We start from the raw sequence: 55,126 nt of genomic DNA, 5'->3' as shown, positions 1-55,126 counted from the left end.
TGATTTTACGCGGAAGTCTTGCCCCCACGAACACCCACGAAACGGTTGTTCTCTCACTCGTAATGAGAAGGTCGTCAGTTCGATTCTGACAGGCGGCTCCACTAAAACTTCTGGTCAGAGCTTGTTTCCTAAACCGCCTTAACGGTATGTTTCTCCGAATTTGCCCCCATTTGTTTTAAGTACACGGTTATTGAGGGCGCCTGCAACTGATCCGTGCCGGTTTTCATGCCGCCATTCTGTGGGCGGCTTCGATATTTATCGGGCCGTTCGTTTCAGCGTAGTAGTTGCTTTCATATTCCTCGGGCGGCATGTTCCCGAGGGGGCTGTGGAGGCGCCGGTTGTTGTACCAATCGATCCAGTCGAAGGTGAGTTCTTCGACGTCGGCGGGGGTCTTCAGCGGGCCAGTGTGGAAGGGGGAGTTCTTCGCGACGGCCTCGTTCTTGTAGAGCCCCATGACGGTCTCTGCGGCCGCGTTATCGTACGCGTCTCTGACTGTCCCGATCGAGGCCACGAGTCCCTCAAGAACGACGGTTTCTGTGAATTTTATGGACGTATGCTGTGATCTCGCATCGGAGTTAAGCCGAATTCGGCTTAACTCCGACCGTGGCACGCAATATACGTCGAGCCTGTTCCAAAAGTGGTGCGCCGCGAACCAGGTCACGCAGTCGATGGGAGCCGTCGGTCTGTTTTGGGACCACACGGTGGCGGAGAGTTTCTTCCCGCAGATGAAGACCGAGATGTATTACCAGCACGAGTTCGAGAACCACCTCACCGCGAGGACCGCCGTGATGGAATATATCGAATCTTGGTACAACCGGCGGCGCCCTCATTCACGCAACGGAGGGCTCCAACCCGCGGTCGCGTTGGCCGCTCACCGCGACGCCCGCCAAACGGCTGCAGCGCAGAAGAAAAATCAATCAGATTGTCTCAATAACTTGACGGGCGCATCCCCTTACGGACGTCTCGTGCTCGGTGAATCCCGTGGCCGGAGACTTGGGCGGCGGAGTCGGCTCTGGAACGTCCAGTGACTCCAGTGATTGCCTGACGAGTCCGCCACTCTTCCTAACGAGATGCATTGGGCTGCGGCCCAGCACCGACACGGGCGGTAAATTCGGACACTGGCTGATATCAGCGTGCCGTCGTACACTGGCCAGATGACACCGAAGCTTTCGGCTTACATCGCGGCGGGTAAGGCCCTCGATGCTGACGAGCGCGAGATTGCCGCGCTCGCTCTTCAGCAGGTCGATGAGGCAGACCAGGCTGCGATTGACGACGCTTGGGGCGAGGTGATCGACCGCCGACTTGACGAACTCATCAGCGGCAAGGTCGAGTCGGTCAGCGGCCGGGAGACCATCGCCATCGCGCGGGCACGATCGGCCCCACGGCGCCGGTGACTCTCGATTGGCGCGAGCATCCGGACGCTCGTGACGAGTTTCTGGATGCGCACGAACGCTACTCGGCCATCGATCACGGCAAACTCGGCGACGAGTTCGCAGATGCAGCAGAGGCCGCTGCTGAATTGATCCTTCAATGGCCGGATGCGGCGTCGCCATTCCGGGGTCGGCAGCGCGAGCCCATTGTGCGCTCATGGCATCTCGGCAAGTTTCCGTACAACCTGGTCTACGTCGTCCGAGGGGATGGGATATTCGTGCTTGCCTATGCTCATGAGTCTCGTCGTCCCGGTTACTGGACGCAGCGACTCGCCGAATGACCGGGCGAGGGTTGGCCGAAGAACCCAAGGCAGTCTCCTGTCCTGTCGTGTCGTGTCGTGTCGTGTCGTGTCGTGTCGAGGCGGGTGCCCACAATGGCAATCGCCATCCAGACCCTGAGGTCATGGAGCTACGACCGGTGGTTCTCAGTCCTCTGACGCCAACGGGTTAGGCGCCATCCAACTTGAGAAATGCACTACGGCCTGTCATCGACGGGCCGTAGTGCATGTTCCATGCCTCTCTAGTAGCTGATAGGCGTCGTTTAGAACGGCTACGGCGTGGAATCGACGATGGTGGTCGTGACCGAGGTCCAGCCGATGACGGTGTTCGCCGGCACGTTGGCGTCGGCTGTGACCTGCACTTGGCGTTCGCCAATCAATAGTCCGGTGGCGGGGTTGATGATAAGGTCCTGTCTGAAGTCACGCGTCGGGTCCTGCCGGCCGATGGCTACGCCAACCTGTCCGTTGAGCGTGGCGGAGCGTTCGACGATTGTGACGTCGGGAATCATTGCGATGGCCCGGTAGAGCGCTGCGCGCAATTCGGCCGGTGTCAGCCCGGATCGAAGGACATCGGAGATTCGGGACAGTGCGTCTTCCTCGGGTGAGTTCGATCCGCCTGCGGAGGTCTGATAAAAGTAGGACAGCAAAGCGGCGGGGTCGCTGGGCATAGCTGCAAGGTCCTCAGCGGTCCAGGGTGATCCATCGAAATTGCCGCCCGCGGCTCGGGCGATCTCTGTGCGCTCGGCGGGGCTGAGCTGCGCCCAGCTGTTGAGGGCGTACTCCCTGGCCTTCTCGCTGAAGAAGGTGTCGGGCTTGAGGGCGGTGCGCTCCCAGACCCACTGGCCGGATCTATCCGCCGGTATGTACAGAGTGCTCGCGGAGGGGCTCAAGAAGACTGATCGGCTGGCCAGATTCTTGGGATCATCGTAGGGCCCGACGGCGTAGGTAACGAAGACCGCCTGAGTGCTGATCTGGAGGAACTGCCCGGGCGCGACCACCGGGTCCGACGTCTGAATCGTTGCGACGGCCGTTTGCTCAAGCAAGTTGGAGGCTTCGGCGGATGCACCCCCGTTTGGTCCCCATCCGAAGGCATTTCCCAGAATGGCTATGGCGACCAGGGCTGCCGCGGCGAGCGATAGTGCGGAGACGCGACGCGTTCGGGCGGATCGTTTAGGCAGCTGCCGCACGTTGTGCGGAAGTTCTCGAGGTGCACGGACGAGTTGCTCAGGTGCTGGTGCCCCGAGGAATTGGCGCGGGGCGGGGGCGTGTTCGAGGGTCGGCACCGATTTACCAAGTCTGCTGACGATGTCGTCCCGCATCCGTTTGATTTGAGTTTCCGATGGACCGATTGTCGTGTTCATGAGAGCGCTTCTTTCTGTGCGGAGAGTTTGCCTCGGAGAGTGATGCGGACTCGAGCGAGCCTGTTTCGAACGGCGCCATGGGACGTCCCCAGCGCGCGTGCCGCCTGCTCATAGCTCAGGCCTTCGTCAATGCAGAGGTAGTAGAGGGTTTGGTCCGTCTCGGAGAGTTGGCCGACGGCGTGGTCGATCGCGTCCAACAACATCCGGCTCTGCACTTCGTCGTGGACCGAACGATGCTGGGGGTCGGGAAAATTCGAGAGATCACTGTCTGCGCGGTGATGGTCGTCGCGAGCGCGGCTGCGGATGCGATTGTTTCCGAGGTAGCGGGCGGTCAAGAGAAGCCACGGCAAAACGGACTGGTCCACGGGCCTGATCGCGTGCCGTTTACTCCAGGCGATGACAAACGTGTCCTGGGTGATGTCTTCCGCGTCCGCGATAGACCGAACCATTTTGAGCGCGAACCAATACACCGCCCGGACGTGGCAGTTGTACAGCACGACAAAGGCCTCGCGATCACCGCCCTGAGCCTGGGCGAGATGCGCCAGATCAGAAACGGCGCAGCTACTGACATCGGCTGGGGACGGCATCGAAATGAGCAGGTCCGCTGGTTCAGATTTCGAGGTCATATTGAGGAGTGTCCTGAGCGGTGAAATCGTCTCGTCCGCGCTCTGGGTGGCGAGCTGCCGACACCTGCGGCATGGGGATCGTTGTCGACAACGACAACGCCCCCATTGTCGCGGATTCTGCCAGCGTATGGTCGCAAGGGAATCTGTCAGGACATCACTGACCCGTATGACTCAACAGCTCTCTGACCCTTATGTGGTGTTGGGTCCTGATAAGTGAACTCTCAGAGGCGTCCTGATACGTCACAATTTTTCGAATGAATGGATAATTTTCTTGCCCACAATTTGCCCACATTTGAACTGAAATGATGCCGATTTTGGTGATCACGTCGAGCCCAAAAAGCCCGTAAAATCAACGATTTTGACACCGTGAGGCGTGTTTCCGGGCACCCATCGGTCACTCGTAATGAAAAGGTCGTCAGTTCGATTCTGACAGGCGGCTCCACTAAAAATGCTCGTCCCTGTCGATTCTTCGACCGATCTCGGCGAAACGTCTCACCAAACTTGACGATTTTGCCCACACTCCTGTTTTTCTGGATTCGGCGTGGCGTCGAACTGGTGGGGCGCAACGGCCGGCCGATTTATTGACTGAAATATCCGCCTGGTTGGTGGGTGGACATCACATCAACCAGAACTCTCGCGGCGCTATCCAGACTCCTCGAAAGCGATCTCACTGAACTGGGCGGTATTCGGGGCATTGCCGTTGTCTACGTCACCAGTCGGCGGCTTGGCGCACGTGCGACGCAGTGCGTTCGTAGCCAAGAACCGCCGTCATTTGGAGCGCGGTGCGTCCTTCCCCGACACGATGCTGCGAATGACGGCGATCGGCAGTTTGGGCTTCCTGTTCGCGTCGGTCAGCCCGTTAGTTTCCTGCATTGTGTCCGTCAGCTGGGTGTAGCAGAAGCCGGATAGTAATGGGTTGTCCCGAAGGCTGCCCACGAGACCTGACACTCGACTTTCGAAGTCCTCATGGCTCGTTGCTGTCGTGTAGCCCCAGGAGTCATCGGCCGCGTCGGGCGCGAAGCTGACGCCGCCGAATTCGGTGACCATAATCGACTGACCCTCGACTTGGCGGGGAATGAGCTGCAGGCGACGACCTGCTGGACCCATGCCCGCAACGAGGGCGCGGATGGCCTCGATGTTTTTGTAGTTGGCGTCGAGTTGTTCGGCCGTGCCGGCATAATCGTGGATCGTGAGAATGTCAGAAATGGCGTGTTCCCAGCCGTCATTGGAGATGACGGGGCGGCTCGTATCGAGCGCGCGAGTCAGAAAGTAAAGCGACTGGGCGAAGCTCAACTGGGCCTCGTCGTGGGAAATCTGTTGAACACCCCAGCTTTCGTTGAGGGGCACCCAGGTGACGATTGACGGATGCGATCGGTCGCGGCGCACCACATCCGTCCATTCGCGGGTGACTCGCGACACTGCCGCTGATGAGAACTCATAGGTGCTCCCCATTTCGCCCCAAATGAGAAGTCCGAGCCGATCCGCCCAATAAAGAAAGCGGGGGTCCTCGACCTTTTCGTGAATTCTTGCTGCATTGAATCCGAGGGCCTTGATGAGCTCCACCTCGTCACGCAGCGCCTCGGCGGACGGGGCAGCGAGGTGCGACTGTGGCCAGTACCCCTGTTCGAGCACCGATCGCACGAAATAGGGTCGGTCGTTGAGCAGGAACCTACCGCCGTCAATGCTGACGCTGCGTAGCCCAAAATACGAGTATGAATCGTCGAGGATTCTCCCGTCGTCAGCAATGATTGACACATGCGCGTCAATCAGCCGCGGGTTTTCCGGCGACCACAACAGAGCTTCGAAGGCCTGACCGTTTGCCTGTCGCGCAATCTGAATGGTTGCTAGAGATCGCGGCTCCAGGGTCAGGAAAGACTGCCTGGCGAGGATTTCGCCCGCGATGGAAAGTTCCACCTGCACGGTTAAGCCGGTCGCCGGTCGCCGGGCCAAGCCCACCTCGATCTCAACGTTCCCAGCCTGCGCATTCGGGGTCCAATTCAGCGACTCGATGCGCTGGTCCGGTACGGACTCAAGCCAGACCGGTTGCCAAATGCCCGTCGTACGGTGGTACCAAATCACGTGCGGCTCTTCGAGCCAATCCTGTTTGCCGCGTGGCTGGGCGACGTCGTGAGGGTCATCCTCGGCCCGCACCACTAGCACGCAGTCCTTTTGGAGCGTCAGCGCTTCGGTGACGTCAAAGGAGAAGGGCGTCTGGCCGCCCTCGTGTGACCCGATGAACTGACCATCGATCCATACCGATGCGCGGTAGTCGACCGCTCCAAAGTGCAATACCACCCGGTCGCGTTCTGGCGACAGACCACTAGCGGCCACGTCTTCCGGGCTAATGACGCGTGAATACCAGACGACAGGGTGGAAGCCAGGATCGCTGATGCCGGACATCTCCGACTCCGGTGGGAACGGAACTTTGATGACCCGGCCAAGGTGCGAAGCATTGGCGAACCAACGCTCTTTCCCGCCAATGTCTTGGTCGTCGTGTTCGAATGCCCACTCGCCGGCGAGGTCGTGCCAGTTAGGGCGGACAAGTTGAGGGCGGGGGTACACGCCACCCTGGGCACTGGCAGAAATCGGGAGAGAACGCGACATACCGCAATCATGCCGATAAATTACAGCGCTGTAAAGTTTTGCGAGATTGGAAACGCTAAAAAGCGTGCGGAGCACTCTCGCGCACCTCGAGCGAATGCCCCACGATCACGTGTCGGCCGACGCCCCGGTATCCACCAATGCGTTCTTCGAGAAGATCGAAGGCAGCCGCGACCAGTGCGGTCTTTTTCGGCGCCACCGAGGTGAGTGTCGGGGACGTGTAGGCAGCCAGGAAGGTGTTGTCCCAGCCGACCACGGCCACATCTTCGGGTACCGATCGCCCAGAATCGTGGAGGGCCTTCAGCGCGCCGATCGCGAATCGGTCGTCGCGGCAGACCACGCCGTCGAAACGCACCCCGCGCTCGATGGCATCAGTGACTGAGCGAAGGCCGGCTTCCGCAGTGAATTCCAGCGCGGTGAAGACCAGCTCAGGATCCAATCGAATCCCTGCCTCAAGCAGGCCCTGCTGGTAGCCAAGAAGACGCTGACTTGTCGAACCAGTGATGTCCGCCGCGATGACGCCGAGAAAAGCGATGCGTCGGCATCCGCTTGCCAGGAGATGCCGCGTGGCATCGAGAGCAGCCGAGACGTTGTCGATCATCACGTGGTCGGTCATAACTGGCATAGCGGCCTCGCCGAGCAAAACCAGTGGAGTGCCGGCATCGAGCTTGGCAATGTCAAGCGTCCCCATGCGGACAGGATGAAAGATCACGCCGTCGACCAGCCCGGCTTCGCGATCGCTGAGTACCGCGCGCTCCAAATCAGGATCGCTCAAAGTCTGCTCGATGATCACGCGGTATCCCCGCCGAGTGGCTTCTTCGGCCATTTGACGTGAAAGCTCTGAAAAGTACGGGTGGTCGATTTCCGGGATGGCCAGGGCAATCATTCCGGTTTTCCCGGTAGCCAGACGCCGTGCCGTCAGGTTAGGGCGATACCCGAGCTGGTCGATTGCTGCTTGCACCTTCTCGCGAAGGGCAGGGGCCACGTGGGGATAGCTGTGGACGACGTTCGAGACGGTCTTCATGGACACGCCCGCAAGTTCTGCAACGTCAATTAGTCGAACCCTTGCCATGTTTGTCCCGTCCAGTCCGGTCCGGTCCATCCTAGGGGGGACTGCGGTTGGCGCTGGAAACGCCCTAGGAGTTGAATTCAACTGGTGTAGACAAATATCTTTCTAGCGCTGTACATTATCGGGAGGCACTCGTTTGCTGCACCGTTGCGTGCGGGGAGTGTGTGACCGGCTTTGCGCATGGGTCGCGGAGCGATGTTTTCGATGAGGAGGACGAACGATCATGAAGCAGAAAGACTTCTTGGGGCGGCGAGCTATTGCAGTCACCGCTCTCGGCGCCGCACTCACGCTGGTACTTGTCGGGTGTTTTGTGGGTGAAAGCGGACAGCCGGCGAGTGAGCCCTTCACCGGTGAATACACCGGACCTGAAGTCGAGCTGTCCTATTGGAACGGATTCACCGGTGGTGATGGCCCGTTTATGGAAACGATGGTCGCCGAGTTCAACGCGGAGCACGACAACATCAAGGTTGTCTCAAACACGATGCAATGGGCTGACTTCTACCAGCGCCTTCCCGCAGCAGTCACCGCTGGCGAGGGCCCGGACGTCGGCGTGATGCACCTGGACCAGCTCGCGTCGAATGCCGCGCGAAACGTCATAGTGCCGATCGACGATCTCGCCGAGGAGTTGGGTCTGACGTCGGCTGACTTCACCGAGGAAGTCTGGGATGCCGGCGTCTATAAGGACGCCCGTTACGGCATTCCCCTCGACGTGCACTCCCTAGGCATGTACTACAACACCGAACATTTCGCCGCGGCGGGGATCACGGAAGCCCCGACCGACGCTGCTTCCTTCCAAGATGCGCTCGACAAGCTTCAGGCAGCTGGCTATGAAACTCCCTTCTGGATGCCGACGCGGTGGCCAAGCCACCTCATGAATCTCTCCGTGCTCTGGCAGAACGGCGGTGAACCGTATGGCGACGACGGAGCAACGTTCGATTCAGCGGCCGGGATAGATGCACTTGAGTGGCAGCGCTCCATCGTGGACGACGGATATAGCCCGAGTGACGTTGCCATCGACTCCCAGTACGTCGCTTTCAAGAACGGTGAGACCTCCATCACCTGGGACGGCATCTGGCAGATCAACGATCTCGCCGAGTCAGGACTTCCGTACGCGGTTGCCCCGATTCCCACAATCGGCGAAACAGACGCCGTTTGGGCCAACTCCCATAACTTCTTCCTCCCACGCCAGAGCAGCGCTGACCAGAACAAGGTCAACGCGTCGAAGGTGTTTATCGCCTGGATAAGCGAGCAATCGGCCGAGTGGGCAGGCTCGGGCATGATCCCCGCTCGTCAGTCAGTGCGCGATGCGGGCGCCCTTGAGGGACTCCCGCAGGAATCAATCGCCGAGACGATCGATTCGATGCGTTTCCTGCCGCCCATTCCCGGGATCGGCCAGGTGCAGACTGAGACACTCGAAATCGCCGTCGCCGACGGGGTTCAGGGAACAACAACGCCGAGTGAGTCGCTCAAAAAAGCCGCCGCCACGGCGACGCAACTCATGGACGACAACAAAGCCTCGTTCGGGGGCTGACCAATGTCGACGAAGGTTGGTGAGCGCGCTCTTCCTACGGGGAGGGCGCGCCGCCCCTCGACTTCCGAACCGGAGTCGCAGAAGAAACGTGGAGTACGAGCGGGCACTCGGCAACAGGGGATAGCAACGCCCTGGCTTTTTCTCGCCCCCTACCTGCTGCTGTTTGGCAGCTTCGTCATCCTCCCGGCAGTTCTCGGGGTGTGGATCAGTCTTCATTCCTGGGACTACACGCTGCCAAACAAACCCTTCGTCGGCCTCGGCAACTACGTCGCCTTGTTCTCCCCTGGATCGACGATTTCTGGCCCGTTCTGGGGATCCATGCGGGCCACCGGAATCTTCACCGTACTCAGCGTGCCGCTGCTCCTGGTTGTCCCGCTCGCTGTCGCCCTACTCATGAGCAAGAAGTTTCCCGGACGGGACTTTCTCCGAGCCATCTACTTCGCCCCCTACGTGCTCGGCGTCGCTGTCATTTCGGTACTTTGGCGGTACCTGCTCGACAACAACATTGGCCTCGTGAACCACTATCTGGGACTCCTCGGACTCCCGGACGACACCGCGTGGACGACAACGACGCCCGCGGCGTGGGTCGCGCTCGTGGGAGTGACTGTCTGGTGGACGCTTGGATTCAATGCCGTTATCTATCTCGCTGGCCTTCAGGACATCCCTATTGAGCTCTACGAAGCCGCCCGTGTTGATGGTGCCGGGCCGTGGATGCAGTTTCTGCACGTGACGATTCCGGGGCTCAAGCCCATCCTGTCGTTCATCACGATCATCACCCTCCTTGCCTCCGCCAACATGTTTGGCCAGTCCTATCTCATGACCCAGGGCGGCCCCGGACGCGAGACGCGCACAGCCATTTATCAGATCGCTGACACGGGATTGCGAAACTTTCAGATGGGCAGCGCCGCAGCGATGAGCTACGTACTGACCATCTTCCTCATGGCGATCAGCGCCTTTGTCTTTTATATCTTTCGCGAGAAAAAGCCCAAGAAGCAAGAGAAAGAGGTTCTCTCGTGAGCAATGTCACGAGCACGATCAGTGCGGGATCCCGCGCACGCCGTGCACGCCGGCGGAGCGGCGGTATTGCTCGCGTCGCCGTTCTCGGCGCGATCGCAATCGCGTTCATTAGCCCGATTATCTTCATGATCGTGACCAGCGTCAAAACCCGGGCCGACGCGACTGCTATTCCACCGTCGTGGATTCCGAATCCGATTTCTCTGCAGGCTTTCGCGTCTATCCTCGCTCCCGGGACCGCGACGCCGGTGCTGCAATGGTTCGCAAACAGCATGGTTGCAGCAGCGCTCAATGCCGCGCTGGTCGTCATCACGGCGTCCCTCGCGGCGTATCCGCTCGCACGGATGCAGTTTCGCGGCAAGAATTTCGTCTTTGTCATCATCGTCGCGACCCTGCTGGTGCCGCCGGTTATTCTGGTGATTCCCAATTACCTCATCGTGAGTGAACTGGGGTGGCTCAACTCGCTCGTCGCGATCATCATTCCAACGGCGGCATCCGCTTTTGGAGTGTTTTTCATGCGACAGTTCTTCGTGGGGCTGCCCGTGGAGTTGGAGGAGGCCGCCCGGCTCGATGGGGCGAACCGATTCGTGATCTTTACGCAGGTTGTTCTGCCGCTCGCCAAACCCGCTCTGGCGACACTCGCACTGCTCGCCTTCCTCGCCAACTGGAATGACTTCCTCTGGCCCGTCTACGTCTTGTTCAGCCCAGAGGTGCAAACGCTGCCCGCAGGCCTGTCCACGCTTCAATCCGCAAATGCGGTCCGCTATGACCTGCTGATGGCCGGCGCGGTCGTCGCGAGCGTGCCAGTGCTGGCGCTGTTCATCTTTCTCCAGCGCTTCATCATCGAGGGCGTTTCGCGCTCTGGCGTGAAGGGATAGCACCTGATGAACTCGGCTCGCCGTGCATTTTTGGCGTGCGTGTCCGCCGCCATCATGACGGCCCTCGCGGTGAGTGGCTGCACGGCGGCGGTGGAGCATTCGGTATCCCCAGCGGACGCCATACCAGGAGCCCCGGTACTCAACGTGAATTTCGCTGATCCCGACGTGGTGCAGGTCGACGGCACGTACTTCGCGTATGCCACCAACGACAACAACCGCAACGTGCAGGCCGCCTCCTCCGCCAATCTTCTCGATTGGGAGGTGCTGCCCGACGCGTTGCCGAAGCTTCCGAGCTGGATCATTCCGGGAAAGACCTGGGCACCTGAGGTAACGAGACTCTCCGATGATTCCTTCGTCATGTACTTCACGGCGACGAATTTTGCGCCAACGCTGCAGTGCATCGGTGTTGCCACCGCCAGCGACCCAGCCGGACCGTTCACCGTTCAGGGCGACGCCATGATCATCTGTCCAGAAGACGAAGGCGGCGCGATCGATGCGAGCACCGTGGTCATCGACGACGTCTTGTATCTCGTCTGGAAAAATGACGGGAACTGTTGTGAACTCGATACCTGGATTCAGGCTGCCACGCTCTCTCCCGATGGGCTCAGCGTCACGGGCGATCCCATCATGCTCCTAATGCAAACCGAAGATTGGGAGGGTGGCCTTATCGAGGCGCCGACCATCATAACTCGCGGTTCAGGACTTGTGATGCTCTACTCCGCGAACTCCTACGGAGACGCCCGATACGCGGTCGGTGCTGCATCGGCTGCCTCAATCGACGGCCCATGGACGAAGGAAATTGGTCCGATCCTATCGACGGAAAGCTCCGGGGGTCTATATCGTGGCCCCGGTGGCCAAGACCTGGTCATGGATGTGGATGGTCAGGACTACCTCGTTTTCCACGCGTGGGACAAGGATTACACGTACCGCGCCCTGCACGTTGCCGAGGTCGATTGGGGCGCCGACATTCCTCGAATCGTGATTCCCAACGAAGCAATCCAACGTTAACTGAATGGTGCCCCATGGGAAACTCCATATCGCTCAGGCCGCTGTCGGGAACACAATTCGTTCTTGAGGCTCACGGCTACACCGCCTCGATCGCCAGCATCGGCGCGAGCCTTCGATCGCTCCGACACCACGGGCGCAACCTCATCGTGCCTTTCGACGCCAATCAAGTGCGTCCATTCTTTCGCGGCGCCATCCTGGCACCGTGGCCGAACCGAGTCGTGGATGGAAGGTACACATTCGATGGCATCGAGCAACAGCTCAGCATCACCGAGCCGTCGAGGGGACACGCGCTCCATGGACTCGCGTCCTGGCTGGACTTTGCTGCGGTCAGGCAGACGTCCAATCGGCTCGTTCTAGAGGCAACCGTCGAGGCGCAACCTGGGTATCCTCACCGGGTGACGCTAGAGGTAGATTTTTCGCTCGACGGCGAGGGCCTTCGAACGAAAGTGACGGCAGTGAATTCCGGTCCAAAAGCTGCCCCTTTTGGGGTCGCTCCGCACCCCTACCTTGTTGCCGGGGCTGGCCGCGTCAACGACTGGACGCTCGAACTCCCCGCCAGGAAAATACTGACTGTGACTCCTGACCGTCTCATTCCCCTTCGCCTTCGTGACGTCGATGATAGTGATCTTGCCGCCTTTGATTTTCGTACGCCACGGACTATCGATAACACTTTCATCGATCACGCCTTCACCGGCCTCGACCGGGATTATGAAGGCACCGCGACAGTTCGCGTGACGACGAACGGCGGCAGTGGAGTGGCCCTGAGCTGGGATAGCGAATGCCCGTGGGTTCAGGTGCATACTGCTGATCAAACCGCACCCTCGACTGACAGGATTGGACTAGCCGTCGAACCAATGACCTGTCCTCCGGATGCTTTCAACTCTGGAATAGACCTGAGCGTCCTTGAGCCAGCAGATCCCGCACGCGCCTCCTGGACGATTCGAGCAATCGACTAGCCAAGCGTCGCCGCTCCGGAATAAAGCGACAGGCGTCGTTCACGGCTGCCGGAAGCGCACCGGAGACCTTACGGCGTGGAAAATTGTAGCGGCCGTCAGAGTGGTGGGGCGGACGGTGGAAGGTGGATTCGTACCACCGCCGGCCCCCATTATCGGGACTTTTTCAATCGATGCTCTTGCCAATGAGCGCTACAAGAGTCAGGTCCGGTTTTTCCGGCTTCGGCCCAATGAAGGCCGAGAGCCCCTTTGTTAGTGGCCGCCGCCGAGGTTCCCGGCCAGGCGGCTGTGCAGCTCGTGGCTGGCCTCGTTGAGGCCCTCAATCACGACGTACTTGTCCTGCCGCCCATACTTGTAGGAGATGGCGTCGAGGGTGGCGACGGTGGAGGCGTCCCAGATGTGTGAGGCCGACAGGTCGATGACGATGCGGTCGGGGTCGTCGGTGTACTCGAACTGGGTCATCAGGTCGTTGCTCGAGGCGAAGAACAGCGCCCCGGTCACCGTGTAGTAGGCGGTCGGCACGGGCTGGTCGAGCTCGACGGTGCGCTCCACCCTGGCGAGGTGGGCGACGCGACGCGCGAACGCGACCATTGCGACGATGACACCGACGACGACGCCGATCGCGAGGTTGTGGGTGAGAACGATAACGACGACCGTGGCGACCATGACGGTGGTCTCGCTCTTCGGCATCCGCTTAAGAGTAGACAAGCGGATGCTGTGCCAGTCGAAGGTGAGATAGGACACGATGATCATCACCGCGACCAGGGCAGCCATGGGCACGACGGCGAGCACGTCGCCGAGGCCGAGCACGAGAACGAGCAGGAAGACGCCGGCGAGGAAGGTGGAGATGCGGGTGCGAGCGCCGGAGGCCTTCACATTGATCATGGTCTGGCCAATCATGGCGCAGCCGCCCATGCCGCCGAACAGGCCGCTCATGACGTTGGCGACGCCCTGGCCCCAGGTCTCGCGGGTTTTGTTGGAGTGGGTGTCGGTGATCTCGTCGACGAACTTCGCGGTCATGAGCGACTCGAGAATTCCGACCAGGGCCATGCCGAGGGCGTAGGGGGCGATGATCGTGAACGTGTCCCAGTTGAGCGGAATGTTGGGAATGAACAGCTCGGGCAGGCTCTTGGGCAGTTCGCCCTGATCGCCGATGGTGGGGACCGCGATGGCGGTCACCACGGTCGCGACGGTGAGTACGACGATGGCCACGAGCGGTGCCGGAATCACCTTGGTGATGCGCGGCATGACGATCATGATGATCAGGCCGGCGGCGACGAGCGGGTAGACCATGAAAGGCACGCCAAGAAGCTGGGGGAGCTGGGCGCTGAAGATGAGAATGGCGAGGGCGTTGACGAAACCGACCATGACGCTTCGCGGGATGAACCGCATGAGTTTGGCGACGCCGATCAGACTCAGCACGATTTGGAAGATCCCGGCAAGGATAACCGTGGCGATGAAATACTCCATGCCATAGTCGCGGGCGACCGGGGCGATGACGAGGGCGACGGCGCCGGTCGCTGCGGTGATCATGGCCGGGCGCCCACCGACGAAGGAGATGGTCACAGCCATGACGAAGGAGGAGAACAGGCCGACGCGCGGGTCGACGCCGGCGATGATCGAGAAGGCGATCGCCTCAGGGATGAGGGCCATGGCCACGACCAGGCCGGCGAGTACCTCGCGGGTGAGCAGGCGGGGCGTGCGGAGCGCGGTGAGTACCGAGGGCTCAGCTTGGTATCGATTGGCTGAAGCGGATTTTTGAACAATGGCCATGAGGCCTCCAGAAGCTGGGCCGGGGTGCGGCCGAAGTGGATGCAGAAGAGTTGGGTGGGCGCCGCGGTGCGCACCTCCACCGGTCATCGAGGACAAGACCATCGACGACAATGGTGGGAGAGTGGGCTCACAGATGAATGTCAGCCGACTTCTGCAACACTACCTTAACGTAAGGGTTGATTGTAAACTTCAGGGAAAGAAGGCACCGGTGACGTCAGGCGCGATTGGATCCGCGGTCACGATGCACATCGGCGAACTCGCCGAGAAGACCGGGCTGTCGCTGCGCACGATCCGCCACTACGACGAGGTCGGCCTGCTGAAGGCATCCGCTCGCACCGATGGTGGTTTTCGGCTCTACTCGCCCGATGACTTCACCCGGCTGATGCTCATTCGCCGCATGAAACCGCTCGGCTTCACGCTCGACGAGATGATGGCCCTGCTGAAGGTCATCGACACGCTGCAGGGTGGGCTGACCGGATCTGACGATCCGGAGGTGCGCGCCGAGCTGGAGACCTTCATCGCCCAGGCGGTCGAGCGTCGGCAAAAACTGCAGGATCAGCTGGGAATGGCCGACGAGTTTCTGGAGCTGCTGCGGGCCCAGTAGCGGCTACCGGGCGGGTTTGACCGCCTTCACGATGGCCCCGTGCATTTCGGGGGCGACCTCGTGGGTGTAAAGAACGCTCGGGTCGGCGAACCCGGCCTGGTGCAGGGCGTCGAGGTACTCCTGATGCGACAGAGCTCCGGCAATGCAGCCGGTGTAGCTGCCTCGGCGGATGCGGTCCTCTGTGCTCAGCTGGTTTTCGGCGACGACGTCGGAGATTCCGAGGCGCCCGCCGGGCTTGAGCACTCGGAACATCTCGGCGATGACCGCGTTCTTGTCGGCCGAGAGATTGATGACGCAGTTGGAGATGATGACGTCGATGGTGTCATCGGCCAGGGGGATGGCCTCGATCTGGCCCTTGATGAACTCCACATTGGTGGCCTCGGCTTTGGCAGCGTTGGCGCGGGCGAGTGCGAGCATTTCATCGGTCATGTCGAGTCCGTAGGCGAACCCGGTCGGCCCGACGCGGCGCGCGGAGAGCAGCACGTCGATGCCGCCACCGGAGCCGAGGTCGAGCACGATTTCTCCCGGGCGGAGGTCGGCGACCGCGGTTGGATTGCCGCAGCCGAGACTGGCCAGAAAGGCTTCCTCGGGAATCTCCGAACCTTCTTCGGCGGTATACAGGGTGGATCCGAACACGTCGCCGTTAGTCAGATCGGTGGGGGCGCAGCACGACGTGCTCGAGACGTCGGTCAGTTGGAGGGCGGCGGCGGCGTAGCGCTCGCGCACGCGCTCCGTGATCTCAGATGTCTTGTCCATAAGTTGATCCTTTCCTGTAGGTCGCGGCACCAGCCTACTGCTACATTGATACTTATCGATATAGCTGCAGACGTTACTAGGGAGATCGACATGACTGCCATCCGAATCTACGAACCGGCCTTGTGCTGCGACACCGGAGTCTGTGGTGTCGACGTCGATCAGTCCCTGGTCGAGGTGACCGCCACCGTGCGCAGCCTGCAGGAACTTGGCGCCGACATTCAGCGCCATAACCTGGCCACCGATCCCCTCGCCTTCACCACGGATGAGACCGTGCGCGCCTTCATGCACGTCGTCGGCTCTACCGGCCTGCCGCTCACCGTCGTCGACGGCGTCACCGTGGCGACCGGCGCCTACCCATCGAAATCCCAGCTACTCGCCTTCGCCGGCCTCGCTGCCGTAGCGCCGACCGACCGGCCCCAGCTCGGCCTGACCGAGAAATCGGCAAGCGGATGCTGCGGCGGCGCCACCGGCTGCTGCTAACAGATGAAGTTCCTGGCAGACCCGCCTCGGTTTCTTTTTTTCACCGGTAAGGGCGGCGTGGGGAAGACATCCGTTGCCTGCGCTTCGGCCATCGAACTGGCCGAACGGGGTCGCCGGGTGCTGCTGGTGAGCACCGATCCGGCCTCCAATATCGGGCAGGTGTTCGGGCTCACGATCGGTAATACGGTCACTCCGATTGGCGCCATTGCCGGCCTGAGCGCACTCGAAATCGACCCGGAGCAGGCAGCGGATGCCTATCGCGAACGCATTATCGCCCCGGTTCGGGGGCTTCTGCCGGAGCGCGAGCTCGCGAGCATCGCCGAGGGCCTGTCCGGATCGTGCACGACCGAGGTCGCCTCGTTCGACGAGTTCACGAACCTGCTCACCGATGACGGTCTGCTCACGATGTACGACCACATCGTGTTCGATACCGCGCCGACCGGGCACACCATTAGGCTTCTGCAGCTTCCCGGTTCCTGGACCGAGTTTCTCGACGCCGGCAAGGGCGATCCGTCCTGTCTCGGACCGCTGTCCGGGCTCGACAAGCACAAAGCGGTGTACGCAGCGGCCGTCGCCGCGCTGGCCGACCCCGAGCGAACGCGGCTGGTGCTCGTGGCGCGAGCGCAGGCATCCGCTTTGACGGAGATCGAGCGCACGCACGGTGAGTTGGCGCAGATCGGAATTCGCGGCGGCTACGTTGTCATTAATGGAGTGCTGCCAGCGAGCGCGGGAACCGAGCCGATCGCCGTAGCGGTGCGCAATCGCGAATCGGCGGCGCTGACGGGTATTCCGGCGGCCATCGCTGCACTGCCGCGGGACATTCTGGAGCTCAAGGCCGGCAACATGATGGGCATCGACGCGCTGCGCACCTTGTTTAGCACCGACCGCGACGGCCCCGGGCAATCGCACTCTGTGGTCGACGTTCCGGACGCCCCACTCGGCCAGTTCGTCGACGAGCTGGAGCAGACCGGGCATGGCTTGATTCTCTGCATGGGCAAGGGCGGCGTGGGCAAGACCACGATCGCTGCGGCTCTGGCCGTGGCTCTGGCCGAGCGCGGTCACGCCGTTCACCTGACCACGACCGACCCGGCAGCTCATCTGGTCGAGACCCTGCACGGGAGCCTGCCGGGGCTGCGCGTCTCCCGCATCGACCCCGACGAGGCGATTCGCGAGTATCGCGAGCACGTGATGGCGACCAAGGGTAAAAATCTCGACGCCGATGGCCGGGCAGCCCTGGCCGAGGACCTGCTCTCCCCGTGCACTGACGAGGTCGCGGTGTTTCGGCAGTTCTCCCAGGCCGTGCACGAATCACGGCACGAATTCGTCGTCGTCGACACCGCGCCGACCGGCCACACCCTGTTGCTGCTGGATGCCACCGGGTCGTACCATCGCGAAATCGCGCGCCAGATGGGGGACGGAATGGCGTTCGTGACGCCATTGATGCGGCTGCAGGATCCGGCCCTGACCAAGGTGTTGCTGGTGACGCTCGCCGAGACCACGCCGGTGCTCGAAGCGGAGGGACTGCAGCAGGATCTGCAGCGCGCCGGAATTCAGCCCTGGGGCTGGGTGGTCAACAATTCCATCGCGGCAGCGCACCCCGAGACGCCCTTTTTACAGGCGCGCGCCGCCAGCGAGGCCACTCAGATCGATATCGTGGTCGCCCGCGCCGACCGGGTCGCGATCGTGCCGCTGCTGGCCGACGAACCGATCGGGGTCGATCGGCTTGCGGCGCTCGCCGCGTTGGCGACCGTCTCTTAGCTGGCCATTCCGGGGTGCACCTTCACGAAGGTGATGTTCTTGGTCGGATGCACGGTTTTCGCGGGCGCGCGTGAGAAGCCCTTCGCCCCCTCGAGACGGTTCTGCCCGCGAAACTCGGCCAGGGCATCGTCGAAGATGGCGTTGAGCTGTGCGCCGGTGAATTCCTCCGCAGCCCCCTCGGTAAAGCTGATGCTGATGAGCGAGTTGTCGGGAAAGTGCCGGTTCATGCGGATGAAACCATCGGCATCCTGCTGCAGGGTGATCATTGGTCTAGTTTGACCTATATGTTGCCGTGTCGGCGCGTGTCGGTGGCCCTGGATAAACTGCAGGCATGACGGAATCGATTCGCTGGGGAATCCTGGCCACCGGTGGCATCGCCCACGCGTTCACGAGCGACCTGGTGCAGAACGGCCACAAGGTGCAGGCCGTCGGGTCGCGCAGTCAGGCCTCGGCAGATGCGTTTGCTGTCGAATTCGGCATCCCTACCGCGCATGCCAGCTATGCCGAACTCGTCAATGACCCCGAAGTCGACGTCATCTACGTGTCGACGCCGCATCCGTTTCACGCCGAGCACGCAGCCCTCGCGTTGAACGCCGGCAAGCACGTGTTGATCGAGAAGCCGATCGCGCTCAACGCCGGCGAGGCCCGGCAGATCGTTAACCTCGCCGCGAGCAAGAATCTGCTCGTGATGGAGGCCCTGTGGACGCGATTCCTGCCGCACCTGGTGCGCATCCGCGAGATCCTCGCCGCCGGCACGCTCGGCGAGGTGCGCAGCCTGATCGCCGACCATACCCAGGACCTGCCCGACGACCCGGCGCACCGCCTGAACTCGCTCGAGCTCGGCGGTGGCGCGCTGCTCGACCTCGGGGTGTATCCGGTGAACTTCGCGCACGCCGTATTCGGGTCGCCCGACACGATTTTGGCGAGCGCCTCATTCAAGGCCACCGGAGCGGATGCTCAGGTCGCGACGATTTTTCGCTACCCCGGTGGCCAAATTGCCACGACATTTTCGTCCAGCGACACCCTCGGCCCGACCGCGGCGTCGATCATCGGCACGCACGGGCGCATCGACATCGACGGCGTTTGGTACGCGCCGACCAGTTTTCGAGTGCTCGACAACGGGGGCACCGTGCTCGAGGCCTTCGCCCCGGCCGAGTTCACCGGTCGCGGTATGCAGTTCGAAGCGGTCGAGGTTGAGGAGCTGATTCGGGCCGGCAAAATCTCGAGCGACATCATGCCGGCCGAAGAATCGGTCGCCGTGATGACGACCCTTGACGCGGTTCGGGCCCAGATCGGGCTGCGCTACCCGGGCGAATAGCTGGCCTGGAGGCGGGTCGGTTACCATACGGAGGTGGAAGAACCAGTGCAGACACCCGCGTCCCCCGCGGTTGACGCCCCGCGTGGCAGGATCGCTGCTGTCAGCGCCGATCACCGCCGCGCCTGGCTGATCGCCGCCGGCACCCTCGTCTTCGTGCTGCTCGGCAGTGGCGCCGTGTTCGCGGGAACGCAGACCGGCGCGAATGAGCCGGTGGTGGCATCCGTTGTAGGAACACCCACGGCGACGCCGAGTCCCACGCCGACCGTCGACCCGGCGCGGCCGGTGCCCGCCGAGGCGACTGCGGCCAGCCGACTGCGCACCTGCTCGGTTGCCGGGCTCGCCGCCGACACGAGACTCGCCGATTTTCAGGCGCAGGTGGTCAACGCCAACACCGGCGAGGTGCTGTTCGATCGGGGCGGCACGACCTCCTCGCGCACGGCGAGCGTCATGAAGGTGCTCACCTCGGCCGCGGCCCTCAACGTTCTCGGCAGCGACTACCGGGCCACGACCCGCGTCGTGAAGGGCGCCGAACCCGGCCAGGTCGTGCTCGTTGGCGGGGGAGACCTCACCCTGTCGCGGCTGCCGACCGGCCAGGAACCGTTCTACACCGGCGCCGCGCACCTCGATGACCTTGCCACCCAGACCATGGTTTCCTGGGCTGCCGACCCGGCCAACCCGCCGATCACTTCACTCGTGCTCGATTCCTCCTATTTCTCCGGCCCGGACTGGGACGAAGGCTGGGCCCGAACCGAACTCGGCCTTGGCTACATGCCCGAAATTACGGCGCTGATGGTCGACGGCGACCGGAACGAACCCACTCGCAGCACGTCCGCCCGCAGCGAAGACCCGATCGCTCGCGCCGGCCAGGCCTTCGCTGACGCTCTCGGCGGTGGCCTCGAAATCAGCCAGGCCACCGCCCCGGCCGGTGCAGCCCAACTGGGCGCCGTGCAGTCCGCGCCGGTGTCGACCCTGATTCAGCAGTCCCTGATCGTGAGCGACAACACCCTGGCCGAGATGCTCGCCCGCCTCGTGGCGATCGAAAACGGTGCCGGCAACTCCTTTTCAGCCCTGCAGCAGGGCATCGTCGGCGGACTCGCCGCCTACGGCATCGACACCACCGGCATGATCATCAAGGACGGCTCGGGCCTCAGCCCACACAACGCCGTGTCGCCGGCCTACCTGACCGCCCTGTTCGTCAAGGTCAACGCCCGCGAGGGCAACCTCGGCGTGCTGTTCGATGGCCTGCCGATCGCCGGTGGGCCGCGCGGATCGCTCTCCTACCCTGACCGTTTCGCCGGTGCGAATTCCGCCGCCGACGGCGCCATCTTTGCCAAAACCGGCTGGATCGATACCGGCTACACGCTCTCCGGCATCATCCACGCCGCCGACGGTACCCCGCTCACCTTCGCCATCTACGCGATCGGCAACGTCAGTTCGAACGCGAAAATCGCCATCGACACGCTGACCACCGGTTTCTTCCACTGTGGCGATAATCTGTCGAACAACTGACCATGTAACAACTGACTGTCCAAAAGGAGCCACCGTGACCCGCGCCCTGTTCATTATCGACGTTCAGAATGATTTCACCGAGGGCGGTGCCCTGGGCGTTGACGGCGGGTCGGCCGTCGCGGCGGGCGTGAGCGCGCTGCTCGCGCAGCATCCGCTCGCCTATAAATACGTCTTCGCGTCGCGCGACTGGCACGATATCGGCAATGACAACGGCGGTCATTTCGCCCGCGACACGGCACCCGACTACGTCACGACCTGGCCGGTGCACTGCGTGGCCGGCACCGCGGGCGCCGAATATCACCAGGCTCTCACAACGGATGCCGTGACCTTTCACATTCGTAAGGGCCAGGGCAAGCCCGCGTACTCCATCTTCGAGGGCACCACCGAGGCCGGACAGACCGTGGGGCCGCTGCTGACCGAGCACGGGGTGACCGAGATCGACGTGGTCGGTCTCGCCACCGATTACTGCGTGCGCGCTTCCACCCTCGACGCGCTCGAGCACGGCCAGCACGTGCGGGTACTGACCGATCTGGTCGCCGGAGTCGCCGCGCAATCGACCGAGACCGCCCTCGCCGAGATGGCGCACGCCGGCGCGGTGTTCTCCGCGAGCGACGCCGTCGAATGACCCGGTTCGCTCGGCGTCTCGACGGGATACGCATCGCCTTCGAGGCCACGCCGGGGGAGCGACCGGTGCTGTTCGTGCACGGTTTCGCGTCGACCGCCGCGGTGACCTGGGCCGGATCCGGCTGGGTGCGGGCATTCGCCGAGGTTGGGCGCGGCGCGATCACGCCCGACCTGCGTGGCCACGGCCAGAGTGACAAGCCGCATCGGGCGGCCGACTACGCCCCGCGCCAGCTGGCCGCCGACCTCGTTGCCGTGCTGGACACCCTCGAACTGGAACGGGTCGACGTGATCGGCTACTCCATGGGGTCGCGGGTCGTTGCAGCCCTGGCTCGACTGGCGCCCGAACGGGTACGGCGGCTCGTGCTCGGCGGGGCCGGTCCGGTCGAGCTGTTCGAGACCTGGGACCGGGGCGAGGTTCAGCGGTTCGTGGTGTCCGGTGATCTGCCCTCCGACCCCACAATTGCCGCTGTGCTCGGCCCCTCCATCGCCGCCGGTGCCGACCGCCAGGCGCTGTTGGCGTGCGTGCAGGGGGTCGCGGGCTGCACGCTCGACGTGCCCGCGGGCATCCCGCAGCTGTTTGTGGCCGGCGGTGCCGACTCGATTCCGACCGGGGTGGCAGCTCTCGCTGCCGAACGCGGCGCGGAGTACCTCGAGCTGCCCGGTCGCACCCACCTGAACGCGCTGAGTGCGCGTGCGTTCAAGCAGGCCGCGCTGGATTTTCTGGCCTGAGCCGCGACCTGCGTAGACCGTTGCCGACGAGGCCAATGCCCCGTTCGGCGGTGTGGGGTCTTCGGGCACGGGTTCTCGTTTCGGCGGTGCTCAGGCCAACATCGAAGCGTTCACCGAGACTCAGTGGCTCACGGTGCGCGCTGAGATTGCACCGTATCCGTTCTAGAGCACCAGTCAGACTGGGCCCTCGTTGTCGGCGGGGACCCATTCCGGTGTCGGTTTCCTCACCGGTCGGTGGCGAATTCAGGTAACGAGAACGGATGCATGCGCCCACCCCGTGAAAACACGCGGCGGTGTCGTCCCGGCCTCGACCTCCATCCTGAATCCGCCACCGTGCGGGCCCGGGCCATCTGGGCGGCCCGGGCCCACCTTAAGGAAGCGGGCCCATGATCAATCATGGGCCCGCTTTCCGGGCCCGGGCCCGGTCGGAATCAGAGGGTCGTGCCGAGCTTGAAGCCAGCCAGGGCGTCGTCCTTGCGGGTGTAGGAGAATCCGTCGGCGCCGACGGTCACGGCCATTTCTCGAGGCTCGGTGCGCTCGATCACCGGCTGCGGGTTGCCGTCGAGGTCGAGCACGAGTGAGGCGTCGGTGTACCAGCTGGGTACGACGGGGTTGCCCCACCAGTCGCGGCGCTGGTTGTCGTGCACGTCCCAGGTGACGACGGGGTTGTCGGGGTCGCCGGTGTAATAGTCCTGTGTGTAGATCTCGACGCGGTGCCCGTCGGGGTCGCGCAGGTAGAGGTAGAACGCGTTCGAGACGCCGTGGCGGCCAGGTCCCCGCTCGATCAGGTCGCTCTTGCGTAGCGCGCCGAGCTTGTCGCAGATGTAGATGATGTTGTGCTTCTCGTGGGTCGAGAAGGCGATGTGGTGCATGCGCGGGCCATTGCCGCCGGTGAGGGCGGTGTCGTGCACGGTGTCTTTGCGCCGCATCCAGGCCGCGTAGGTGACGCCGTCGGAGTCCTGAATATCCTCGGTAACGCGAAAGCCCAGGTCCTCGAGGTATTTGCGACCACGGCCGACATCGGGGGTGACCTGGTTGAAGTGGTCGAGCCGCACGAGCGCGCCCGGGCCCTGCAGGTCGTAGCGCCAGGCGAGGCGTTCAACGTGGGTGGTGGCGTAGAAGAATTCGTACGGGAAGCCCAGCGGATCTTCGACGCGCACGCTGTCGCCGATGCCCTTCACGAAGCCCTCGGTGCGCCGTTCGGTGCGGCAGCCGAGCTCCTGATACCAGGCCTCGGCGAGGTCGACGTCTTCGGGGCTGCGCACCCGAAAAGCCATCGCGGCGACGGCAGCGATCGGCCCCTGACGCAGCACGAGGTTGTGGTGAATGAATTCCTCGAAGCTGCGCAGGTAGATCTCGGTGTCGCTCTCCTCGGTGACGACGAGGCCGAGAATGTCGACGTAGAACTCGCGCGACTTCGCCAGGTCGGTCACGACGATGTCCATGTAGGCGCAGCGCAGGATGTCGGGCGGGGTGGCGGTGGGGATGGTCATGGGGTTCTCCTCATTGAGTCAAGCGGATGCGTACGGCTGGTTCTCGAGGCCGCAAGAGTCGGTGGGCGGTGCGGCTGGGCCCACCTTATGAACCTGGGCCCAGTTTCTAAACGGGGCCCGGGGACGGGGCCCAGGCCCCGTCCCCGAAGGGGCGCGCTAGTGGGCTCCGAAGCGGGGGGTGTGCACGGGGGCGAGGGTGATGTGCACGGCCTGGGAGTCGGTGTAGAAGTCGATCGACCGGTAGCCGCCCTCGTGGCCGAGGCCGGACGCTTTGACGCCACCGAACGGGGTGCGCAGGTCTCGCACGTTGTGCGAGTTCAGCCAGACCATGCCGGCATCGACGGACTGGGCGAAGTTGTGGGCGCGGGTCAGGTCGGTGGTCCAGATGTAGGCGGCAAGCCCGTACTTGACCCCGTTGGCCAACGCGAGCGCTTCGGCATCCGTTTCGAAGGGGGTGATGGCCACGACCGGGCCGAAGATCTCCTCCTGAAAGATGCGGGCGGTCGGGGCGACGTCGGCGAAGACGGTGGGGGAGACGTAGTTACCCTCCGGCAGGCCGGATGGGCGGCCGCCGCCGGCAAGCAGACGCCCCTCGGTCTTGCCGATTTCGACGTAGCTCATGACCTTGGCGTAGTGCTCGGGGTGCACGAGCGCGCCGACCTCGGTCTTCGGGTCATGCGGGTCGCCGACGACGATGCTCGCGGCGCGGGCGGCGTAACGGGCGCAGAAGTCGTCGTAGATCGAGCGCTCGACCAGGATGCGGCTCGATGCCGTGCAGCGTTCGCCGTTGAGCGAGAATACACCGAACAGGGTCGAGTCGATCGCGGCGTCGAGGTCGGCGTCGGCGAAGACCACGGCGGGCGACTTGCCGCCGAGCTCCATCGACATGCCTTTGAGGTTCGCGGCGCAGTTGCGGTAAATGGTCTGGCCGGTCGTGGTCTCGCCGGTGAACGAGATGAGCGGCACATCCGGATGCTTGACCAGCGCATCGCCGGCCTCCTCACCGATACCGTTGACCAGGTTGAACACGCCGTCGGGCACCCCCGCGGCGGCGAAGATCTCCGCCCACAGGCTCGCCGACAACGGCGTGAATTCAGCCGGCTTCAACACGACGGTGCAGCCCGAGGCCAGCGCGGGCGCGAGCTTCCAGCTCTCGAGCATGAACGGGGTGTTCCACGGGGTGATCAGCCCGGCTACCCCGACCGGCTTGCGATTGACGTAGTTGATTTGCTTGCCGGGCACCTTGTAGGTGTCGTCCGCCTGCGCCACGATCAGATCGGCGAAGAAGCGAAAATTCTCGGCCGCGCGCTGCGCCTGGCCGAGCGCCTGCGTGATCGGCAGTCCGGTGTCGAAGGTTTCGAGCTCGGCGAGCCGGGCGTCCTGGGCCTCGACGGCATCGGCGATGCGGTGCAGCACCCGGGCCCGGGCGCGGGGCAGCAGGCGCGGCCAGGGTCCGTGGTCGAATGCTTCTTTCGCGGCGGCGACGGCCAGGTCGATGTCGGCCTGCTGGCCGGCGGCTGCGGTGGCGTAGGTCTGGTTCGACACCGGATCGAGCACATCGAAGGTCTCCCCACCGACACTGTCGACAAATTCTCCACCGATGAAATGACGGATGCTGGTGGGCAGGTCCGCGGGCACGTAATGAGTCATTATTTGGAGGCCCCGGTCAGGGTGAAGCCGGCGGTCGATGTCAGGTACTCGGAGCCGGCATCCATCAAAATGCGCATCTTGGCGAGGCCTCCGGGGGTCGGTTCGATCAGCGGCGGACGCACAAAGCCGCTCTCGATCAGGCCGCGCTGGGCCATGACCCACTTGCCCGGTGCCGGGTTGGTCTCCACGAATAGCAGGTCGACGAGCGGGTGCAGGCCATAGTGAATCTTGCGGGCGGTGGCGAAATCGCCTTGTTCCCAGGCCTCGAACATCTGCGCGACGGCGGCAGGCGCGATATTGCTCGTGGCGCTGACGAAGCCGGCGCCGCCGAGGGCCATGAGCGGCAGGCAGAGCAGTTCGAGGCCGCTCCAGACCAGCAGGTCCGGGCCGCAGAGGTGCAGCACGCGGGAGAAGTGCTCGAAGTCCTTCGTGGTTTCCTTCACGCCGACGAAGTTGTCGAAATCGCGGTAGAGGCGGTACACGGTCTCGGGCGCGATGTCGACGGCGGTCCGGCTCGGCACGTTGTAGGCCACGATCGGCAGGTCCGGAAACTCTTCACAGACGGTTTTGTACCAGACGTAGAGCGCCTCCTGGGTGGGGCGGGCGTAGTACGGCGTGATGATGAGCGCGGCGTCGATGCCGGCGTCGCGGCCGGCCGCGGTCAGTTCGAGGGTCTCGTCGAGCTTGGTGGAACCAGTTCCGGCCATGAAATGCACGCGCTCGTTGATGGCGGTCGCAACGGTGCGAATGGCGGCGGCGCGTTCGGCGATGGTCTGCGAGCTGGGCTCGCCGGTCGAGCCGCCGATCGAGATGCCGTGCGAGCCGGAGGCGATCTGCCAGTTGACCAGGTTGGCCAGGCCCGCATGGTCGACGGCGCCGCCTTCGGTAAACGGGGTCATCAGCGCGGCGATGGATCCGCGAATCTGGCTCGGGGTGCTGCGGAACTTCATGAAATGCCTTCCTTATTGCGAGATGAAAGAAACGCGTTCAGGGTGGCCAGCCGGTGGTCGCGGGCCGCGTGTTCGATTTCTGCAGCCGAGGCGTGCTGCTCAATCAGGTCGAGAATATGGTCGTGCTCCGCGACCGATTCGGCCGCGCGCCCCGGCACGAAGCCGAAGGTGGATTCGCGCAGCACCGACAACCGGGTCCAGCCGCGGTGAACGAGGTCGAGAATGTGCGGGTTGGGGCAGGTGCTGTACAGCTCGGAGTGAAAGTCACGGTTGAGCGACGTGAATCTGGTCGGGTCGAAGTGGCGCAGCGTGTCGCGCATCTGCGCGTTGATCTGCCGGGCGCGCGCTATCGCTGCCGGGCTCAGCGTCGGCGCCGACAGCGCGGTCGCCGCGCCCTCGACCAGGCCGAGGGTCTGCATGGTGTGCTGGTACTCGGTGGGGTCGAGCATCGCCACCTGCGCCCCGACGTTGCGGGCGAAGGTCACCAGACCCTCGGCTTCGAGGCGGCGGATGGCTTCCCGCACGGGAACGGGACTCATCGACGTATCCCGGGCGATCTGGTCGAGGACCAGTCGAAAACCGGGGCCGAAGGTGCCATCGTTGATGCGGGTTTTCAGCCAGTCGTAGGCGAACTGGGCCTTGCCGATGGTCGGCGGGGCGGCATCCACTATCGACTGGCGAGCCATGCGCGGTACCTCTCTTTCCAGGCGGGGTTCATCGGGTAGAGGCCGTCGACGCTGAAGCCTGCGCCGACCATCTCGGCGATGAAGGTTTCTTCGCGTTCCTGCTCGATGCTGTCGGTGACGAGCTGCTCGATGAGGTGCGGCGGAATGACGAGTAGCCCGTCGGCGTCGCCGACGATCACGTCGCCGGGCTGGACGGATGCCCCGCCACAGGCGATCGTGAGGCCTAAGTCCCACGGAACGTGGCGCCGGCCGAGCACGGCCGGGTGGCCGCCGTGGTGATAGGTGGGCATATCGAGGGCGCTGACCGCGGCGAGGTCGCGCACTCCGCCGTCGGTGACGATGCCGGCGGCGCCGCGCACCTGGGCGCGCAGGGCGAGGATATCGCCGACGGTGCCGGTGCCGGTTTCTCCGCGGGCTTCGATCACGAGCACGTCGTCGACGCCGAGGCCGTCGAAGGCGCGCTTCTGGGCGTTGTAGCCGCCGCCGGCAGCCTCGAACAGGTCTTCGCGATGGGGAATGAAGCGCAGGGTGCGAGCCCGGCCGACCAGCCGGGCGCTCGGGCGGGTCGAGTGCAGGCCGTCGATCGACACGTTGTTCAAGCCGCGTTTGCGCAGCTGGGCGCTCAGGGTCGCGGTGCCGACGCTGTTGATGCGGGCCTTCAGCTCATCGGTGAGCACGAACGCCGGCTCGAGGCCGGCCTCTTCGGCCGAGCCCCAGGCTTCGGCCCGTTGCAGGTCGTCCACCTTCGGGCCGGAGCCGAACGTGCCGAACTTCTGGGTGCCCTCGGCGACCGGGGTGATCAGGCGGCCGGTGCTCGGCGCGCCGGGCATGGTCGGAGCGTCAACCTCGACCTCGACGGTGTCGCCCGGCCCGACGACGGAGGCACCGGCCGGTGTTCCGGTGAGAATGACATCGCCGCGCTCGAGCGTCATCAGCTGGGAGAGGTCGGCGACGAGGCGGCCGAAGTTAAAGAGCAGGTCTGCGGTGGTATCGCTCTGCACGAGCTCGGAGTTGACCCAGGTGCGGATGCGCAGGTTGGCCGGGTCGACGGTCTCGGCGGCCAGGACTCGCGGGCCGAGCGGGGTGAAGCCGTCTCCGCCCTTGGACTTGAGGTTGGAGCCCTTGTCGGCGTAACGGAGGTCGTAGACGCCGAAGTCGTTCGCGGCAGTGACCCCGGCGACACCGGCCCAACCCTCCTCGACACTGACGCCGCGCAGCCGGCGACCGATGACCAGCGCGATTTCGCCTTCGAAGGCGAGCAGTTCGCATCCGCTGGGACGAACGATGGTGTCACCGCTGGCCGCGACGCTGGTCGAGGGCTTGAGAAAGTAGGACGGCTGCTCGGGGGTGCGCCCCCGCTGGGCGGCCCGGGACGGGTAATTGATGTGCACGGCGATCACTTTGCCGGGCCGGCCCAGTTCGGGCAGGGATTCGGGAGTCATAAGCGTCCAATCGCGTCGTTGCAGATGGTTATATATGAAACCATATACGATCCGCAAGCGGATGTCGAGGGTTCGTTTTGCCTGAGATGGGCAGAGAAAAACCGTGCCGCCCGGGTCGAAACCCAGGCGGCACGGCCTGAAACTGAACTGCCTACTCGTGGGTGCTGATGCCCAGCGGAATTCCGCGAGTCTCCTTCACGAGGGTGACCGCGACAAAGGAAATCGCGGCGAGGCCCATGAGGTAGATGCCGATTGAGGTGGTGGATCCGGTCTCATCGAGCAGCAGCTGGGCGATGAGCGGGGCGAAGGCGCCACCGAGAATAGCGCCGAGGGCGTAGCCGATGGACACGCCCGAGTAGCGCACCTGGGCCGGGAACATCTCGGCGTAGAGCGCGGCCTGCGGGCCGTAGGAGAAGCCGAGCCCGGCCGCCAGCACGATGAGGGCCGTCGAGAACCAGACGATGTCGCCGGTGTCGATCAGCAGGAACATCGGGATGGCCCAGAGGAACAGGAAGGCGTAGCCGAGCTGGAACGTGCGCACACGACCGATTTTGTCGGAGAGGATGCCCCCCATCATCGTCGATGCCAGCCAGAAGAACGCGGCGACGGTGCTCGCGATGAGTACCGGGGTGCGCTCCATGCCGAGTCCGCCGGCCTCGACCGGCTTGGTCGCGTAAGAATTGAAGAACGCGATGAGCATGTAGCCGGCCGCGTTATTGGCGATGAAGATGAGCGCGGTGAGGATGACCTGGCGCGAGTGATTCTTGAACAGCTGCTTGAGCGGTGCCGCAGATTCCCTCTTGCGCGTCTGCATCTCCTTGAAGACCGGGCTCTCGGCGACCGCGCGGCGGATGACCCAGCCGACGACGATGAGCAGCACGGAGACCAGGAACGGGATGCGCCAGCCCCAGGCGAGGAAGGCCTCCGGGCTCATTGAGGTGGTCACGGCGATCATGACGCCGGTGGCGAGAATGAGGCCGACCGGAACGCCGATCTGCGGGTAGGCACCGAAGAAGCCGCGCTTGTTGATCGGTGCGTGCTCGACGCTCATCAGCGCAGCGCCGCCCCATTCGCCGCCGGCCGAGAAACCCTGCAGGATGCGCAGCACGATCAACAGGATCGGTGCCCAGACGCCGATCTGGTCAAAGGTGGGCAGCAGACCGATGAACGCTGTGGCGGCGCCCATCATGACGAGCGTGAAGACCAGCATCGCCTTGCGGCCCAGGCGGTCCCCGAGATGTCCGGCGACGATAGCGCCGAGCGGGCGAAACAGAAAGCTGATGCCGAGCGAGGCCCAGGCGATCAGCTGGGCCAGCGGAGCGTTCTCGCCGGCGAGCGGGGCGAAGAACAGGCCGGCAAGCACGAGTCCGGCGGCCTGGGCGTAGATGAAGAAGTCGTACCACTCGATGGTGGTACCCACCATGGTGCCGGCGAGAACCCGCCGTTCCTCACTGCGTTTGGCGCTGGCCGTTGGCGTGCGCTCGGTCGTAATAGCCATGGAATACTCCCTCGTATCTCACTGCGGTGCTGGGCGGGTGGTGCTGCAAAGTCTGTGGATCGTGCGGAGAAAACCGGCACTGCGGCAGTATGGCAGGATTTTTTACGATTACCTACCTTTTGGTCAGTATTGTTGTTTTTCCGGTCGCGGGGGTGACTAGCTGAGCTCTGCGACGATCGTGCGGGCGGCCGCGGTGAGCACAGCACCGATGTCGGTGGGGGAATGCAGGCTCGAGATGTACACGACGGCGAGGGAGGCGGGTGACTCCCCGGGCACGAGCAACGGAACGGCAATCGACGACAGGCCCGGAATGACCTCGTTGTGGCTCGAGGCGTAGCCGAGAGCAACGACCTCCCCGGCCTCGCTGCGGCGGGTTTCCGGGTGGCCGAGCGCGGCCCATTGCGCCCCGCTCAGGCCTGACTGGATCGCGATTCCCGGTGCACCCATGTGCAGCGGATGCCGCGTGCCAGGCTGCTGTGCGACCGTCGCGTGGGCCTGCCGCGGCTCGATACTCACGAGCGTGAAGATCTCGCCCTGGTCGAGTACCGCGACGAAGGCGGTCATGCCGAGCTCGTTGGCGATGCGGGTGAGCACAGGCCGGGCAGTGGCCTGCAGATCGCGGGACACCCCGCGCGCCAGGGCAGCCAGTCGCGCGCCGAGCCGTACCAGTCCCGCCGGGTCGCGAACAACGAGACCGTGATCTTCCAGGGTGCGCAGAATGCGATAGGCGATCGAGCGGTGCACGTCGAGGGCGGCAGCGAGTTCGACGATCGTCATGGCTTCGTCGGTGTCGGCGAGAATCTCCAGCATGCGGATGCCGCGCGACAGGGTTTGCGAGTGGGCGGGTGCAGCCTTGGGGTCCGCGAATTCTGGAATCGACACCCTGGTATTCTCCCACCCGGCCAGGTCCTCTCGGTTAGTCAGCCGCCCTGTCGGCGGGCGCAGCTAGGCTAATACCGTCAGATCGACGGGCAGGCAAAGTAGGGGAGAACCAATGACGGTTGTTACAGACACGAACACGAACGAAGCCGAGCTGCTCGCTCGCGTGCCGAACCAGCTCTACATCAACGGCAAGTGGGTCGCCGCCACCGGCGGCCGCACCCTCGATGTCACCGACCCGGCCACCGGCCGCGTCATCAAGACCATCGCCGATGCGAGCGTGGCCGACGGTACCGCCGCCCTCGATGCGGCCGACGCTGCCCAGGCCGACTGGGCGGCGACCCCGGCTCGCGTGCGGGGCGAAATTCTGCGCCGCGCATTCGATCTGCTGCAGGAACGCAAGCAGGAGTTTGCCCTGTTGATGACCATCGAAATGGGCAAGCCGCTGCCCGAGGCGCTCGGCGAAGTCGCCTACGGCGGCGAATTCCTGCGTTGGTTCAGCGAAGAAGCCGTGCGCATCAGCGGCCGCTACGGTGCCAACCCCGAGGGCACCGGTCGCATGATCGTCACCCAGCAGCCGGTCGGACCCTGCTTTCTGATCACCCCGTGGAACTTTCCGCTCGCCATGGCGACCCGCAAGATCGCCCCGGCGCTCGCCGCGGGCTGCACCGTCGTCGTCAAGCCGGCCGCGCTCACCCCGCTGACCACCCTGCACTTCGTGGCTCTGCTCGAAGAAGCCGGCCTGCCCGCCGGCGTCGTCAACGTCATCACGACGTCGCAGTCCGGCGCGGTCTCCGAGCCGATCATCGCCGACCGACGCCTCCGCAAACTCAGCTTCACCGGGTCGACCGCGGTCGGCAAGTCGCTCATCAAGCTCTCCGCCGAGAACGTGCTGCGCACCTCGATGGAACTCGGTGGCAACGCCCCGTTCGTCGTGTTCGCCGACGCCGACCTCGACAAGGCTGTCGACGGCGCGCTCATCGCCAAGTTCCGCAATATCGGGCAGGCCTGCACCGCCGCCAACCGCTTCATTGTGCACGAGTCGATCGCTGCCGAATTCGCCCGCCGGGTCACCGAGCGGGTCGAAGCGTTCCAGATCGGCCGCGGCACAGAGGCCGGCATCACCATCGGCCCGCTGATCGACGCGAAAGCCGTCGCGAAGGCTGACTCGCTCGTACAAGATGCGCTCACCCGTGGCGCGACCCTGCTCACCGGCGGCGCCGCGATCGAGCGCGAGGGCACCTTCTACGCACCCACCGTGCTCACCGACGTCAAGCCGGGCAGCGACATTCTGCGCGACGAAATCTTCGGCCCGGTGCTCGCGATCAGCACCTTCACCGACGAAGCGGATGCCGTGCGCCTCGCCAACGACACCGAGTTCGGCCTGATCAGCTACGTGTTCACGACCGATCTGGCCCGTGGCCAGCGCATGATCGACAAGCTGCAGACCGGCATGATGGGCCTGAATACCGGCGTTGTCTCCAACGCGGCCGCACCGTTCGGCGGCGTCAAGCAGTCCGGCCTCGGTCGCGAGGGCGGGCTCGAGGGCATTCACGAGTATCTGTCGACGAAGTACACACTCACGCCGACGCCCTAAAGCGGCAAATTGCCGCAGGGTGCATCCGTTTCGCCCTCGAGGAGAGAAATAGAGGAGTAAGTGGTTTCCCGCCCCGGGGAGGGCCACAGCACGCGACGTCGGGTTTGCTGCTGTGGCCCCTTCTGCCGGCGGGGGGAACTGCAACCGAGTTGAAGGAAACTCACTATGCTGGTGCGCGCGGAGGTTGTCACTCTCACAGTGCGATCGCCGAACCCCTGCCCGGTACGTGTTTCGGCCCGAAGGACCCACCCTCACGTGAGCGCACCTACCGACGATGACGCGTCCCTCGACCGCGCCTTTCAGGACGGTGATGAGCGCGCCCTGGCCGCGGCGTATGACCGCTGGTCACCGTTGGTATTTACGATCGCCGTGCGCTCCCTCGCCAATGCGTCCGACGCCGAAGACGTCACCCAGAAGGTATTCATTGCCGCCTGGCGGGGGCGCGGTAGGTTCGACCCGGCCCGTTCCCGGCTTCCGGCGTGGCTGATCGGCATTACGAGGCACGTGATTGCCGACACCCACGAGGCACGCAGTCGCCAGCGGCGGCTCGAAGACTCACTCGCCGCGACCATCCCGGCACACCGCGTCGATGACAGTTTGAGTGTCGTCAACCGGGTGCTGGTCGGCGACGAAATCGACCGGCTCGAACCCGTGCCCCGGCAGGTGATGCGCCTCGCCTTCTTCGACGATCTCACCCAGGTGCAGATCGCCGACAGCCTGGGGCTGCCGCTCGGCACGGTCAAGAGCCACATGCGGCGCAGCCTGACCCGCCTCCGCACCCGGTTGGAGGTGTCCGATGACTCCTCTTGATGGCACCCACATCGCCGCGGACGACCTGCACCTGCTCGCGCTGGCCGAGGTCGACGCGAGCGCGGCGGAACGGGCCCACCTCGCCACCTGCGCCGAGTGCCCCGGGGAATACCTCGCCCTGTGGCAGGTCGTGCAACTCGGTCGTGCCGTCGGGGACGATTCGCTGCTCACCCCGCCTGCGGGCGTCTGGGCAGGCATCCAGATCGAACTCGGGCTGAGCAACGCGGTGCACACACCACCCCCCTTCACGAAAACCGCTGACGCGACGGATGCTGCGGCCCCGCCCCAGGCACCTGCTTCGCCGGTCGCCGACCCGGCGGCGGCCGGACCGACGGCCGAGTCGTCGGTCGAACCAGCACCCGTGCGCCTGCTGTCCCTCCGCCGCTGGGTCCCGTTCGCGGCAGCCGCCGGCCTGATCGGCTTGATCGGCGGCATCGCCATCGGCGTGGCGAGCACCGCCGGCCCGCCACCCGAGCGAGTCGTAGCCGAAGGCGCCCTCGACGCCCTGCCGGGATGGGCCGCGAGCGGGTCGGTCCGGGTCGAGCAAACCGCCGACGGCCGCCGCTCGGTCGTCGTCGACCTCGACGCGCCGAATCCGCCGGGCACCGGCCTGCGCGAGGTCTGGCTGCTCAAAGCGGATGCGTCCGGCCTGGTCAGCATCGGATTCCTCGACGGTGCCACCGGTCGTTTCACTATCCCCGCGAGCGTCGACCTCGCCCAATACCCGCTGGTGGACGTGTCCGCCGAACCCGCCGACGGCGACCCGGCACACTCCGGCGACTCAATCGTGCGCGGCGAATTACACGCGCTCTGAGTCGTTTCTCCAAATAAGTCGCCGTGGTGCATCCGAAACGCGCCCGACCGGAGAAGTTGTTACCAGGGAGGCACAGCCGCCTTCCGTAACGACCAACCTGGAGGTAGCAATGCGCAAGTCCATCGCCGTCGGAATTTCCGCCGGCCTTCTCGTCGCACTCGCCGGGCTCGCGCCGGCGCAGGCGGCCGTTCCCGCGGCATCCGCTTCACCGGGTATGGCATCCGTGTCGGTGCTGCACGCCATTCCCGGACTGACCCTCGACATCTCGGTCGACGGTCGCGTCGTCGTCGCCGATTTCATGCCTGGAACCCTGCTCGGCCCGCTGAAGCTCACGGCCGGCACCCACACCGTCGGAATCTCCGCGGCAGATTCCCTCGAAGTCGGCGGCAGCGCCAACGGCTCGCCGCTTCCGTCGATCGCCGTGAGCGGCTCGACGACAGTCACGGTCACGGCCAATCGCAGTTTCACGGCGGTTGCCCACCTCACGGATGCCGGCCTTCCCACCGCCACCCTGTACAACGATGACACCAAGCCGCTGGCCGCCGGACAGGGCCGCCTCACCGTGCGCCACGTTGCGGCCGCTCCGGCCGTTGACGTTCTCGCCAACGGCGCCGTTGCCGTCGCCGGCCTGACCAATCCGTCGCAGGCCGTGCTCGATCTGCCGGTCGGCACGATCAGCGCCGTCGTGGCCGCCACCGGAACGACCGCGCCGCTGCTCGGCCCGGCGGAAGTCACGATCGCCCCGCGCACCAACACCATCGTCTACGCCTGGGGCAGTCTCGCCGACGGCAACCTGGCCCTCTACGTGCAGACGGTGCGCACGCGGGCCGCAGCGCCGGCCTCCGTTTCGGTGCTGCACGCCATTCCGGGCGTCGTGGTCGACGTGTACGTCGACAACCGCAAGGTCATTGACGACTTCGAACCCGGCACCCTCACGAAGACGTTCCGCCTTCCGGCCGGCAGCTACACCCTCGCCATCACCGCAGCAGATGCCGTTGACGCGAGCGCTCCCGTGATCGGCCCGGTCGACCTCGCGGTTGCCGCGGGCGTCAACTACACGGCTGTCGCCCACCTGACCGAGGCCGGAGTTCCGACCGCGGCCTTGTTCGCCAACGATACCTCCGCGACCGGCGCCGGCCAAGGCCGCCTGACCGTGCGTCACGTCGCCGCTGCTCCCGCGGTGGACGTACTCGCGAACGGTGCTCCGGCCATCACCGGCCTGACCAACCCGAACGAGTCCGTGCTGGTGCTGCCGGTCGGCACCATCTCGGCCGCGGTTGCGGCTGCCGGAACCACCGCGGCACTCATTGGGCCGGCCGACGTGGCCATTGCCGCGAGCACGAACACCATCGTCTACGCCTGGGGCAGCCTCGCCGACGGCACGCTCGCCCTGGCTGTGCAGACGGTGTCCACGAAGTAGCTTCGTCCGGCATAACTCCTGCAATCTGAGCGTCGACCCGGCGCGGGCCCCGGATTTCCGGGGCCCGCGCGGCCGGGTCCGTGAAATTGCAGGAGTTATGCCGCTCGCGCCGGGTGTACCGCGCCGCTGGCTAGACTTTGCGGATGCCCCTGATCGCGATCGACGACCTGAGCGACCCGCGACTGGTCGACTATGCCCACCTCACCGACGTGGCCCTCAAGAAGGCCCGCGGCACCGAGCACGGCCTCTATATCGCCGAATCGGCCCTGGTTCTCGAGCGTGCCCTGCGCGCCGGGCACATTCCACGCTCCGTGCTCGCGCTCGGCAACACGGCCGACGAAGCGCTCGCCGTGCTTGGTGCCTACGCGGCGGAGGTTCCGGTGTTCGTCGGCCCCAGCGCGCTGCTCGCCGACCTCACCGGCTACATTCTGCACCGTGGCTTGATCGCCGCGATGCACCGACCCGAACTGCCGAGCGCCGACAGCCTGCTGGCCGATGCGCGTCGCATCGTCATCCTCGAAAACGTGGCCGACCCGACCAACGTCGGCGCCATCTTTCGCTCGGCCGGTGCCATCGGAGCGGATGCCATTCTGGTCACGCCGCGCTGTTCCGACCCGTTCTACCGTCGCGCCATCCGGGTCTCGATGGGTACGGTGCTGCAGGTGCCGTGGACCCGCGCCGGCGACTGGACCGAGACCCGCGCCCTACTCACCCGGCACGGCTTTCATGTGGCGGCCCTGGCGCTGACGCCGGATGCAGTCAGCCTGCGCGATTTTGACGGTACCGCTCACGAACGTCTGGCCCTGTTGCTCGGCGCCGAGGGCGAGGGACTCACCCCCGAGGCACTCGCCGCCTCGGACACCGTCGTGCAGATTCCGATGAAGCACGGCATCGACTCCCTCAACGTCGCCGCCGCGAGTGCCGTCGCGATGTGGGCGCTGTCCGGGTAACCCCTTCTGCCACCCGAGCCCGGCGGGCCTAGGCTGGGGGCATGAGCAATGAAGCTGTCATCATCGACGTTCTGCGCACCCCGTCGGGCCGGGGCAAACCCGGTGGAGCCCTGGACGGCATCCATCCGGCCGACCTCCTGGCCACGGTGCTGCGTGAGTTGGTCAGCCGCAACAACCTCGACCCGGCACTGATCGATGACGTGATCGGCGGCTGTGTCAGCCAAGCCGGCGAGCAGGGCAATAACGTGACCCGCACCGCCCTGCTGAGTGCCGGCTTTCCGCACACCGTGCCCGGCACCACGATCGATCGGCAGTGCGGCTCGAGCCAGCAGGCCGCCACTTTCGCCGCCCAGGCCGTGATGAGCGGCAACGCCGACGTGGTGATCGCCTGCGGCGTCGAGTCGATGAGTCGGGTACCCCTCGGGTCTACGGCCGGCGGGCAGGACCCGTTCGGCACGCTCATGCACGAGCGTTACCCCGATGGCCTGGTCAACCAGGGGGTGTCGGCCGAGCTCATCAATCAGAAGTGGAACCTGGGCCGCGACGCCCTCGACAACTACGCGGCCCGCTCGCACCGGCTCGCCGCATCGGCGGCTGACCGGGGTGATTTCGGCGGCGAAATCGTGGCCGTCACCCGGCCGGACGGCAGCGTGATCAGTGAGGACGAGACCATCCGCCCGGGCACCTCGCATGCTTCACTGGCCGGACTGCGCCCCGCCTTTCGTACCGACGCGCTCGCGGAACGCTTTCCGAAGCTCGGCTGGCACGTCACGGCCGGCAACTCCTCACCGCTCACCGATGGCGCCTCGGCGACCCTGATCATGAGCGCCAAGAGGGCCGCGCAGCTCGGTCTGAACCCGCGCGCCCGGTTTCACAGCTTCACCGTGGTGGGAAGCGACCCCATGCTTATGCTGACCGGCGTGATTCCGGCGACCCAGCGCATCCTCTCGCGGGCCGGCCTCGCCATCGACGATATCGACGCCTACGAGATCAACGAGGCCTTCGCGAGCGTGCCGCTGGCCTGGCTGCGCGAACTTCACGCCGACCCCGATTGCCTCAACCCGCGCGGCGGCGCCATCGCCCTCGGCCACGCGCTCGGTTCCTCGGGCACGCGCCTGCTCGGCACGCTGCTCAATCACCTCGAAATGACCGGCGGTCGCTGGGGCCTGCAGGCCATGTGCGAGGGCGGCGGCATGGCCAACGCCACCTTGATTGAGAGGCTCTAATGCAGATTGACGGATGCTCCGCCCTCATTACCGGAGGCGCCTCCGGCCTCGGCCTGGCCTGCGTTCGCACCCTGCACGAAGCCGGCGCATCCGTCGTATTGCTGGATCTCCCCGGCGCTCCCGGCGACGCAATTGCCGCCGAGCTCGGCGACCGGGCCCGCTTCGTGGCGGGCGACGTGACGAGCGCCGGCGACGTGCAGGCCGCCGTCGACGCGGCGGTGGCCCAAGCGCCGCTTCGCATCGTGATCAATTGCGCCGGCATCGCGCCCGGCGCCCGCACGGTCGGCCGCGACGGCCCGCTGCCGCTTGAAGATTTTGAGCGGGCGATTCGCATCAACCTGATCGGAACCTTCAACGTCGTGCGGCTGGCTGCCGCCGCGATGCAGCTCACCGAACCCGTCGGAGACCCGGGCCGCCAGGGCGGCGCCGAACGCGGCGTCATCGTCAACACCGCCTCGGTCGCTGCCTTCGACGGGCAAATCGGGCAGGCCGCCTATGCCGCGTCCAAGGGCGGCGTCGCCGCGATGACGCTTCCGCTCGCCCGCGAATTCGCGCAGAGCCTGATTCGAGTGATGTCGATCGCGCCCGGCATCTTCGACACGCCCATGCTGCAGGGGCTGCCGCAGCCGGTGCGGGATTCTCTCGGAGCCCAGGTGCCGCATCCGTCCCGGCTCGGTGACCCTCAGGAGTTCGCATTCCTGGTGCGGCATATCATTGAGAATCCCATGCTCAATGGGGAAACTATCCGCCTTGACGGGGCGATTCGGATGCAGCCGAAGTAGAGCTGTAGGTTCGAAGGAACGACTCTTCAGGGGAACTATCGTATGGCAGTGATATTCGGCACGATCCTCGTTCTGGCCGGGTTCGCCTGTGCCGTCTACGGGGTATTGCTCGTGGCCTGGGCGAACCCAACGACGCCGCTGCCCATGTTCACCAGCGCACCGAGCCGGCCACGGGCATCCGTTTTGTTGAATGTCGGAGCCGTCGCGCTGGTGATCTGGGGCGCGAACCTCATGACGCCGGAGATCGGCGCCTGGGCTTTCGTGCTGCTCACCATTGCCGTGCTGGGACCGTTCATCGTGATTCGCGCCTGGCACAATGGGCGGGTCGCCAGAGGGGCACAGCGCTAATGGAGCTTCTGCTGGGCGTCATTCTCGTCGCCATCTCGACCGCCCTCGGTCTGGCAGGAGCTGCGAGAATATCGGGGCAGAATCGAGGCTCGGGAAACTATGTGAATCCCACGGTTCGCCAGAAGCTGCCCATGCTGGGCTGGAGAATTCTCCACGTCGGCCTACTGGTTTTCGGCGTCCAGCTACTGCACAACGAGCTGGGCACTGTGGCCTATCTCATGTTCGGAATCGTCGTCGTTCTGCCGTTGATCTTCGCACTGTGGCGCAACGCGCGTCGCCCGGTCGAGGCCTGATCAGGCAGGCAGCGGCGCAGTCGGCTGCTGCTGCGTAATGCAGTGGATGCCGCCGCCCCGCGCAAACAACGGCCGCGCGTCGACCGACACCAAGCGGCGCCCGGGATAGGCGGCCGCGAGCACGTCGCGGGCCAGGGAATCGGCCCGCTCCTCGCCGAAGCTGCAGGCGATGACGCCGCCGTTGACGACGAGATGATTGACGTAGCTGTAGTCCACGAACCCCTCGTCGTCGCTCAGCACAGCGGGCGCCGGCAGGTCGATGATTGTGAACGATCGCCCGGCCGCGTCGTGCGCGTCGGCCAGCAGGCCGCGAAATTCGCGGGTGAGCGGGTAGTCGGGGTGACCCGGATCGTTCTGGGCGTGCAGCAAAATCGTGCCCGGCGATGGCAGCGCGGCGACCATATCGATGTGCCCACGGGTGCCGAATCGCTCGTGGTCGCGGGTGAGGCCGCGTGGCAGCCAGACGACGTGCTCCGCGCCGATCGTGCGGCGAAGCTCCGCCTCGACCGAGGCGCGCGTGGCGCCGGGGTTGCGACCCGAATCGAGTTGCACGCTCTCCGTCGCCAGCACGGTTCCTGCGCCGTCGACGTGGATTCCGCCGCCCTCGTTCACGAGCGCGGACGACACGACTGCTGCACCGGCGGCATTCGCTACGAATCGGCTGATCTTCGAATCGTGGTCCCAGGTGGCCCAGTCCTGGCCGCCCCAGCCGTTGAAGGTCCAGTCGACGGCGCCGAGCCGGCCGGTGTCTTCGTGCACGAAACTCGGGCCGATGTCGCGCATCCAGCTGTCGTTCAGCGGAGCCTCGAGCACCTCGATCTCGGCCGACAGATAGCGCCGGGCTACGGCGCGCTCGGCGGGGTCGACGACCATGCGCACGGGTTCGAATTCGGCCACGGCGTGGGCGACCGCCGCCCAGGTGCGGCGGGCTTCGTGGGCTTCAGTCGCAGTGTCGCCGAGGGTGTAGCCGCCCACCGGAAACGCCATCCACACACGGTCCTGCGGCGCGGTTTCGGCCGGCATGCGCCAGGTCATACGGTCGCCGATCCGAACGGATGTGCCGGGTCGACCGGCGCGACCAGCCCGGCATAACTGTCCGGGCGTCGAGTCATCAGGAAGGGAAACAGGGCGAGCCACTCCTCGCGCTGGGTCAGGTCCAGGTCGGCCACGAGCGCCACCGACTCGCCGCGAGGCGCCTGCACGAGCACCCGTCCGAACGGGTCGGAGATGAACGACGAGCCGTAAAAGGTGAGGTCGCCCTCGTCGCCGTGCCGGTTCGGCACGACCACGAACAGTCCGCTCGTGATGCCGTTGGCCACGATGACCTGCTGCCAGATCGGCTGGGTGTCGAAGTTCGGAAACAGCGGTTCCGATCCGATCGCGGTCGGGTAGGCGAGAATTTCGGCGCCGCCAAGTCCGTACAGCCGGGAGACCTCGGGAAACCACTCGTCCCAGCAGGTCGGTAGCCCCAGGCGCGCACCGGCCACGTCGTAGACCGGGTACGCGTCCTCGGCCGGCCCCGGCCGAAAGTAGGTGTCCTCGTAATACCCGGCCGTGACCGGGATATGCATTTTGCGCGTGCGACCGAGGAGTTCGCCGGCTGGCGACACCAGAATGGCCGTGTTGTAACCGCGTGGGTCGTTCGGTTCGTCGGCTTCAGCCGGCTGCTCGAACAGCGAGGCGTGCACGATAACGCTGTGCAGCCGCGCCTGTTCGGCCGCGAAAGCGAAGGTGGGGCCGCCCAGGAGCTGCTCGGCATCCGCTTTGGGAATGCCGGTGGCTCGTACATTGCCGGGGTATTTGCTAAGGGTCAGTTCCGGCAGAAACACGATGCGGGCGCCAGACTCAGCCGCCAAACGGATGCCCTCGGCCAGCTCCGCCTCGAGCGCCGCGTCGTCCGCGTGCCAGCGATGCTGCACGAGACCGACGCGCAGGGGAGTCCGGTCGGGCGCGCGCACCCGGGTGGGCGAGGCGGGGCTAATCGGGGCCTCGATCAGTCTCATGCGGTCTCCTGGGTACTATTGGCGATCAAACCTGATCCCAATCTACATAACCCGGCTACTCTGCCGCGTGCGCCTCCAAAAACGCATAGACCTCGGAGTCGTCGACCCCGGGAAACGTGCCGGACGGCAGCGGCGACAGCACGTGTGCGTGCAGCCGGGCGCTCGGCCAGGCCCGGCCGGACCAGCGTGCGGCCGCATCCGAGTTCGGCCGACGACAGCACGACTCATCGGGACAGCGCGACACCGTACGCTGCGTGGTCTCCCGCCCGCGAAACCACTTCGCCTGCGCAAACGGAACGCCGACGCTGATCGAAAACTCACCGGCATCCGTTGACCCGGTCTGCGTCGCCGACCAAAACGTGCCGGCCGGGGTGTCGGTGTACTGGTAGTACTCGGTGGTGCGGTTGGTGTGGGTGAAGGCGCTGCGGGCGCTCCACTGCTTGCAGACGTACTGGCCCTCGATCGACCCGGTCACGTCCACCGGAAACGGCAGATCGTCGTTCTCGTACCCCTTTTGCAGAGCGCCGTCGCCGTTGACGCGCAGAAAGTGCAGGGTCATATCGAGGTGCGAGGTGGCGAGGTTGGTCAGCCGCAACGCTGCAGCCTCATGGGTCACGCCGAAGGTGTCGCGAAAGTCCTCCACCGACAGCTCGCGCTCCTGCTTGGCATTCGACAGAAAGGCGACGGATGCCTCGCGCGGCATCAAACAGGCCGCCGCGAAGTAGTTGATCTCGAGCCGCTGCCAGAGGAACTCCGCGTAGCTGCCCGGCCGTTCGTGCCCGAGCAGCCGGTGCCCCATCGCCTGCAGGGCCATCGACCGCAGGCCGTGCCCGCCGGGAATCGACGCGGGCGGCAGGTAGATGCGCCCATTGGCCAGGTCGGTCACCGAGCGGGTGGAGTTGGGCAGATCGTTCACGTAGATCAGGCTGAATCCGAGCTGATCGGCCATGACGCTGACCTCGCGGTGGGTGAGCGCGCCGGAGACATGGCCGCTCGCGCGCACCCGTTCCTCGACCAGTTCCTCGATGGCCGGCAGATAGTTGCCCTGTTCCCGCATCCGCTCGCGCAGTTCGGTGTTAGCTCGCCGCGCCTCTTCCGGCGTCGCGATGGCTTCGCTGGCCCGGCGGGACAGCTCCCGGTGCAGGCCGAGCAGCGATTCGATGGCGGGCAGCGGCATCCCCTTAGTGACTTTTACGACGGGTAGGCCGAGGGCCCCGTAGAGCGGATTTTTCTGGGCACGGTCCAGTTCGATCTCGAGCGCCGCCCGATTGTTTGGAGCTTCGCGGCGCAGCAGCTCGGCCAGGTCCACAGCGAGGGCCGTCGCGAGATCCTGCAGGGTCGACAGCTTCGGCTCGCGGCGGCCGTTCTCGATCAGCGACAGCTGACTGCCGGCGAGGTGAACGAGCGCACCCAGTTGGTCGAGGGTGAGACCGCGCTCCCCCCGAAAGTGACGGATGCGATGGCCGAGCAGGATCAGATCGGAGGCTTGAGGCGACATTCCTTAACGATATCTAAAGAACTGCATTTCTTAAGTAGCAATATTGCGGGTTTGGGGCTCAAAGCAGGGCCATTGTTGGTGTGTAAGACGAAATTATGGTTTCGCAGAGCGTCTGACAGCAACGGGGCCCGACGTTTTTGACCACTTCGCAACTTTTTCTTGATACCCGGCGACCGGAAAGGCCAGCATATGACTCTCACCAACTCTTCCCTCCAGACCAACGGGGATTCGTACCCGACGCGCACGGGCAGCACCGACCCCAACCTGCAGGCCTGGGTTGATGAGATTGCCCGCCTGACCGAGCCCGACGCGATCGTCTGGTGCGACGGCTCCAAGCGCGAGGCCAACGAGCTCTCCAAACTGCTCGTCGCCTCCGGCCAGCTCATCCGCCTAAACCCGGAATGGCGCCCCAACAGCTTTCTCGCCCGCACCAACCCGAAAGACGTTGCCCGCGTCGAAAACCGCACCTTCATCTGCTCCAACGATGAAGCGGATGCCGGCCCCACCAATAACTGGGCCGCACCGGTCAAGATGCGCGCCGAACTGCGTGGTGTCTTCGCTGGCAGCATGCGCGGTCGCACAATGTACATCGTGCCGTTCTCGATGGGCCCGCTCGGCGGACCCATCTCGCAGCTGGGCGTTGAGATCACCGATTCCCCCTATGTCGTGCTCAACATGGGCATTATGACGCGGATGGGCGAGACCGTGCTGACCATGATCGAAGCCGGCGACCCGTGGGTGCACACCGTGCACAGCGTCGGGTACCCGCTCGTCGACGCATCGGGAATCACCCGTCCCGACGTGGAATGGCCCTGCAACGATGACAAATACATCGTGCAGTTCCCCGACACCCGCGAGGTCTGGTCCTACGGCTCCGGCTACGGCGGAAACGCCCTGCTCTCCAAGAAGTCCTTTGCGCTGCGCATCGCGTCGGTGATGGGCCGCGATCAGGGCTGGCTGGCCGAGCACATGCTGATCATCAAGCTGATCTCACCCGAGGGTGGCGTGTTCCACGTGGCAGCAGCCTTCCCCTCCGCCTGTGGCAAGACGAACCTGTCGATGCTGCGCCCGACCATTCCTGGCTGGAAGGTCGAGACCATCGGCGACGACATCGCGTGGCTGCGCCAGGGCGAAGACGGACGCCTCTGGGCGATCAACCCGGAAGCCGGCTTCTTCGGAGTCGCCCCCGGAACCGGTGAAACCACCAACCCGACCGCCGTCTCCACCATGTGGGGCAACACGATCTTCACCAACGTCGCCCTGCGTGACGACGGAGATGTCTGGTGGGAAGGGCTCACCGACAAGGCTCCCGATCACCTGATCGACTGGGAGGGCAAGGACTGGACGCCCGACTCCGGTCGAACCGCCGCCCACCCGAACTCGCGCTTCACCGTAGCGGCCGCCCAGTGCCCGTCGATCGCCGACGACTGGGAAGCGGCCGGCGGCGTACCGATCGACGCCATCGTCTTCGGCGGCCGTCGAGCGACCAACGTTCCGCTGGTCGCCCAGGCCCGAAGCTGGAAGCACGGCGTCTTCATGGGAGCCACGATCTCCTCCGAGAAGACCGCGGCCGCTGACGGCATCGTCGGCGAGCTGCGTCGCGACCCGTTCGCGATGCTGCCGTTCTGCGGCTACAACATGGCCGACTACTGGGGCCACTGGCTCAAGGTCGGCAAGGAACTCGGCATCAACGCCCCGGCGATCTTCCAGGTGAACTGGTTCCGCAAGGGCCCGGACGGCGACTTCATCTGGCCCGGATTCGGTGAGAACTCGCGGGTTCTCGAATGGATGATTCGTCGCATCGAGGGCAGCGCCGACGCCGTCGACACCCCGATCGGACTGCTCCCGGCCGAAGGTGCGCTGAACCTGGACGGTCTCGACCTGTCCAAGGAATCCGTTGACCAGCTGTTTGCGATCGACCAGACCAGCTGGCTCGCCGAGTGCGACCTCACAGAAGAATACTTCGACAAGTTCGGCGACAAGGTGCCGCCGGCATTGCGCGCCGAACTCGCAAGCGTGCGCTACCACCTCAAGGACTAGTTCCTGCAGTGCGAACGGCCCCGTCACGCAGGTGGCGGGGCCCTTCGTGTACCTCCCGTGCGTGCATTACTTTCCGGGCCCGGGCCCGGAAAGCGGGCCCATGATCTATCGTGGGCCGGGTGTCACAAGGTGGGCCCAGGGCCTCAGATACCGGCATCGCGCAGGACCCCGCCGGGAACCGGCCGAACGGCCCGCGCGCGGCGGTCGTAGGATGCCAGCATGCATGACGACAGCGCACTGGTCGAGGCCCGGCTGAACCGGTTCGTTCTCGAACGGCTGCAGCCGGCGATCTACCGGGCCACAGCGCCGCTCACGGTCACCGCCTGGGTCGCGCCGGGGGAGCCGGTCTCGTTTGCCGAAGCGGTCTCGCATCCGTTTGAACCATTCGTCGTCGGCGAGTCGTGGGGAAGGCCGTGGGGAACTGTCTGGTTTCATCTCACCGGACTGGTACCGCCCCAATGGGCCGGCCTGGCCGATACCCGCATCGAGGTCCTCGTCGACCTCGGGTTCACCGTCGCTGTGCCGGGCTTCCAGGCCGAGGGCACCGCCTACAGCTCAAATGGCCGGGTGCTCAAGGGCGTGGAATCGTTGAATCGCACCGTGACGGTGGTCGGCGACACCATTGACCTCTATATCGAGGCCGCCGCTAACCCTAATATCGCCGCCGACTTCAGCTTCACTCCCACCCTGCTCGGCGATCTTGGCACCGCCGGCAGCACGCCGCTGTACCTGCTTCGCCAAGCGGATGTCGCCCAGCGCGATACGCAGGTCTGGCAGCTCGCGCAGGACGTGTTCACACTCGACGGACTGCGCCGCGAGCTTTCGGCCGCATCGCCGCGGCGGGCGAACATTCTGCGCGCCCTGGAACGCTGCCTCGATCTGCTCGACCCCGACGATGTGGGCGGCACCGCGGAAGCCGGACGCGCCGCCCTGGCTCCGGTGCTCGCCAGCCCAGCCGACGCCAGCGCGCACCGGGTGCACGCGGTCGGCCACGCGCACATCGACAGCGCCTGGCTCTGGCCGGTACGCGAGACCGTGCGCAAGGTCGCGCGCACCTGGTCCAACGTGCTCGACCTGATCGACCGTCACCCCGATTTTGTGTTCGCGGCCTCGTCGGCGCAGCAGTATGCCTGGCTCCAGCAGTTCTACCCGGAGCTGTTCGAGCGCGTGCGTAAAGCCGTCGCGGCCGGCAACTTCGTTCCGATCGGAGGGATGTGGGTTGAATCCGACACGAACATGCCCGGCGGCGAGGCCCTGGCCCGGCAATTCGTGGCCGGCAAGGGGTTCTTTCTGCGCGAGTTCGGGGTGGAACCGCTGGAAGTCTGGCTGCCCGACTCGTTCGGCTACTCCGCGGCACTTCCTCAAATCGTGCGTGCCGCCGGCAGTCGCTGGTTTCTCACCCAGAAGCTGTCCTGGAACGACACGAATCTGTTTCCGCACCACAGCTTTCTCTGGGAAGGTCTCGACGGCAGTCGCGTCTTCACTCACTTTCCACCGGTTGCCGACTACAACGCGCAGCTCTCCGGTCTGGAACTGGCCAGGGCCGAGCGGTTGTTCGCGGAGAAGGGCGTGGCCAATACCTCGCTCGTGCCGTTCGGTTGGGGCGACGGTGGCGGCGGTCCGACCGAGGAGATGATCGCCGCTGCCCACCGTACCGCGTCGCTTGAGGGATCGCCGACGGTCGAACTGTCCAGCCCGCGGCGGTTCTTTGAAGCGGCGGAGGCCGAGTATGCGGCGCCGCCGGTCTGGTCGGGCGAGTTGTATCTGGAGTTTCACCGCGGCACGCTCACCTCCCAGGCTCGCACCAAGCAGGGGAATCGGCGTTGCGAGCACCTGCTGCGGGAGGCGGAACTGTGGGCGACGACGGCCGCCGTGCGCGTGGGGGCGCAGTATCCACGCGCGGCACTCGAGAACGCTTGGCAGACGGTGTTGCTGCAGCAGTTCCACGACATCCTTCCGGGGTCATCGATCGCCTGGGTGCACCAGCAGGCCGAGCGCGAGTATGTGCGGGTCGCTGGCGCGCTGGAGGGGGTGATCGAGGCATCCGTTCGTGCGCTCGTCGGGCCGGGCGATGGCGCGGTCGTGCTCAATGCGGGGCCGTATGCGCGGGCGGGCGTGCCGGCGCTCGGCGGCAGCGCGAGCGCCGATACTCGGGGTGCCGATACTCTCGGCGCCGGTGCTGCGGGTGACGAGGCGACGAGCGCGGAGGGTACGGGCCGGGATGCTGGGGAGACTGCTCCCGTGCGCGCTTCCGCGACTGCGGTGGGGGACGCTGCCGCCGCGCACGCCGGGGCCATAATCTCACGCACTCCGGCCGGCTGGGTCCTGACGAACGAGCACGTCTCCGTCACGATCGACGACGACGGACTGTTCACCTCGCTGTACGACCGGCACGTTGACCGCCAGGTCGTGCCGGCCGGAGCGCGAGCCAACCTGCTCACCCTGCACCGGGACACCCCCACCCAGTGGGATGCCTGGGACATCGACACCCCGCATGCGCGCCTGTTCGCGGAACTCACCGATGCCGACTCGGTTGAGCAGCTCAACCAGCTCCCGGTCGGTCAGGTCGGCGTGCGCGTCACACGACGATTTGGCGAGTCTTCGGTCGTCGAAGATGTGACTCTCACGTCGGATTCAAGCGCGATCGACCTGCACGTCAAAATCGACTGGCATGAGCGGCAGAAGCTGCTGCGACTGAACTTTCCGCTCGACGTCAAGGCCGACCGGGCCTCCTCCGAGATCCAGTTCGGGCACATATTCCGCCCGACGCATGCGAACACCTCCTGGGATGCTGCCCGTTTCGAAACCGTCGCCCACCGCTGGGTCCACGTCGGCGAACCGGGTTTCGGCGTCGCGGTTGCCAACGACTCCACCTATGGCCACGCGATCATCCGCACCGCGTTTGCTCCAGGCGAAACGGATGCTCCGCGGCGTGACCCCGGCACCGGGCAGGACGCGAACGCAGCTGGGTATTCCAGCCCCGGCGAGGATGCCAGCATCAGCCAGGGTTCCCGCCGTGACGGAGAAGTCCGCGTCGGCAGCACCGCCAGCCCCGACCGGGTGACGGATACGGCCCCGCCCGCAGCGGCGGCCCGCATCGGCACGACCGTTGCACTGACTCTGCTACGGGCCGCCGTCTATCCCGACCCGACCGCCGATCAGGGCGAGCACGAATTCCGCGTCGCCCTCCGCGTCGGCGCGAGTATTCCCGACGCGGTATATGAGGGCTACCGGCTGAACCTACCGCTGCGCACCGTGGCGGGCATCGGCTCTACGCCGGTCGAGCCGCTCTTCACGCTCGACAACCCGGCCGTGGTCATCGAGGCGGTCAAGCTCGCCGAAGACGGCAGTGGCGACGTGATCGTGCGGCTCTACGAGGCGCACGGGACCCGGTCCCGGGCCCGGGTCATCCGCTCATTCGCCGCAGCCGAAGCACACGAGACGGACCTGCTCGAGCGCCCAGTCGCACCGGCCGCCATCATTGCGACGGATGACGCCGTCCTGACCCTGGAATTGCGCCCGTTCCAGCTGGTGACGCTGCGCTACCCTTCCATCCAGTGAACGCGAGAGCGCAAAAAGTGCCCGATTGAGAGTTCCAATCGGGCACTTTTTGCGCTCTCGCGGGGTGTTAGACCAGCAACTGGTGCTTGGCCAGGTCGCGATATAGGGGGGTGGAGACGACGAGTTCGGAGTGGGTGCCGACGCCGACGACCTCGCCGTGGTCGAGGACCACGATTTGGTCGCTGTCGACCACGGTGGACAGGCGGTGCGCGATCACGATGAGCGTGCGGTCCACCGCGACGGCGTCGATGGCTTCGCGCATCATCTGCTCGTTCTTGCCGTCGAGGCTGGAAGTAGATTCATCGAGCAGAAGAATCGGCGGGGCCGCGAGCAGCGCCCGGGCGATCGCGAGCCGCTGGCGTTCTCCGCCGGAGAGTTTCACACCCGATTCGCCGACCGCCGCGCCGAGCCCGGCTGGGTCGCGGTCGAGCACTTCACCCAGATTGACCGCCTGCAGCACCTTGATGCAGTCCTCATCGGTGGCATCGGGGGTGGCGAGCGTGAGATTGTCGCGCAGCGAACCGGCCAGGACCGGGGCGTCCTGCTCGACGTAGCCGATCTGCGCGCGCAGCGCGGTGCGATCCAGCGAACGAATATCCAGCCCACCGAGCCGCACGGTGCCGTCCGAGACATCGTAGAACCGCTCGATCAGGGCGAGGATGGTGCTCTTGCCAGCGCCGCTGGGCCCGACAAGGGCGGTGCGCAGCCCGCGCGGAGCGCTGAACGAGACTCCTTTAAGCACCGGGCGCGGGTCCAGGGAAGACTCCCCGATGGAATCGGCGTCGAGATCAGCGTCCGTTTCGACCGAGCCGGCAGTATCCGTTGTCGGCGCAGCGTCTGAACCAGCGGCGACCTCAACCTGAGCCACCGCGTAGCCGAAGTGCACGTTCTCGAAGCTGATCGCGGCGGCTTCCGGGTTGACCTTGTCGTTGGCGGCGCCGACCGTCATGGCGAGCGGCGCGATGTCGCGGTCGAACTGATCCTCGGCGGGCAGGTCGATAATCTCCTGGATGCGGCCGAGCGCTCCGAGAGCCGCGTTGACCGAGGTGATTGCGCCGAAGAACTGGCCGAGCGGCATAATCATCATGAACAGGAACAGAATGAACGCGACCAGGTTGGCCACGGTGATGGCGTCGCTCGCAACGCGAAAACCGCCGACGCCCAGCACGACCAGGAAAGACACCTGCATGGCGATGCCGGCGATCGGCACGACGAGGGCACTGATCTTAGCGACCTGGATACCCATGCGCCAGGCGCCGCGGGCATCTTCTTCGATCACGGACGTCTCACGCTCGGTCGCGTTCGCGGCGCGCACGGTGCGAATGGCGCTGATGGCACGCTCAACGCTCGCGGCGAGGTCACCGACCTTCGCCTGCGCGGCCTGGCTCGCGGTGCGGATGCGCCGGGACAACAGGGTGACGGTGACCACGGACACCGCGATCACGAGCACGGTCAGCCCGAGCAGAACCGGGTCGATGATGAGCATGGCCACGAGCGCGCCGATGAAGGTGAGCGAGCCGCCGATCGCTTCGACCAGCCCCTGCGTGAGCACCGCGCGCAGCAGCGTGGTATCGCTGCCGACGCGGGAGACGAGGTCGCCGGTGCGGCGCGCATCGAACTCGCTGATCGGCAGGCGCAGCAGGCGTCCGACCAGCTTGCGGCGGCTGGAGAGCACGACTCCCTCACCGGTGCGCTGCAGCAGGTAGTGCTGGTACCCGCTGATCAGGCCCGAAATTACCACGAGCACAATGAGTACTCCAACCAGCGAACCGAGCGGGTCACCGGCCTGCACGATCGTGATGACCTGACTCACCAGCAGCGGCTGGGCCAGGCTCGCGGCCGCACCGAGCACGCTCAGGACGATGACGACGCCGAGCACCTTCTTGTGCTCGAACAGGTAGGGCAGCAGTTGGCTGAACTTCGCGCGCGGACCGGTCGGGGCTGGCCGGCCGCGTCGGCCGCGCGGCGGTTTGACGGCCTTCTGGGCAGCGGATGAATCGGGCGTGCGGGTTGCGGTGGTCACTGATGAATCTTAACCGCCGCAGATGCGAACCATCCCCACCGGAGCGGGGGCGGTCTAGGTTAGAACTGTGCCAGCGCCTGTCATCGCCACCCAGAATCTCGTCAAGAGTTATCCTGTCAAAAACTCGAAAGATTTCGTCGCCGTCGACGGGATCAGTTTCGAGGTGGCCCCGGGGGAGTCCTTCGGGTTGCTCGGCCCCAACGGCGCCGGAAAATCCACGACGATGCGCATGATCGGCGCGGTGTCCACCCGCACGAGTGGCGACCTCACGGTGCTCGGCCTCGACCCGAACCGGTACGGTCCCGAGATTCGTTCCCAACTCGGCGTGGTGCCGCAGGAGAACAACCTCGACCTCGAGCTGAAGGTGCGGGAAAATCTGCTGGTCTACGGCCGCTACTTCGGGCTGCCGCGCGCCCGAGTCGCCCGCAGGGCTGACGAACTGCTCGAGTTCGCCCAGCTCCAGGACAAGGCCACAGCCAAGGTCGACGACCTCTCCGGTGGCATGAAACGGCGCCTCACCATCGCCCGGGCGCTTATCAACGACCCGCGCATCCTGCTGCTCGACGAGCCGACCACCGGACTCGACCCGCAGGCACGCCACATTCTCTGGGATCGACTGTTTCGACTCAAGGAGCAGGGCACGACGCTGCTCGTCACCACCCACTACATGGACGAAGCCGAGCAGCTCTGCGACCGCCTCATCGTCGTCGACAAGGGCCGCATCATGGCCGAGGGTTCTCCGGCCGACCTGATCCGCCGGTATTCCTCCCGCGAGGTCCTCGAGGTGCGCTTCGGCTCAGCCCAGAACGCCGAGGTCGCCGACCGCCTTCAGAGTTTCGGCGGCAGCGGTTTCGGCGAACGGGTCGACGTGCTGCCCGACCGCATTCTGGTCTACAGCGATAGCGGCGAGCGAGAATTAGAGCGGATGACCGCGGCCGGCCTGCACCCGATCACGAGCCTGGTACGCCGTTCCAGCCTCGAGGACGTGTTCCTCCGTCTCACCGGCCGAAACCTGATCGAATGAGTGCGAGCGATTTCGACAACGCTCGGGATGCTGGTGGGGCGACCGACAGCATCCGTTCGCAGGCAGTCGCGGCGGCTGTCGTCTCGGCCGCCCGCACCCGCCGCTACGGCTCCTGGTATGTGGCCGAGCACCGGTTTCGGGTCATGCGGTCGTACGCGCAGACGGTGCTGTTCACCGCGATCGGCAGCCCGCTCGTCTACCTCTACGCGATGGGCGTTGGCCTGGCCAGCCTGGTCGACGGCAATCTCGGCGACAACGCCGTCAACGGGGTCAGCTACCTCGAATTTCTCGCACCGGCGCTGCTCGCGAGCAGCGCGATTGCAGTTGCCTCCGAGGAGTTCAGCTACCCGATCATGCTCGGCTTCAAATGGAACCCGACCTTCTTCGGTATGAACGCGAGTGCGATTCAACCCGGTCAGATCATCAACGGCATCGTCATCTCGGTAGCGGCACGCATGCTGCTCACCTGCGCCATCTTCTATGTCTTCATGCTCATTTTTGGTGCGGTTCCTGGCCCGCTCGGCGCCGTGGCGGTGCTCGTGGCGCTACTCACCGGCCTCTCGTTCGGCGCGCTCCTGATGGCGTACACGGCCACCCTCAAGGACGACACCGGCCAGCTCGCCATGGTGCAGCGCTTCGTGATTCTGCCGATGACGCTGTTCTCCGGCACGTTCTTTCCGCTCGACGTGCTGCCGACCTACCTGCAGTGGCTCGGCTGGATCTCACCGCTCTGGCACGGCACCGAACTGTCCCGCGTCTTCGCCTATGGCCGACCGGAACCGATCTGGCTGAGCGTCCTGCACGCGCTCTATCTGGCCGCCCTGCTCGCTGTCGGCTGGATTTGGGCGCGTCGCCTCACGGCCGCGAGGTTGAACAAATGAGGTTTTCGTCGACGCTCGTCACTGCTGCTCGCCCACCACGGCTGTTCGGAAGCCGTGGTGTCGGTAAGTATTACGCCGGTAATGCGCGCAGCGTGATGGCGCGCGGCTGGCGCGCGACGCGCAGCACCAACTCGCTCGTTGTGCTCAGCGGAATGGTCGAGCCGATCTTTTACCTGCTGTCGATGGGCCTCGGCCTGGGGGCGCTGATCGGCCAGGTACAGACCGACGACGGCCAGAGCGTGCCGTACGCCGCTTTCATCGCCCCGGCGCTGCTCGCCGTCGCCGCGATGAACGGTGCCATCTACGATTCGACCTGGAACGTCTTCTTCAAGATGCAATTCGCCAAACTCTACGAGGGGATGCTGGCCACCGCGCTTGGCCCGCTCGACGTGGCGCTCGGCGAGATCTCGCTCGCCCTGGCGCGGGGGCTGCTCTACGCGACCGGATTCCTGCTCGTGATGCAGGCGCTCGGCCTGAACCTGTCCTGGTGGGCGCTGCTCGCGCTGCCGGCGGTGCTGCTGATCGCGTTTGGATTCGCATCCGTCGGCATGGCGGTGACCAGTTATATGAAGACGTTCCAGCAGATGGACTGGATCACCTTCGTGCTGCTACCGATGTTTTTGTTCTCGGCCACGTTCTACCCGCTGAGCGTGTATCCGCCGGGCGTTCAGTATGTGATTCAGGCGCTGCCGCTCTGGCATGGTGTCGAGCTCGTGCGCGGCCTGACCACCGGCCAGGTGGATGCTGGCCTGCTCTGGCACGTGCTCTACTACGCCGTCATGATCGTGATCGGCGTGGTCATGACCACCCGTCGCCTGAAAGCCCTGTTCCTGACATAGACAACGCTCCCCCTCGCCAGCGGCAAGGGGGAGCGGATGCTGGTGCGGCTGGACCTACCGGTGCAGGTCGAGGTCCTTCGTTTCGCGGCTCAGGATCAGCGCGATCAGGGTGATGATGCCCATGATCGAGAGGTAGATGCCGACCCAGAACGGGCTGCCCTCGCCGATTGTCCACAGCCAGACGGCGATGAACGGGGCGACGGCCGCGCCGAGAATGGAGCTCATGTTGTAGGCGAACGCGGAGCCGGTGTAGCGCACGCTGGTCGGGAACAGCTCGGGCAGCAGCGCGCCCATCGGCCCGAAGGTCATGCCCATGAGTGAGAATCCGACGATGAGGAACAGCATGACGCTGAGGTCGCCGGCACCGAGCAGGGGCACGAAGAGAAACCCGAACACGATGATGAACATGGTCACGATGATGAGCGTCTTGCGACGCCCGTGCTTGTCGGCCCACGGGCCGGAGGCGAGGGTGAAAATTCCGAAGAACACCACGCCGAGAATCATCATGAGGATGAAGGTGTTGTAGCTGAATCCGAGCCCCGGCAGCGCGGCATCCGTTGCGGCACGGCCGTAACTGAGAGTGAACGTGGTCATCAGGTAGAACAGCACGTAGGTGGCGAGCATGATGAACGTGCCGAGGATGAGTTCGCGCCAGTTCGACTTGAATACCGCAGCGAGCGGCAGCTTCTCGACACGCTTGGCCTGGACGACCTTCGTGAAGACCTCGCTTTCGACCAGGCGCAGACGCACCCAGAGTCCGACGATGACCATGACGGCCGAGAACAGGAAGGGGATGCGCCAGGCCCATTCGAGGAATGCCTCGGACGGGCGGGTCGGGTCGGTCGACGGCAGTGCGAGCGCGAGGCCGAGAAACAGGCTGTTGGCGATGATGAAGCCGAGCGGGGCGCCGACCTGGGGGAAGGTGCCGTACCAGGCACGCTTGCCGACCGGGGCGTTTTCGGTTGCCACGAGTGCAGCGCCGCTCCATTCCCCGCCGAGGGCGAAGCCCTGGGCCAGGCGCAGAATGACGAGCATGAACGGTGCCCACCAGCCGATCATGTCGTAGGTCGGCAGGAGGCCGATCAAAAACGTCGCGATGCCCATGGTGAGCAGTGCACCGACCAGGGTGGCCTTGCGTCCCTTGCGGTCACCGAAGTGGCCGAAGAACAGGGCGCCGATCGGGCGGGCGACCATGGCGGCGCCGAACACGGCGAAGGAGGCGAGCAACGCGGTGGTCTCGTTGCCGGTGGGAAAGAACAGGTGCGGAAACACGAGGACGGCGGCGGTGGCGTAAACGTAGAAGTCGTAGAACTCAATGGTCGTGCCGATGAGGCTCGCCATGATGACGCGGCTCTTCGGATTGAGCGGTGTGGTCGGCGTCGGAATTGACGCTGTGGTTGTTGACATGGGGGTGGAACGCTCCGGTGTGATGGCTGAGCGCCAACGAAACCCGCAAGTCGATCGGACTTCCCGCGGTAGCGTTTACGCACGAATGATGGTGTGGCCGCGTGTAGAGGTCACCAATTACCCTACCCCCGGGGGGTCTGGGTCAACGCGCGACAGCGGCTACTGCGCGTGAAGCACTGGTGTGCCGACTTTCGCGGGGAAAAAGCTATTTCCAGAGTACCGCGATGACCACGTTGACCAGGGTGAGGGCTCCAATGGCCCAGAGCACGAGCGATGAGACGCTCGGCTTCTTGCGGTTCACGATGACCAGCACGGTGATCACGATGAGCACGAGCAGCTTGATGCCGATTTTGGTGTTGTCGATGTGGCCGAGGGCGCCCACCTGGATGACGCCGACGAGGAGCAGGCCGGTGACCAGCTGGGTCAGCGCACCGTGGAACATGGCGGCGACGATCGCGCCCTTGCCGGCAATGATCGGCTTGATCTGCACCAGAAAGCCGCCGAGTAGCGAGGCGAGGCCGACGAAGTGCAGAATGAGCAGAATATTGCGCAGAAGGTCCATGCATTCAGCCTAGGAGGCTGCTGAATAACATGGGTTCAGCCGGCCCGGCGGGTCTCTAGAGTGTTTTTTTTGCTCCGGGGTGGGGCGTTGTGAGATCGGCTGAGCGGTCGGCACCGGTATCGGGATGTGGCGTTGCGTCCGCTCGGAGAG

At 65.0% G+C, this 55,126-nt stretch carries 50 protein-coding genes and 1 pseudogene; 30 read left to right on the top strand and 21 right to left on the bottom strand.

The genetic code is table 11. The annotated features are described in order from the left end of the window. Positions 1 to 223: 223 nt before the first annotated feature. Positions 224 to 661 (bottom strand): integrase core domain-containing protein, encoded by a 438-nt coding sequence (locus E3T43_RS09960; RefSeq protein ID WP_241978914.1) that lies wholly within the window; start codon positions 659 to 661, stop codon positions 224 to 226. Here E3T43_RS09960 and E3T43_RS19740 point away from each other — a divergent pair. The 3 genes from E3T43_RS19740 (at position 546) to E3T43_RS09945 (ending at position 1,711) form a co-directional block, all read left to right on the top strand. Further along, entirely contained in the window at positions 546 to 1,028 is a 483-nt protein-coding gene (locus E3T43_RS19740) for an integrase core domain-containing protein (protein WP_370449931.1), read from the top strand. The two genes, E3T43_RS09960 and E3T43_RS19740, sit on opposite strands and share 116 nt — an antisense overlap. Positions 1,029 to 1,154: 126 nt before the next feature. Beyond that, positions 1,155 to 1,394, top strand: coding sequence for an addiction module protein (locus E3T43_RS09950; protein WP_134472335.1), 240 nt, complete (start codon positions 1,155 to 1,157; stop codon positions 1,392 to 1,394). Continuing rightward, the gene (locus E3T43_RS09945; protein WP_134472334.1) at positions 1,391 to 1,711 is read left to right on the top strand and encodes a type II toxin-antitoxin system RelE/ParE family toxin; all 321 of its coding nucleotides are present in this window, start codon (positions 1,391 to 1,393) and stop codon (positions 1,709 to 1,711) included. The genes E3T43_RS09950 and E3T43_RS09945 overlap by 4 nt, the downstream gene beginning before the upstream one ends. 269 nt (positions 1,712 to 1,980) lie before the next feature. Here the strand turns inward: E3T43_RS09945 and E3T43_RS09940 are convergent, their stop codons facing one another. The 4 genes from E3T43_RS09940 to E3T43_RS09925 all read right to left on the bottom strand — a co-directional run bounded on the left by E3T43_RS09940 (position 1,981) and on the right by E3T43_RS09925 (position 7,398). Next, entirely contained in the window at positions 1,981 to 3,069 is a 1,089-nt protein-coding gene (locus E3T43_RS09940) for a CU044_5270 family protein (protein WP_134472333.1), read from the bottom strand. Next, positions 3,066 to 3,656, bottom strand: coding sequence for an RNA polymerase sigma factor (locus E3T43_RS09935; RefSeq protein ID WP_134472332.1), 591 nt, complete (start codon positions 3,654 to 3,656; stop codon positions 3,066 to 3,068). Before E3T43_RS09935 ends, E3T43_RS09940 begins: the two co-directional genes overlap by 4 nt. 807 nt (positions 3,657 to 4,463) lie before the next feature. Further along, on the bottom strand, positions 4,464 to 6,374 hold the full coding sequence (locus E3T43_RS09930) for a glycoside hydrolase family 2 protein (protein ID WP_370449929.1): 1,911 nt from the start codon (positions 6,372 to 6,374) through the stop codon (positions 4,464 to 4,466). Further along, positions 6,355 to 7,398, bottom strand: coding sequence for a LacI family DNA-binding transcriptional regulator (locus E3T43_RS09925; protein ID WP_241978913.1), 1,044 nt, complete (start codon positions 7,396 to 7,398; stop codon positions 6,355 to 6,357). The genes E3T43_RS09930 and E3T43_RS09925 overlap by 20 nt, the downstream gene beginning before the upstream one ends. A gap of 190 nt (positions 7,399 to 7,588) precedes the next feature. Between E3T43_RS09925 and E3T43_RS09920 the strand changes: the two genes are divergently transcribed. Genes E3T43_RS09920 through E3T43_RS09900 form a run of 5 tightly spaced genes read left to right on the top strand, consistent with a single transcriptional unit; the run spans position 7,589 to position 12,752 of the window. Continuing rightward, on the top strand, positions 7,589 to 8,896 hold the full coding sequence (locus tag E3T43_RS09920) for an ABC transporter substrate-binding protein (RefSeq protein WP_134472331.1): 1,308 nt from the start codon (positions 7,589 to 7,591) through the stop codon (positions 8,894 to 8,896). Positions 8,897 to 8,899: 3 nt separating this feature from the next. Further along, positions 8,900 to 9,913, top strand: a complete 1,014-nt coding sequence (locus tag E3T43_RS09915) for a carbohydrate ABC transporter permease (protein WP_134472330.1) — start codon at positions 8,900 to 8,902, stop codon at positions 9,911 to 9,913. After that, the gene (locus E3T43_RS09910) at positions 9,910 to 10,788 is read left to right on the top strand and encodes a carbohydrate ABC transporter permease (protein WP_241978912.1); all 879 of its coding nucleotides are present in this window, start codon (positions 9,910 to 9,912) and stop codon (positions 10,786 to 10,788) included. The genes E3T43_RS09915 and E3T43_RS09910 overlap by 4 nt, the downstream gene beginning before the upstream one ends. 39 nt (positions 10,789 to 10,827) lie before the next feature. Next, entirely contained in the window at positions 10,828 to 11,796 is a 969-nt protein-coding gene (locus E3T43_RS09905) for a glycoside hydrolase family 43 protein (RefSeq protein ID WP_241978911.1), read from the top strand. Positions 11,797 to 11,810: 14 nt separating this feature from the next. Next, positions 11,811 to 12,752 carry an aldose 1-epimerase family protein gene (locus E3T43_RS09900; RefSeq protein ID WP_134472329.1) on the top strand — a complete coding sequence of 314 codons (942 nt, stop codon included), beginning with the start codon at positions 11,811 to 11,813 and terminating at the stop codon, positions 12,750 to 12,752. A gap of 249 nt (positions 12,753 to 13,001) precedes the next feature. Here E3T43_RS09900 and E3T43_RS09895 read toward each other — a convergent pair whose 3' ends face one another. Continuing rightward, positions 13,002 to 14,522, bottom strand: a complete 1,521-nt coding sequence (locus E3T43_RS09895; protein WP_134472328.1) for a SulP family inorganic anion transporter — start codon at positions 14,520 to 14,522, stop codon at positions 13,002 to 13,004. 241 nt (positions 14,523 to 14,763) lie between these two features. Between E3T43_RS09895 and E3T43_RS09890 the strand changes: the two genes are divergently transcribed. Then, positions 14,764 to 15,126, top strand: coding sequence for a MerR family transcriptional regulator (locus E3T43_RS09890; RefSeq protein ID WP_134468480.1), 363 nt, complete (start codon positions 14,764 to 14,766; stop codon positions 15,124 to 15,126). A gap of 3 nt (positions 15,127 to 15,129) precedes the next feature. Here the strand turns inward: E3T43_RS09890 and arsM are convergent, their stop codons facing one another. Next, entirely contained in the window at positions 15,130 to 15,882 is a 753-nt protein-coding gene (arsM, locus tag E3T43_RS09885) for an arsenite methyltransferase (RefSeq protein WP_134472326.1), read from the bottom strand. A gap of 90 nt (positions 15,883 to 15,972) precedes the next feature. On the opposite strand from arsM, the gene arsD reads away from it, so the two are divergent. Next, a complete protein-coding gene (gene arsD, locus E3T43_RS09880) occupies positions 15,973 to 16,362 on the top strand; it encodes an arsenite efflux transporter metallochaperone ArsD (RefSeq protein WP_104133341.1) in 390 nt (129 codons plus the stop codon). Positions 16,363 to 16,365: 3 nt separating this feature from the next. Beyond that, positions 16,366 to 18,120 carry an arsenical pump-driving ATPase gene (gene arsA, locus E3T43_RS09875; protein ID WP_134472325.1) on the top strand — a complete coding sequence of 585 codons (1,755 nt, stop codon included), beginning with the start codon at positions 16,366 to 16,368 and terminating at the stop codon, positions 18,118 to 18,120. Here arsA and E3T43_RS09870 read toward each other — a convergent pair. After that, positions 18,117 to 18,386 (bottom strand): hypothetical protein, encoded by a 270-nt coding sequence (locus tag E3T43_RS09870; protein WP_134468317.1) that lies wholly within the window; start codon positions 18,384 to 18,386, stop codon positions 18,117 to 18,119. The two genes, arsA and E3T43_RS09870, sit on opposite strands and share 4 nt — an antisense overlap. Before the next feature lie 65 nt (positions 18,387 to 18,451). Here E3T43_RS09870 and E3T43_RS09865 point away from each other — a divergent pair, with 65 nt between their 5' ends. From E3T43_RS09865 to E3T43_RS09850, 4 genes are read left to right on the top strand one after another with little or no spacing between them, the layout of a single operon-like run. Further along, positions 18,452 to 19,438 carry a Gfo/Idh/MocA family protein gene (locus tag E3T43_RS09865; RefSeq protein ID WP_134472324.1) on the top strand — a complete coding sequence of 329 codons (987 nt, stop codon included), beginning with the start codon at positions 18,452 to 18,454 and terminating at the stop codon, positions 19,436 to 19,438. A gap of 45 nt (positions 19,439 to 19,483) precedes the next feature. Beyond that, the gene (locus tag E3T43_RS09860) at positions 19,484 to 20,947 is read left to right on the top strand and encodes a D-alanyl-D-alanine carboxypeptidase/D-alanyl-D-alanine-endopeptidase (protein ID WP_241978910.1); all 1,464 of its coding nucleotides are present in this window, start codon (positions 19,484 to 19,486) and stop codon (positions 20,945 to 20,947) included. A gap of 34 nt (positions 20,948 to 20,981) precedes the next feature. Beyond that, positions 20,982 to 21,572, top strand: a complete 591-nt coding sequence (locus E3T43_RS09855; protein WP_134472322.1) for an isochorismatase family protein — start codon at positions 20,982 to 20,984, stop codon at positions 21,570 to 21,572. Further along, the gene (locus tag E3T43_RS09850; RefSeq protein WP_241978909.1) at positions 21,569 to 22,300 is read left to right on the top strand and encodes an alpha/beta fold hydrolase; all 732 of its coding nucleotides are present in this window, start codon (positions 21,569 to 21,571) and stop codon (positions 22,298 to 22,300) included. Before E3T43_RS09855 ends, E3T43_RS09850 begins: the two co-directional genes overlap by 4 nt. A 431-nt stretch (positions 22,301 to 22,731) precedes the next feature. On the opposite strand, the gene hpaD is transcribed toward E3T43_RS09850, so the two are convergent. The 7 genes from hpaD to E3T43_RS09810 form a co-directional block, all read right to left on the bottom strand. Further along, positions 22,732 to 23,793 carry a 3,4-dihydroxyphenylacetate 2,3-dioxygenase gene (gene hpaD, locus E3T43_RS09840; RefSeq protein ID WP_134441931.1) on the bottom strand — a complete coding sequence of 354 codons (1,062 nt, stop codon included), beginning with the start codon at positions 23,791 to 23,793 and terminating at the stop codon, positions 22,732 to 22,734. Positions 23,794 to 23,949: 156 nt separating this feature from the next. Beyond that, the gene (hpaE, locus tag E3T43_RS09835) at positions 23,950 to 25,443 is read right to left on the bottom strand and encodes a 5-carboxymethyl-2-hydroxymuconate semialdehyde dehydrogenase (RefSeq protein ID WP_134472321.1); all 1,494 of its coding nucleotides are present in this window, start codon (positions 25,441 to 25,443) and stop codon (positions 23,950 to 23,952) included. After that, a complete protein-coding gene (gene dapA, locus E3T43_RS09830) occupies positions 25,443 to 26,393 on the bottom strand; it encodes a 4-hydroxy-tetrahydrodipicolinate synthase (RefSeq protein WP_134472320.1) in 951 nt (316 codons plus the stop codon). The genes hpaE and dapA overlap by 1 nt, the downstream gene beginning before the upstream one ends. After that, positions 26,390 to 27,079 carry a GntR family transcriptional regulator gene (locus E3T43_RS09825; RefSeq protein WP_134472319.1) on the bottom strand — a complete coding sequence of 230 codons (690 nt, stop codon included), beginning with the start codon at positions 27,077 to 27,079 and terminating at the stop codon, positions 26,390 to 26,392. Before E3T43_RS09825 ends, dapA begins: the two co-directional genes overlap by 4 nt. Then, positions 27,061 to 28,521 carry a fumarylacetoacetate hydrolase family protein gene (locus E3T43_RS09820; protein WP_174844338.1) on the bottom strand — a complete coding sequence of 487 codons (1,461 nt, stop codon included), beginning with the start codon at positions 28,519 to 28,521 and terminating at the stop codon, positions 27,061 to 27,063. The genes E3T43_RS09825 and E3T43_RS09820 overlap by 19 nt, the downstream gene beginning before the upstream one ends. 151 nt (positions 28,522 to 28,672) lie before the next feature. Then, a complete protein-coding gene (locus tag E3T43_RS09815; protein ID WP_134472318.1) occupies positions 28,673 to 30,019 on the bottom strand; it encodes an MFS transporter in 1,347 nt (448 codons plus the stop codon). Between the two features lie 156 nt (positions 30,020 to 30,175). Further along, positions 30,176 to 30,901 carry an IclR family transcriptional regulator gene (locus tag E3T43_RS09810; protein ID WP_241978908.1) on the bottom strand — a complete coding sequence of 242 codons (726 nt, stop codon included), beginning with the start codon at positions 30,899 to 30,901 and terminating at the stop codon, positions 30,176 to 30,178. 112 nt (positions 30,902 to 31,013) lie between these two features. Between E3T43_RS09810 and E3T43_RS09805 the strand changes: the two genes are divergently transcribed. The 10 genes and pseudogenes from E3T43_RS09805 (at position 31,014) to E3T43_RS09765 (ending at position 39,138) form a co-directional block, all read left to right on the top strand. After that, positions 31,014 to 32,495 (top strand): NAD-dependent succinate-semialdehyde dehydrogenase, encoded by a 1,482-nt coding sequence (locus E3T43_RS09805; RefSeq protein WP_134472317.1) that lies wholly within the window; start codon positions 31,014 to 31,016, stop codon positions 32,493 to 32,495. 255 nt (positions 32,496 to 32,750) lie between these two features. Then, complete coding sequence (locus E3T43_RS09800; RefSeq protein ID WP_241978907.1) at positions 32,751 to 33,305, top strand: RNA polymerase sigma factor; 555 nt, start codon at positions 32,751 to 32,753, stop codon at positions 33,303 to 33,305. Beyond that, positions 33,292 to 34,119 (top strand): anti-sigma factor, encoded by an 828-nt coding sequence (locus E3T43_RS09795; RefSeq protein WP_134472316.1) that lies wholly within the window; start codon positions 33,292 to 33,294, stop codon positions 34,117 to 34,119. The genes E3T43_RS09800 and E3T43_RS09795 overlap by 14 nt, the downstream gene beginning before the upstream one ends. Before the next feature lie 109 nt (positions 34,120 to 34,228). Next, a pseudogene (locus E3T43_RS19735) lies at positions 34,229 to 34,705 on the top strand (DUF4397 domain-containing protein); the annotation flags it as partial. A gap of 207 nt (positions 34,706 to 34,912) precedes the next feature. Next, positions 34,913 to 35,539, top strand: a complete 627-nt coding sequence (locus E3T43_RS19730) for a DUF4397 domain-containing protein (RefSeq protein ID WP_370449930.1) — start codon at positions 34,913 to 34,915, stop codon at positions 35,537 to 35,539. Between the two features lie 143 nt (positions 35,540 to 35,682). Continuing rightward, positions 35,683 to 36,489, top strand: a complete 807-nt coding sequence (locus tag E3T43_RS09785; protein WP_134472315.1) for an RNA methyltransferase — start codon at positions 35,683 to 35,685, stop codon at positions 36,487 to 36,489. 41 nt (positions 36,490 to 36,530) lie between these two features. Next, on the top strand, positions 36,531 to 37,715 hold the full coding sequence (locus tag E3T43_RS09780) for a thiolase family protein (RefSeq protein ID WP_134472314.1): 1,185 nt from the start codon (positions 36,531 to 36,533) through the stop codon (positions 37,713 to 37,715). Then, the gene (locus E3T43_RS09775; RefSeq protein WP_092448943.1) at positions 37,715 to 38,497 is read left to right on the top strand and encodes an SDR family NAD(P)-dependent oxidoreductase; all 783 of its coding nucleotides are present in this window, start codon (positions 37,715 to 37,717) and stop codon (positions 38,495 to 38,497) included. The genes E3T43_RS09780 and E3T43_RS09775 overlap by 1 nt, the downstream gene beginning before the upstream one ends. 42 nt (positions 38,498 to 38,539) lie before the next feature. Continuing rightward, complete coding sequence (locus E3T43_RS09770; RefSeq protein WP_134472313.1) at positions 38,540 to 38,845, top strand: hypothetical protein; 306 nt, start codon at positions 38,540 to 38,542, stop codon at positions 38,843 to 38,845. Beyond that, complete coding sequence (locus E3T43_RS09765; protein ID WP_134472312.1) at positions 38,845 to 39,138, top strand: hypothetical protein; 294 nt, start codon at positions 38,845 to 38,847, stop codon at positions 39,136 to 39,138. The genes E3T43_RS09770 and E3T43_RS09765 overlap by 1 nt, the downstream gene beginning before the upstream one ends. Here E3T43_RS09765 and E3T43_RS09760 read toward each other — a convergent pair whose 3' ends face one another. Genes E3T43_RS09760 through E3T43_RS09750 form a run of 3 tightly spaced genes read right to left on the bottom strand, consistent with a single transcriptional unit; the run spans position 39,139 to position 42,639 of the window. Further along, the gene (locus E3T43_RS09760; protein WP_134472311.1) at positions 39,139 to 40,173 is read right to left on the bottom strand and encodes an agmatine/peptidylarginine deiminase; all 1,035 of its coding nucleotides are present in this window, start codon (positions 40,171 to 40,173) and stop codon (positions 39,139 to 39,141) included. Beyond that, positions 40,170 to 41,141 carry a nitrilase-related carbon-nitrogen hydrolase gene (locus E3T43_RS09755; RefSeq protein WP_134472310.1) on the bottom strand — a complete coding sequence of 324 codons (972 nt, stop codon included), beginning with the start codon at positions 41,139 to 41,141 and terminating at the stop codon, positions 40,170 to 40,172. The genes E3T43_RS09760 and E3T43_RS09755 overlap by 4 nt, the downstream gene beginning before the upstream one ends. 55 nt (positions 41,142 to 41,196) lie before the next feature. Further along, positions 41,197 to 42,639 (bottom strand): helix-turn-helix domain-containing protein, encoded by a 1,443-nt coding sequence (locus E3T43_RS09750; RefSeq protein ID WP_134472309.1) that lies wholly within the window; start codon positions 42,637 to 42,639, stop codon positions 41,197 to 41,199. A gap of 189 nt (positions 42,640 to 42,828) precedes the next feature. Between E3T43_RS09750 and E3T43_RS09745 the strand changes: the two genes are divergently transcribed. Beyond that, the gene (locus E3T43_RS09745) at positions 42,829 to 44,679 is read left to right on the top strand and encodes a phosphoenolpyruvate carboxykinase (GTP) (protein WP_134472308.1); all 1,851 of its coding nucleotides are present in this window, start codon (positions 42,829 to 42,831) and stop codon (positions 44,677 to 44,679) included. A 219-nt stretch (positions 44,680 to 44,898) separates the two neighbouring features. Continuing rightward, positions 44,899 to 48,240, top strand: a complete 3,342-nt coding sequence (locus E3T43_RS18760; RefSeq protein ID WP_166791293.1) for a glycoside hydrolase family 38 C-terminal domain-containing protein — start codon at positions 44,899 to 44,901, stop codon at positions 48,238 to 48,240. 67 nt (positions 48,241 to 48,307) lie between these two features. On the opposite strand, the gene E3T43_RS09730 is transcribed toward E3T43_RS18760, so the two are convergent. Next, complete coding sequence (locus tag E3T43_RS09730; protein WP_134472307.1) at positions 48,308 to 50,263, bottom strand: ABC transporter ATP-binding protein; 1,956 nt, start codon at positions 50,261 to 50,263, stop codon at positions 48,308 to 48,310. A gap of 67 nt (positions 50,264 to 50,330) precedes the next feature. Here E3T43_RS09730 and E3T43_RS09725 point away from each other — a divergent pair, with 67 nt between their 5' ends. The 3 genes from E3T43_RS09725 to E3T43_RS09715 are packed head-to-tail and all read left to right on the top strand — an operon-like array spanning position 50,331 to position 53,007. Then, complete coding sequence (locus E3T43_RS09725) at positions 50,331 to 51,287, top strand: ABC transporter ATP-binding protein (RefSeq protein WP_134441958.1); 957 nt, start codon at positions 50,331 to 50,333, stop codon at positions 51,285 to 51,287. After that, positions 51,284 to 52,168, top strand: coding sequence for an ABC transporter permease (locus tag E3T43_RS09720; RefSeq protein ID WP_134472306.1), 885 nt, complete (start codon positions 51,284 to 51,286; stop codon positions 52,166 to 52,168). The genes E3T43_RS09725 and E3T43_RS09720 overlap by 4 nt, the downstream gene beginning before the upstream one ends. Beyond that, positions 52,165 to 53,007, top strand: coding sequence for an ABC transporter permease (locus tag E3T43_RS09715; protein ID WP_134472305.1), 843 nt, complete (start codon positions 52,165 to 52,167; stop codon positions 53,005 to 53,007). Before E3T43_RS09720 ends, E3T43_RS09715 begins: the two co-directional genes overlap by 4 nt. Positions 53,008 to 53,061: 54 nt before the next feature. Here the strand turns inward: E3T43_RS09715 and E3T43_RS09710 are convergent, their stop codons facing one another. Beyond that, positions 53,062 to 54,414 (bottom strand): MFS transporter, encoded by a 1,353-nt coding sequence (locus tag E3T43_RS09710; protein WP_198414343.1) that lies wholly within the window; start codon positions 54,412 to 54,414, stop codon positions 53,062 to 53,064. Between the two features lie 205 nt (positions 54,415 to 54,619). Next, positions 54,620 to 54,976, bottom strand: a complete 357-nt coding sequence (locus tag E3T43_RS09705; protein WP_134441963.1) for a hypothetical protein — start codon at positions 54,974 to 54,976, stop codon at positions 54,620 to 54,622. Positions 54,977 to 55,126: the final 150 nt, after the last annotated feature.

This window comes from Cryobacterium sp. Hh7, assembly GCF_004403155.1.
Taxonomy (GTDB): Bacteria; Actinomycetota; Actinomycetes; order Actinomycetales; family Microbacteriaceae; genus Cryobacterium; species Cryobacterium levicorallinum.
Note: the sequence above shows the minus strand (reverse complement) of the source record. Positions and strands in the feature narration are given on the sequence as shown.

Coding starts and splice junctions, on each gene's coding strand:
- E3T43_RS19740 (WP_370449931.1), top strand. CDS start 546: ATGGACGTATGCTGTGATCTCGCATCGGAGTTAAGCCGAATTCGGCTT.
- E3T43_RS09950 (WP_134472335.1), top strand. CDS start 1,155: ATGACACCGAAGCTTTCGGCTTACATCGCGGCGGGTAAGGCCCTCGAT.
- E3T43_RS09940 (WP_134472333.1), bottom strand. CDS start 3,069: ATGAACACGACAATCGGTCCATCGGAAACTCAAATCAAACGGATGCGG.
- E3T43_RS09935 (WP_134472332.1), bottom strand. CDS start 3,656: ATGCCGTCCCCAGCCGATGTCAGTAGCTGCGCCGTTTCTGATCTGGCG.
- E3T43_RS09925 (WP_241978913.1), bottom strand. CDS start 7,398: ATGGACCGGACCGGACTGGACGGGACAAACATGGCAAGGGTTCGACTA.
- E3T43_RS09920 (WP_134472331.1), top strand. CDS start 7,589: ATGAAGCAGAAAGACTTCTTGGGGCGGCGAGCTATTGCAGTCACCGCT.
- E3T43_RS09915 (WP_134472330.1), top strand. CDS start 8,900: ATGTCGACGAAGGTTGGTGAGCGCGCTCTTCCTACGGGGAGGGCGCGC.
- E3T43_RS09900 (WP_134472329.1), top strand. CDS start 11,811: ATGGGAAACTCCATATCGCTCAGGCCGCTGTCGGGAACACAATTCGTT.
- E3T43_RS09895 (WP_134472328.1), bottom strand. CDS start 14,522: ATGGCCATTGTTCAAAAATCCGCTTCAGCCAATCGATACCAAGCTGAG.
- E3T43_RS09890 (WP_134468480.1), top strand. CDS start 14,764: ATGCACATCGGCGAACTCGCCGAGAAGACCGGGCTGTCGCTGCGCACG.
- arsM (WP_134472326.1), bottom strand. CDS start 15,882: ATGGACAAGACATCTGAGATCACGGAGCGCGTGCGCGAGCGCTACGCC.
- arsD (WP_104133341.1), top strand. CDS start 15,973: ATGACTGCCATCCGAATCTACGAACCGGCCTTGTGCTGCGACACCGGA.
- arsA (WP_134472325.1), top strand. CDS start 16,366: ATGAAGTTCCTGGCAGACCCGCCTCGGTTTCTTTTTTTCACCGGTAAG.
- E3T43_RS09870 (WP_134468317.1), bottom strand. CDS start 18,386: ATGATCACCCTGCAGCAGGATGCCGATGGTTTCATCCGCATGAACCGG.
- E3T43_RS09865 (WP_134472324.1), top strand. CDS start 18,452: ATGACGGAATCGATTCGCTGGGGAATCCTGGCCACCGGTGGCATCGCC.
- E3T43_RS09850 (WP_241978909.1), top strand. CDS start 21,569: ATGACCCGGTTCGCTCGGCGTCTCGACGGGATACGCATCGCCTTCGAG.
- hpaD (WP_134441931.1), bottom strand. CDS start 23,793: ATGACCATCCCCACCGCCACCCCGCCCGACATCCTGCGCTGCGCCTAC.
- hpaE (WP_134472321.1), bottom strand. CDS start 25,443: ATGACTCATTACGTGCCCGCGGACCTGCCCACCAGCATCCGTCATTTC.
- dapA (WP_134472320.1), bottom strand. CDS start 26,393: ATGAAGTTCCGCAGCACCCCGAGCCAGATTCGCGGATCCATCGCCGCG.
- E3T43_RS09825 (WP_134472319.1), bottom strand. CDS start 27,079: ATGGCTCGCCAGTCGATAGTGGATGCCGCCCCGCCGACCATCGGCAAG.
- E3T43_RS09820 (WP_174844338.1), bottom strand. CDS start 28,521: ATGACTCCCGAATCCCTGCCCGAACTGGGCCGGCCCGGCAAAGTGATC.
- E3T43_RS09815 (WP_134472318.1), bottom strand. CDS start 30,019: ATGGCTATTACGACCGAGCGCACGCCAACGGCCAGCGCCAAACGCAGT.
- E3T43_RS09805 (WP_134472317.1), top strand. CDS start 31,014: ATGACGGTTGTTACAGACACGAACACGAACGAAGCCGAGCTGCTCGCT.
- E3T43_RS09795 (WP_134472316.1), top strand. CDS start 33,292: ATGACTCCTCTTGATGGCACCCACATCGCCGCGGACGACCTGCACCTG.
- E3T43_RS09785 (WP_134472315.1), top strand. CDS start 35,683: ATGCCCCTGATCGCGATCGACGACCTGAGCGACCCGCGACTGGTCGAC.
- E3T43_RS09780 (WP_134472314.1), top strand. CDS start 36,531: ATGAGCAATGAAGCTGTCATCATCGACGTTCTGCGCACCCCGTCGGGC.
- E3T43_RS09775 (WP_092448943.1), top strand. CDS start 37,715: ATGCAGATTGACGGATGCTCCGCCCTCATTACCGGAGGCGCCTCCGGC.
- E3T43_RS09770 (WP_134472313.1), top strand. CDS start 38,540: ATGGCAGTGATATTCGGCACGATCCTCGTTCTGGCCGGGTTCGCCTGT.
- E3T43_RS09765 (WP_134472312.1), top strand. CDS start 38,845: ATGGAGCTTCTGCTGGGCGTCATTCTCGTCGCCATCTCGACCGCCCTC.
- E3T43_RS09760 (WP_134472311.1), bottom strand. CDS start 40,173: ATGACCTGGCGCATGCCGGCCGAAACCGCGCCGCAGGACCGTGTGTGG.
- E3T43_RS09755 (WP_134472310.1), bottom strand. CDS start 41,141: ATGAGACTGATCGAGGCCCCGATTAGCCCCGCCTCGCCCACCCGGGTG.
- E3T43_RS09750 (WP_134472309.1), bottom strand. CDS start 42,639: ATGTCGCCTCAAGCCTCCGATCTGATCCTGCTCGGCCATCGCATCCGT.
- E3T43_RS09745 (WP_134472308.1), top strand. CDS start 42,829: ATGACTCTCACCAACTCTTCCCTCCAGACCAACGGGGATTCGTACCCG.
- E3T43_RS18760 (WP_166791293.1), top strand. CDS start 44,899: ATGCATGACGACAGCGCACTGGTCGAGGCCCGGCTGAACCGGTTCGTT.
- E3T43_RS09720 (WP_134472306.1), top strand. CDS start 51,284: ATGAGTGCGAGCGATTTCGACAACGCTCGGGATGCTGGTGGGGCGACC.
- E3T43_RS09715 (WP_134472305.1), top strand. CDS start 52,165: ATGAGGTTTTCGTCGACGCTCGTCACTGCTGCTCGCCCACCACGGCTG.
- E3T43_RS09710 (WP_198414343.1), bottom strand. CDS start 54,414: ATGTCAACAACCACAGCGTCAATTCCGACGCCGACCACACCGCTCAAT.
- E3T43_RS09705 (WP_134441963.1), bottom strand. CDS start 54,976: ATGGACCTTCTGCGCAATATTCTGCTCATTCTGCACTTCGTCGGCCTC.